Origin of the sequence: Sphingobacterium deserti, from assembly GCF_000757725.1 — a bacterium.
Lineage (GTDB): Bacteria > Bacteroidota > Bacteroidia > Sphingobacteriales > Sphingobacteriaceae > Sphingobacterium > Sphingobacterium deserti.
The window spans coordinates 57,672-105,368 of the sequence record NZ_JJMU01000012.1 but is presented as its reverse complement, the minus strand read 5'-3'; the positions used below and the strand labels follow the sequence as shown (position 1 = coordinate 105,368).

Genomic DNA, 47,697 nt, shown 5'->3' with positions numbered 1-47,697 from the left:
AATGCTGCTGGGTTAGGCACAGAAGCGGTGACATATGTAGGCTCCTGATTTGTCTTTATCGTAATTTTAAAGTCTTTTTCTTCAATAGCGACTTCATTCACGCCTGATTTTGAAACGAATTTGATCAGATCTTGAATTTGTTTAATATCCATACTCATATCTCTAGTAGGTTTTATGTATAAATTTCTCTTCTATTAATTTTTAAAGTTAAATAAATATTATGATTTCGTGTAGGCCCACTTCAGGTATATCGACCCCCAGGTGAAACCACCCCCGAAAGCAGCAAGGATTAAATTGTCTCCTTTTTTCAATTTATCTTCCCACTCCCATAGGCATAGGGGTATAGTGCCACTTGTTGTGTTGCCATACTTGTGAATATTTACCATAACTTTTTCTTCTGGCAGTCCTGCCCGTTCCGCGGTAGCATCAATGATGCGCTTGTTTGCTTGGTGCGGAACAAGGTAACTGATGTCATCCGAGGAAAGGTTGTTTCTCTCCATAACTTCAACGGCTACATCGGCCATATTCGTGACAGCAAATTTGAACACAGTACGACCTTCCTGATAGGCATAGTGCAGCCCCGCTTCCACAGTCTCATGTGTAGCTGGATTTAAAGAGCCTCCACCTTTTATATTGAGGAAAGGGCCACCAGCCCCATCGGTTTTCAACACCGCATCGATAAGTCCGTTACCTTCTTCATTGGGCTCTAGCAAAACGCATCCACAGCCATCTCCAAAAAGGATGCAGGTATTACGGTCTTCATAGTTTACTACAGAAGACATTTTATCAGCGCCTACTACAAGCACCTTTTTGTGTTTCCCTGATTCAATGAATTGCGCCCCGGTAGTCAATCCGAATAGAAAGCCCGAGCAAGCAGCTTGCAAATCATATCCCCATGCTTTTTTCGCCCCTATCTTTTCGGCAAGAATATTTGCTGTTGCCGGAAATAACATATCGGGAGTGCTGGTACAGAAAATGATTAGTTCGATATCATCTGCGGTAATCCCTCTTTTTTTTAGCAATCCCTCTACAGCAGGTACTGCAAGATCAGAAGTGGCCTTTCCATCTCCTTTTAGGATTCTTCTTTCTTTGATTCCTGTTCGGGAAACAATCCACTCGTCGTTTGTGTCAACCATCTTTTCGAGCTCTTTATTACTCAAAATATAGTCTGGCACATAACCGTTTACTGCAGTAATAGCAGCATATATTTTAGACATATAAAATTAGTTGAAAGCAGACTTGATTATGTCTATAAAATTAGACTCAATCATGTCTCTTGAAAGTAAAACCATGTTTTTGATAGCTTCAGGAGTAGAGATTCCGTGACCGATTATAACGGGGGCATTTACACCTAATATGGGACTTCCCCCATACCTTTCATAGTTGAACCTATCAAAAAAATCATCCTTCATCCCCTTTTTCAGGGTTACTACGTAAAAAGATTCCGCAAGTTTCAAGACTACGTTCCCGGTGAAGCCATCACACACGTATACGTCTGCCAGATCCGTAAATAGATCGCGGCCTTCCGTATTTCCAATAAAATTAATGCTGGAATTTTCCTTCAATAAAGGATAGGTTGATATTGTTAAGTTATTTCCTTTTTCCTCTTCTTCTCCAATGTTTAGTAAGCCTACTTTTGGGTTGTTTAAGCCATATACATGTTGGGCGTATAAACTTCCCAACAAAGCGAACTGGTTAAGCATTTCGGGTTTACAGTCGGCGTTAGCACCAACATCCAGTAGGATACCATAACCACTTTTTATCTTGGGGACGTTTGTCGCAATGGCAGGCCTTAAAACACCAGGAATTGTTTTTACGCTAAACATAGATCCCACTAGCATCGCACCGGTATTCCCGGCAGAAGAAAATGAATCGATCTTTCCGTCTTTTAAGAATTCAAAACCTTTGGCAATACTGGAGTTTGGTTTTTGGCTAATCGCCTTGGTAGGATGCTCATGCATGCCTATCACATCAGGAGCGTGGATAAAATCAAAATTATCTGGATCTGCTCCAGCTTGCTTTAATCGCTCGACGGTATCATCGTGATCACCGAAGAGCACAAGACGTTGATCATCTTGCAATATTTTCTGGGCCTCGATTGCACCAGTTATCGTAGAGTCGGGGGCATAATCGCCTCCTAAAACGTCTAAACCAATCTTCATCCGTTATTATTTTAAATCAATAATACGCAAAAACATCCCAAATTAAAGTATAAAAATTGAATTTTACACCTATTTGGGATGTTTAATTTCTTGAATGACGTCGTTAGACAGCAGCGGTGTTTTCAATAATTAACTTACCGTTGTAGTACAAATTGCCATCAACTGTATATGCACGGTGTGGAGTGTGTACAGCTCCTGTTTCTTTGCATACTGTTAAAGTAGGTCTTTCAGCCTTATAATGTGTTCTTCTCTTGTCTCTTCTGGATTTGGAAGTTTTACGCTTTGGATGTGCCATCTCGTATTTCTGTTTTAGTTATTTTTAATATTCTTTAATATATCCCAACGTGGGTCTATCTTTTCTTCTTCGTTACTGTCTTCGTCTTGTTCTGTTGTGTCAGTACCTATCTTTGCTAACATCTCTGGGTCGCAGCTCAGGTTCACACCTTGCTCAGTGCACTTGCTGTAATACGGCACCCGAACATTGATATATTCGTAGAGCAGCTCGGCAATATCTAGCTCGTAGTCGGTTTTCGCCAGAACGATTACTTCCTCCGTGCTGTTTTCCCAACTCTCTTCCGTGAATTTTACCAAGGCCCGTTCTTGGAAATCCTGAGGTGCCTCAAATTCGGATAAGCAAACATCACAGTTCAATTGAATTGTGCCGTAGATATGAAAGTTCACAACAAGCATATTTTCCTGCTTGGTCAATTCCACATCGGCTTTCAACTGCCCTTTTTTTACGATACTGTGTTCGTAACAGTCAAAGAACTTATTGTCTATCTCAAAGTCAAACTTGTGCTTTCCGGCAACTAAGCCTGAAAATGGAATTCTGTATTGTTTTAGATACTTCACAATCTGCATTTGAGCCTGCAAAATTAATTAATATTTCGTTACAAAGGAAACTTTTTTGGAAAATTATTGCGGATCTTCGCCATAATAATATTTCCCTAGTTCGATTTTATCTCTACCGTTAGCCATTCGCCATTTATTCGTATCACGAAGGGAGTAGGCACATCCACAATATTCTTGCATGTAAAACTGCTCCTTTTTGCTAATTTCAAGCATACGTGCCGACCCACCTTTCTTACGCCAGTTGAACGTCCAGTAGTCCATTCCTGGGTGTCTTGAGGCAGCACGGAGTCCACAATCGTTAATTTGCTCCATGTTTTTCCACCGTGAGATGCCCAGCGAGCTGGAGATAACATCAAATCCATGTTCGGCCGCATAGTCTGCCGTCTTTTCAAACCGCATATCAAAGCACATGGTGCAGCGAATGCCTCGTTCAGGCTCTTGCTCCATACCCTTAGCTAAGTCAAACCAATGATCTACATCATAATCCGCATCAATAAAAGGGATGCCATGCTTCTCTGCAAAACGAATATTCTCTTCTTTCCGTAAATCATACTCCTTACGCGGATGTATGTTGGGATTATAGAAGTAGATGGTGAAGTTAATATCCGAAGCAATTAGCGCCTCCATCACTTCGCCGGCACAGGGAGCGCAGCAAGAGTGCAATAAGAGCTTTTTACCTTCATTAGGCAAACTCAATTTTTCACGTACCAGTTCCTTGTTGCTCATATGTCCATATATTAATGTTGCAATTTTACGCAAAACCAAAAGATTTTACAAAACTTAACGTGCCTTATCATCATGAAACCACGTAGCTAGCGTTTATTTTTATATTTTTGTAACATTCAAAGTCATTGCGGTATGATAAAAAAGCGTCTTTTCCAATATATATTTATTATCCTAACAGCTGTTGTAGGCTTTTTTTCCTGCGAGCGCAATGATGCTGAGCCAGACTTACAAATGCGTAGGTTTTCCAGGCTCTACGTATCTTTTGAAGGCTTTGGTTCTTCCAATACCGTTCCAGACAGCAATGTCCGGACGATTTATCCTGCCGACTCAACATCGATATTTCGCTTTTCGCAAGCGCATGTGTCCAATGCCCAAGGTGGGGGGCCTATTTTTTATCAGTTTACTTTGGAAACGCTTTTTCAGGCTAGTGCAAATCTGAACGGTGTGAATGATACGTCTGCTTACATCTTGAATGTTGGCCGAAGTACCGGGGTGTTGAAAAATGTTGGTCGAATGGGTAACCGGCTTTTCAACAGCGTTCGTGGTATGGCATATCACGAATTAAGTAACCGTCTTTTTATCGTAAATGGGAGTGGTGCGAATGCAGGCGTATATGTGATGGATAGCCCCAGAAGTAGAACGGGGTTTGCTCCCCCAGTAAAAAAATTGCAAACGCAAGGTTACCAAATGTGGGGTGCAGCTTATGCAAATAATAAATTACTTGTATCTAGATTGGGAGCGGGGGGCGGACTTTGCGTTTTTGATAATATTACCACAGTCGATGTTAGGCCTACAGACTCTATTGCAGATTTAAGGTCGAATGCACGCACGCTGCCTATTGAAGGTGCGCAGAACTTACGTGGATTGTGTTACGACACCGTGAAAAATGTGTTGGCAATTGCGGATTTTTCTAATGACGGTGCCGCGAGTTCTGGGCGCATACTTGTGTTTGAAAACTTCTCAGAAATCATAAATAGTGTTACAGGAACTATGATTAGGCCTACTCGTATTATTACAGGTGAGGCAACGGGACTGACGCAGCCAGTGGAGGTGGTGATTGATCCTCGAGAAACGGGAACCTATATGTATGTAGCAGACCGAGGATCTAGAGTCATATCGCGATTTTCCATTAGTGACGATGGTAACGTAGCACCCAATCAGACACTTTCTACAGGCAACCAAATACCTGTAGGCTTGGCGATCGATGTGCGTGCACAGCAATAATCAGTTACTTACGTTCGATGAGGTCCAGCAATAGCTGTATTTCTTCTCGCTTCTCTATGTTGGCAACGTGGTCATACGCTGCTATTAGGTTACGAAGCACCCGTTTGATGATCGCTACGTTGTCGCAGGGCTTTATATAATCTTCGCTGGCCGGCAAGTTCAGTTGTTTTAAAAATGAGCGAATATCATCTTCTCGCATCACCTGGCCACGATTGAAGACGTTTATATAAAATAAAACCTCTTCCGGATTATCTTCATTCATGTAGGCTAATACAAAGTGTTTCGGTAAATTCACCCCATAAATAGGGATATCTAGCCGCTGCGCAACAATGCTATAGATGCATGCTAGAGAGATGGGGTTCCCTTTTTTGGTTTCGAGCACCTTATTTATGAAGGAATTTTGCGGTGCATGGTAATCCGAGGTGTTGCCCGATAGCCCAAATTCTCGAAACATAATATTATTCAGTAGTTTTATTTTTTCGAGTGGGCTCATATCATATATTAAATGATACCAGACACTTCGTTTTAACTCGGCTAGCTTCGTGTAAACTTCCTCTTCGCCGAGGTTTGGATATTGATAGCGGTTAACAATCAAAAGGCCTTCCAGCAAATCCTCCTGATTACTCATTGTCCAAAGTTGCAGATCATTTTGCACCTCATTGAACTGGATTTTATGTATTATTTGTTCAACCCGACTTTGCAATAGCACATCGAAGGATTCTTCCCAAGATTGTTCCAAAATAGGGATGACCTCTGGGCCACAAGTGATGAGTTTATCCTCCAGTTCTCTATAGATGTCCACATCCGGATCATCCAATAAAGATATCAGTGCCTTTAATTCATGTTCCTTCATCTTAACGAATTTACTAAATTTTCATAGTAATGGAAAGAAAAGCGGCAGATTTGAGAGGTGAAGATACATGAGCGCATTCAGTTTTTATATCTGTAGGCACAAAGCAGCCCCTACCACGATGGGACGGTGTAGCAGGGGCTGATGAGAAAAAAGCTATTTATTTCGGCCTTTAGTCAAGCTTTAACTGCCCATCAAGTAAGTTGATGATCCTTTTCCCATATTCCGCATTTTTCTCGGAATGGGTAACTTGGATTATCGTCACGCCATCATCGTTAAGCTGTTTAAAGAGCTGCACAATCTCCTCGCCCTGTTTGGAATTTAGGTTGCCCGTAGGTTCATCCGCAAGTAACAGTTTTGGCGAAGCCGCAAGTGCTCTTGCTATGCCAACAATTTGCTGCTGACCGCCAGAGAGCTGAGCGGGGAAAAGGTCTTTTTTACCAACGATGCCGAAGCGATCGAGCATATCACCGACAATTGCTTTGCGTTCTTTGCTCGAAAGATCTTTATAGATCAGTGGCGTTTCAATATTTTCATAGACCGTCAATTCATCAATCAAATGATACGATTGAAAAACGTAGCCCATATGTGATTGAAAAAGTGCTGTTCGCTTTTTGGGTTTCATGGTCAGTACATCTTCATCTAAAAAGTAGTATTTTCCTTCGTTCGGTTCATCGAGTAAACCGATAACATTCAGCAAGGTAGATTTTCCAGAACCGGAAGGCCCCATGATCGATACGAAATCGCCCTGTTGGATTTCTAGGTTAATATCTTTTAAAATGAAGGAACGTGCGCCCCCTACATTATACCATTTAAAAATGCTTTCTAGTTTTATCATGCTCTAATCTACGTATTAACTTTATTATAGTGAGTTTAGTTATTTAGTTACGCCATTCCTTTTTTATAGCCCGTTTTATTGCTAATGTGGACTTATTAAAACTTGGTCATCATCCTTTTGGATTACATTAAGAAACCGCAATTTTACGCATTACTTTTCCATAATAATATTCAGATTTTATGGCTTTAGCAGCTTCCAAAAGTCCCCTTTTTAATCCATCGTTTTTTGGCATTTTGTCAGCAATGTTTAATATCAGCTCACATTGGTAGTAATCGGAATCGACTTTGTCTGCGTAGCTTATTAATTTTGTCCAATCTGCCTCTGTCAATTGCCGTTTTAAAAGGTTTTTGATGATTTCTGTTTTGTAATAATCGCTCTTCATGGAGAAAACTAAATCTAAGGTCTCATTAAAAGCCGTTTCCCCAAACGCTGCCCGTTTAAGTAGATTCTTGTATACTTCCGATTGGTAATAATCTGATTTCATCGTTTTCACAATGTCAACAACTTCTACCATCTGTTCGCTATTCAATTTGTTATTCATCATCTTTTGTAAGATGCTATATTGGTAATAATCCGATTTCATATCACGAACGATGTTGAGATAGGCCTTTGATGTGGCCTTATCTAATAAATATATTGTCATAACATTAGTGAGGAGTTCTGCGTTGTAATAGTCACTTGTAAGATATTGCCCAATGTTGGTAAGTACATCGGTCATCTCGGGTGTGCTCATTCCCAATGAAAGTAGTGCAGAGAGATATTTCTGACGAGCATAGTCGCCCTGTAACTTCGGTAGTTCCTGAAGCACACCATCGCGTCCACTTTTCGCGTACAGCCGTTTGGTACGTGCTTCGGCATTAATACCCCGGCTGATCATCATGTGAATCGCGCTTTGCAACAGCTTCTTGTCGTCTGCATCGAGTACCGCCTTTTCTCTTTTGTTAATACGATAGATCAATTTGCCATTATTACCCGCTGTAACTTGTAGTTTATTCGACTTTTGTTCGTAGTTTATAGCACCGTTTTTAGCTATCGAGACGATACGTTCATCGTCATCACTTATGCTTACTTCACCCTTTACGATTAATTTCGTTTTACCGTTGTCGTCACTGGCTTCCCACGTGATTGTTTTGTTATTAACGGTTTGGGCGCTTGTGTAGCTGACAAGGGCTAAAAGAATAAATCCTGCAAATATTATATTTTTCATATTTAGTTGGTTACTTAACAAAATAAAGAATTACAACATCTACGCCATATTTGTAATTGTCTGTGTATTAAAACTTTGTGATTTATGTGTGTACTTATTTTGTTCGATATCGGACAGCTGTCGTTCGCCAGTGAACACATGAGATGGGAAGAAAAACTTGTGAAACATAACCGTAATAGGTGGGGTTAGCAAATCACCTGTTTTATAAAGAGGCTTCGGTGCGCGACGTAGTTATGAATTACGATTTTTTGCCGTCAAGCTGTTTGTTTAGATTTTTTGATCTGCGCATGCGCATTGACAAAGAGCTTTTTTACAACTGCAGCATTCATCTTTAATGCGATAGATATCTCTTCAAATGAAAGCTGTAGTTCATAACGCATTCGGAAGATTTCCGCTTGCGTTTCGTCGAACAGCCCTTGCGTAGCGATATGCTGCATTTTGTTTACAGTGGCTATTTTTGAATCATTATTGAGAATTGTTTTTAGCAATTCAATAGTTTTCTCAATCTTTAAGCAGACCTCGTAGTCAGATATTCCGCCCAAATAGTAGGCTATTCGCTCGTAATTAAAACTATATTTCAAACAAAAACCTATGATGAGTTGCTGTTCTTTTGGTAGGTGGGGCAGGAGCGCCATTACTTTCTCCATATTTTGTTTCGCCAGCTGTTCGCTGTATTCGATGTTGGTAACATTGTCCTCCTCTAAATCGTAGCATTGAAGGAGTTCCTTGTAATGGCCAGAATCATCGAGACGTAGGAGGCTGCGATGGAATCTGTTTTGTGTTATGCAATAGAAAGATTTGATGGCTGCGCTTACCTGTGCTTGAAGGAACGGTAAAATGTCATCGGCATGGGCGATTTTTTGTCGAAAAATCCATAGCCGTAAAAAAGCTTCCTGTACGATACTCTCTGCAGCGCATTTATCAGGTAGACTATTGGTAGTACGCTTCAAAAGCGCAGAGAAAAATCTTTTGTAAAAGAAGCTCAATCCCCTTTCCTCACCATGTTGAAGCATATTAAAATGGGAAATTATGTTTTGTCTTTGACGAACCTTATTTATCATGATAATTCCGAAAAAACGTATATAATAGATACTCATTGACGTATAGTTTCCTATAGACTATGGTGGTTTATACTAAGAAAAATGCGGTTTTCGATGCTATAAGATGATAGGCGACAAATTATAAGCTTGCGCTTTAGCCTGGAGCGCTACAAATTCGTGTTAATTTGATTAGCAATTTCATGTCGTTGTTATTGTGTCCTCCTTCAAATATAAGATGCTTTGTTTTTGTTTGCAAATTATCTTTAATTTAAATTATGTCTGTTTATTGCGCAAATAGTTGCTGCTTATGTTGTTCTGATTTGCGCGGGGGAGATGCCATTCACCAAATCATCCTATCGCATTATCGGTTTACAATCCTTCGCTCAGTACGGGGTTGGGGTAAGTCGCTCTGGGCAAATACCCTATCTATTGCTCCATTAAAAAAGGAGTTCGAACCATAAACACGGATACGGAATCATTCGCTACGGAGACTTTTTATTAGGTTATCTTTGTTTGCCCGAAAAACTAGCCCGGCAATGAACGCAAGCAAAACAGCCGATAATCCGATAACCGGAATAATAAAAAGGAAGGGCTGCAATTCAACTTTAACGGCAAAGTTCATCACCCACTGCTGCATGAGGAAATACGTCAAAGGAATACTAACACATAAAGCTACTGCAAAAACAATAAAAAATTCCTTACTGAACAGCAACACCATGTTTCGGGCGCTTGACCCCAAAACCTTACGAATGCCGATTTCTTTCAAGCGCAAATTTATAGAAAGCGAGGTAAGTCCAACAACGCCTAGAACAACGATGAATATTGAAATAATTGTTGCTGTTTGCGCCGCACGTTTAAGCTGCACTTCGGTAGTGTACATCTTTCGCAGCGTGTCATCCATAAATGTATAATCAAACGGTGCGTCGGGCATAAGCTTATGCCAGCTACGTTCCACTGCAGTAACGCCCGCTGACAAGGAACCCGCCTTTAAACGAATGGACAGGAAGCGATATTGATTGCTCGCTTTTATGGGATACCAAATAACGGCAGGAGATGATGTATGCATAGAATTGGCGTAAAAGTTCTCGGTAACCCCTGCTACCGTTCCAGAAAAACTATTATCAAAAAGCCCGATTTGCTGGCCGATAGCATCTTCCGGTCTAGCATATCCAAGATCCAAAGCTGCTTTACGATTGATGACTACTTTTGAGGATATGTTGGGATCGTTTTCCGCCCCGAAAAAATGACCAGCAAGCATTGGTATTTGATAGGCTGAGGCGAAAAAGGAATCCGATGTGATAAGCAACGCATCGGTTTCTTTACTATTTATGAGATTCTGGATCGTTCGTACACCATCGCCAAAAGAACTAGGTACGCCATAGGAGAGGCTGATCTCCTCAACTTGAGGTAGGAGCTTGAGCTCCTGTCGCACGAGTTCTATGCGGTTTAGACCCTTTTCCGTCCAGTCGCGAGGCACCTGTGCTGTAAGCAGATAATCTTTATTGTAGCCCAAGTTGCCCGCAATAAATACATCAACCTGCTTGGTGATAATGACTGATGAAATAAGAACAATCAGCGCAACGGCAAACTGTAGGAACAGCAAAGTGCGTCGGATGATATTTTTATGGCCAAGATCGATGAATTGATTTTTAACAGCGTTGGTGACGACGGCATTAGAAAGCTTTATAGCGGGATAAAGCCCAGCGAACAGCCCCAAGGCTAGTGTGACGGCAGCAAAGCCAATAAAAAACGAAAGCGGTAATTCGGTTAAGGAGGGCAGATCTTTCATTATAACGGCAGAAAAGACAGGCAATAGCAACGGGTAGGCTGCCAAGGCAAGCACTGCTGCGATGACGACAACCATGTTATATTCTATGATGAGTTGAAAAATAAGGCTACTTCTGCTGCTCCCCATAATTTTGCGTACGCCAATTTCTTTTAGCCGGGTGAGACTTTTACTCAAGCTGAGGTTGATGAAGTTGATCGTGGCCATAACGGTCAGGAAAAGTGCCGTATAACTTAGGATCGTAATGAGTTTTCGGATAGCCCCTTTATTATCATCAAGGTAATATGTTGTCAATTGTTGTAGATTAGGATTTAGATTTTCTGCAATTTGTTCACTGGCATGCTGCTTAAGCAAGTTTTGTATTGGTGTGCTAAGTTGTTCCGGAGAGACACCTTCTTGTAGTTCGAGGAAAGCTACGACCCATAAATTATCCCAAGTATCAATACTTCTTCCGAAATACTGCTCACTACTTATCGGCAAGAATATACCAGTTCGCATATTGGGCATCAGCTCCATCACGGAATTTTGACTTACAGATTGTATCACCGCCGTCACTTCGAAATCTCGTTTCTCACCCGCAAAATTGCGTATGCTCAGCTGTCGGCCAATAACATCAGTTTTTCCAAAATATTTTAACGCTACTTTTTCGTTTATCACGACAGCCATAGGCGATGAGAGTGCAGTTTGTACATCTCCAGCCAAAAGTCGAAAACCGAACATCTTTAGAAGTGACGGGTCGCCCAGCGAGACATTTTCTTCATGAATCTCCGTACCATTCCCAACGATACAAGTCAATCCATCCAGCCGGTAGTAGTCTGCTACCAAATTTGGATACTGCTCTTTCAATTTTTTTGGAAGCGCACCCACCGTCGTAAGCTCCATGCCAATCCCAGGCTGTTTGTAATTGCTCTGCAAAACGTACTGCCGGTATTTATGACGTAGATCGTTGTTGACTTGATAAGCTTGCCAAATGTAGGCTGCAATCAATAAAACAAACACCATGCTGCCTACCAAGCCAGCGACAGTTAGTATGGTATGCATCTTATTTCGGCTAATATTGCGCCAAGCTGTTTTTAAAAAAATCAAAATCGATAAAAATTAAAAAGTTAAAAGTCAGAATTGAGAATTAAATTGATAAGTCTTAATCTGAAATTCAATATTATACAAATTTATATTTTAGGCACTTCAGCATGTTTTATTTAAGTTTCATCCACCGGCTAAGAGATTATTCCGTAAACGACAATCTATTAATCTTGAATCCAACACCTGTCTCGCCAAATTGTGCGTCGAAATAGAATAGCTTGCAATCATATACCTCTTCTTTTTAATTTTTACTTTTTAATTTTGACTTTTAAATTCGAATCACTCATCCCTTAAACTATCAACCGGATTGCTGGTTGCGGCACGTAGTGTTTGCCAAGCGATCGTGGCCAGTGCGATGCCTATAGTCAGTAAACCTGCAGCAACGAACATCCACCATTCTATATCGACTCGGTAGGCGAAGCCTTGCAACCAGGCATTCATCATCCACCAAGCTAGGGGACATGCAAGAACAAATGCCAGTAGCATAAGTCGGATAAAGTCTTTGGAAAGCAAAACAACAATTTGTGTGACGGAAGAACCCAGCACTTTTCTTATGCCGATTTCCTTTATCCGCTTATTGATCATTAATAAAGCCAAGGCAAAGAGTCCGAGGCAAGAAATGGCTATCGCAACGATGGCCCCACTCACGACAATCTGCACAAAACGTTGTTCGTCACGGTACATATTCTGTGTGTTTTCATCTAGGTATGATGCTGATATATTTGCTTTTGGGTTTACCGTTTTCCAAATTTTTTCCAGTTTCTCCATACTCTCGCTTAGATTATCTGTTTTCACGCGGACAAAAAGGTAAGAAACAGAGAATATGTTTGGATTAATCGATAAGGTAAGTGGCTCGACTTTTCGGCGTAAATCTTGAAAATTAAAGTCATCAATAATCCCGATTACCTGCGGATTTCCATCTATCTCTATTGTTTTTCCCAGAACCTTTTCTGCTCCGCCAAGTTGTGCGGCCATTTGTTTGTTGATGATAACACTTGCGGTATCGGCAGAGTGGCTGCGGTCGAAATCCCGACCTTCAAACAATTGGATTCCGAGCGTTTCTAAGTAATCATAGTCTACCCGCATAAAATTGGTATAGATCTGTTTCCCTTCATAATCAAAGCCCATGCGGCTGGTAGACATGCTTCCATCGTGACCGCGACCAAGATTCATATCAGATGCGCTGACACTTTTCACCCAGGGTTGTGCGGCTAAAGCAACGCGCATCTGCTGTAATGCGTTTTCATGATCTATGCCTTCGCCAATAGGAATGCTAATGACTTCCGTTTTATCAAAACCGAGGGGTCGGTCGGCTATATAACGTAACTGAAAACTGATAATAATGGTGGCTAGAATCAAGACGATAGCAATGGAAAATTGCAGTACCGTCAAGCTGTTGCGTAATTTGCTGCTTTTGATCGATGCTTTGCCCTTTAGCGTTTGTATAATATTTCCTTTGGCGATGCGCCATGCCGGATATCCGCCAGACACAAGAGTTATCAGCAGGAATGTTAGTAAAAAGAATATCAGGTTAACTGCTGAGCCAAGTTGCGCAATTGACAAACTGTAATTCATGATGGCGTTGTATTGTGCTAGTAATACCCAGGCAAGCCCGATACCAATGCATGTAGCCAGTAGACACAATAAAAAAGATTCAGTCCACAATTGCAGAATCAGTTGTAATATCGTTCCACCAAGTGTTTTTCTAGTTCCTATTTCACGATTTCGTGCGAAAGAATTAGCTAATGAAAGGTTGACAAAGTTCGAACAGGCTATAAATAGTATCAGGCCCGCGATCATGAGCAGAATCCACGGAAAGAGTGGAGCAGCGCTATGACCAATGTCGAGATCATTGCGATGATATTTTGCTAAAGGTAATAGGTGGAGGGATACATATGCGCCATTCTTGTCTACGCCCCATCCATCACGTTTACGCATATCACGCTCATCTTTGTAATAGAGGTCAACAAAAGATTTAGCCTTTTGGGTAAATGCTGCATCGTTTATCGTTCCGGATTTTAATTTTATAAAAATGTTATGATCTTCATGGCTCCAATTGTCGAGGTTGGCAAGATAATTTGGTTTATGCTCGAAGCGCAGTAAGGTATTGAAAGACAAACTTGAATTTTTGGGCACCTTTGAAAGTACTGCTGTGATGGTTTTTGGTTCCCATTTTCCATTTTGATAAACTTCGACTTGCTTTCCGACGACATCGCTCGAACCGAAAAGGTTGGTCGCCATATTTTCATCGATCACCAGATTATTTAAGTCTTTCAGTGCAGCTACATTTCCGTGTAATATAGGAAAACTAAAAATCGACAGAAAATCGGGGTCAACGTATTTGTTGTTTGCTTCCAATTGCTTGTCGCCATTGCGCAGGATAATGCCTACGTTCATGTACCGGCTAACATATTGTATTTCCGGAAATGATGATTTCAAAAGCGGTCCTAATGGAGTAGCCACCGTGGCACTTCTTCTGACTCCCTCTTGCGGATAGCTTTCGGAGTAGAGTAATCCTATCCGCTCCTGATCTTTATGGAAATTATCAAACGACAGCTCAAACATAGCAGTCAGATAAAGCAGGGTTGATGCCGCAATCGCAACAGCCAATCCGAGGATGTGGATGGCGCTCAATGCTTTGGCCTTAATTAAAGACCGCCAAGCGATTTTTATGTAGTTTTTGATCATGCTTCTAGTATTAAGATAATAGTATGTAGATTATAGATGTTAGATCGTAAACTTCGATACTTATGCTAAATTTCTAATTATTTACTTTTTAATTTTGACTTTTAACTTTGAATCACTCATCCCGCAAGCTATTGACTGGTTTAGCTAGCGATGCCCGGATTGCTTGGCCACTTACGGTAAACAAGGCGATTAATAAGGATGTGGCACCAGCAATGGCAAAAATCCACCATTTTATAGCGATGTGATAGGCAAAATTATTCAGCCATTGATCCATGGCCCACCAAGCGAGGGGGACAGCGAAAAATAGGGCGATGACGACAAGGCGTAAGAAATCGACGGAAAGCAATTTCACAATGCTAAAAGTGGATGCGCCCAATACCTTACGCACGCCTATTTCTTTCGTACGTTGCTGTGCAGTATAAGTTGCTAGTCCGAGAAGACCAAGACAGGCAATAAATAGCGCCAACCCTGAAAAAGCTGAAAATAGTCTTCTAAATCGATAGTCGGATTCATATTGGCGATTGAAGCTATCATCAAGAAAGTTATAAAGAAAAGGGCGATGAGGCGCAATGCTTTTCCAGATATGTCGTAGCTCCGCAACGGTTTCTAGTGTTCCTGTATTTTGAATTTTCAGTGTGATAAACTTGCTACTTAGCGGTTCCAAGCGCAAGGTAAGAGGTTCTACCTTTTGGTGAAGTGATAGATAGTTAAAATCCTTCACAACACCGATAACTTGCCCCTCGCGACCCCATTGCGCAAAGCGCTTACCTATAATTTTTTCTGGATCAGAATAACCCCAAAGTTTGGCTGCCGCTTCGTTAACCACTAATGAATGGAGAGTATCTGCCGGAAATTCCCGTGAAAAGGGACGGCCAGCGGCCATTTGAATGCCGAAATTGGAAATAAAATCTGCATCAACCTCAAATAAAGCTTGAATAAGGATTTTCATTTCTCCATCAGGCAATTCAATTTGCGTTCCGGCGTCGGGAAAATAAGATCCGGGAATGCTTCGTGAGGCAGAAACGGACAGGACGTCCTTTTGCTGCGCCAAGGTATGCTTAATAGCATCCAGATTTTGTAAAACCTGATCATCATAGTTGAAATCAATTACCAACATCTGCGTTTTCTCAAATCCAAGATCGGTTTGCTGTAGATGGCTTAATTGAGAGAAGACAATGAGCGTACCAGCAATTAAAGATATAGAAAGACCGAACTGGAATACAACCAATCCTTTACGTAGCCACGCGCCACCTGCATCAGATTGGGAAGCTCCTTTAAACATTTTAACGGGCTTAAAGTTAGCCAGAACAAATGCTGGGTAGCTTGCTGCGACTAACGCAGTAATCAGTACGATTCCTAAAAAAAGACTGACGGTTACGCTATCAAACAAACTGGTAAGCCCAATGCGTTTACCCGCGAATATCTCCATAAACGGTAACGCACAAAGCACGATGGTAATCGCCAATATGCTAGAAAAGATAACCAACAACAAAGATTCGCTCATAAATTGAACGATCAGATTTTTTCGACTGGCTCCAACTACTTTTCTAACGCCCACCTCCTTGGCACGTTCCATCGATCGTGATGTGGCAAGGTTCATAAAGTTTACACAGGCAATGCATAATATGAAAAAGCCGATAACAGAGAAAATATAAATATTTTGCATGCTTCCCACTGCTCCGGGTTGTCTGCTTGCTTTCGAGTTTAGATAAGCATCCAGCAGTGGTTCAAAGTGAATGCTGTATTTACCTTCTTGGGACGCTTGGTGTCGCTCGATGAAATCGGGAACCTGTTTGTTCAGTTTTGTGATATCGTAATCTTCAGGCAGTAGGAGGTAGGTATAGAAGTCTACATAGCCCCACTGGTTGAACACCTCCGACCATGACTGCCGAAAAGAATTCATTGAAAGTAATGCATCGAAGGAGAAATGTGAATTTGTAGGCACATCCTTGATGATTCCTGTAACCGTGTATATTCCGGGAGCAGCTCTTCCGCCAGTAACGCCACCTTCCAAAGTTTGTCCAATCGGATTGCTATCTCCGAAGTATTTCTTTGCAGTTGTTTCAGTCAACACGGCGGTGTATGGGGCCTTTAATGCGGTCTGCGGGTCACCTGCAATAAATTCCCAGCTAAATACGTCGAAGGCTGTAGAATCCATATAGAAAACACGTTCTTCTTGAAAGGCGTTTTCGCCATGCTTTAACAAAATAGAAACCTGACCCGAGAATTGTACGATTTTCTCTACATCCGGAAAATCTGCTTTCAACGCAGCACCCACGGCGGCATTTCCCCATACCTGCTGTGTTTCTACCCCGTTTTTTTCCTTCCAATCGTGGATAACACGGTAAATACGATCCTTCTTCTCGTGATAATGATCAAAGGAAAGCTCATCCTGAATGTACAAAACGATCAGTAAACAACATGCGAGCCCGATTGCCAGACCAAGGATATTGATAGACGAATAGCCCCGATTTTTTAGGAGATTTCGCCAAGCGATTTTTATGTAGTTTTTGATCATGCTTCTAGTATTAAGATAATAGTATGTAGATTACAGATCGTTGATTTTTACTACCCACACCTAACTTCTTTTTTTACTTTTTAATTTTAACTTTTTACTTTCCATCACTCATCCCTCAAACTATCGATCGGATTCGCTCTAGCCGCTCTTAACGCTTGATAGCCGATAGTCAGTAAGGCGATACCTATTGAAAATAATCCGGCCGCCAGAAATGACCACCAAGGAATAGTAATTTTATCATTGAAGTTTTGCAGCCATTCAGAAAATATCCACCATGCTATCGGGCTAGCGATCACCAATGAAAGGATCGTCAATACGAGAAAGTGTGACGAGAGCAATTTTACAATCTTGTAAATACTTGACCCAAGCACCTTGCGCACGCCGATTTCTTTTTTTCGTTGCTCAGCAGTGAATGCGGCAAGCCCAAAAAGGCCAATACAAGCAACCACTATCGTCAGTATGGAGGCGGTCGCAATAATATTGTTTGTTCTGTTTTCGGTAATATAAAAGCTTTTGATATGGTCATCCAAAAATTGATAATCAAATGCGGCTTGCGGTATTTGTGTTTCAAATATTTTTTGAACTTGCGCCACGTAGTCTTCTTTTTTGTTGGTGTTGTACCGTAACAGTAAGTATCTATAGCCCTCTGAAGGATCATTCATGCGCGAGTATACGTAGCCACCGATATTATCTTTGAGGCTGCTGAAATTAAAGTTGCGCACAACGCCGGTAATAATAGATTGACTGCTCATTTCGGTACTGATATTTTTTCCAATGGCATCGTTTGGATTGGCGTAGCCAAGAAAGGATGAAACGACTTCGTTAATGAGCACATAGCAGCTGGTATCGTTTGGATGCAATTGCTGCGGCAAGTCGGTTCCTGCCAATAAATGTAAGCCTAAAGTTGGAATGACCGGACCATAGCTACTGGAATTGGAGGTTGGTAAGCCAGCGTTAGGTGAGCTAGGATTGTATACATTTTTCCCGCTCTCGCCATAGCCCGGGAAAGTCTGCACAGTTGCACTGCTTACCGTGCTTGCCAAATTTTCCACAGCCTGCTTGATGCTGTTAAACTTTTCCGTGGACGAAATGGAACGTATTGGTACGATCATGGTGTTGCTAGGTTGGTAGCCTAAATCTTTGTTGGCAACATGCTTCATTTGTAGCGAAATAATGATAACGCCGATGATCAGGATGGTGGAACAGGTAAACTGGAAGAGTACAAGCCCCTGCCGAAAAATAGGCATTGCGCGTTTTGGTGAAGTCATCTTTTTCATCAGTGATAACGAAGGAATTCTAGCCATCAACGTCGCCGGGTAGCTGCCTCCCAATACTGTTGTCATGAGCCATAGCGCAAGACAAAGGCCAATGTTTTCTAGACTAAAAAGCTGCGTTGCAGAAATGCTGGATCCCACTAAATTATTAAAAACGGGAGCAATTCCTAAGGCCATAATCAACCCTAGACAGATGGAAAAGAATGTTATCAAACTCGTTTCTAGATAGAAGCGAACTTTAATTTGACGAGGATGTGCGCCAAGCACTTTATTTATCCCGACCTCCTTCGCATGGCGCTGTGAGCGAGCTGTGGCCAAGTTCATATAATTTATGCACGCAATTAATAGAACAAGTGCTGCCAAAAGGATGACCATTTTCACGCTGGAGATGTTCCCCGGAGATTTCAAGACATTGTCTTTTAAATCTGCAGAATAGAGGTGTACTTTGGAAAGTGGCTGTAGAAAGAATTGCGTATAGTATTGATCGTCTTTCTCGACATATTTATCGATCAAGGCGGTGGTTTTCTGTTCGATATCTGCAGACACGGCCTTTTCGTCCAGCAGGCAGAAGGTTTGATAACTAGCATTTGACCAATACACGTTTTTTCCCATCCAAGAGTCCATCATGTTTAGGAATATCGTCGCATCAAAAGAACTGTTTGTTGGGAAATCTTGAAACACACCTGATATGTTAACCGTGTCTCGTTGATTGATAACAATCATTTGGTTGAGAGCCGGGCTATCGCCAAAAAGCTTTTGCTTTTCAGTGGCCGAGATCACAACACTTCCCGGACGTGAAAAACTGCTGTGGCGACTGCCTTCCAAGAAAGTAACGTCGAACATATCAAAGAAGGCAGCGTCAGTAAGCAATATTTGTTTCTCTATATAGGTTTCGTCCTTCGCCTGTATAGAGCCGAAGCCAGTAAAGTCCAGTTTCACTAAGCGGGCAAAAGATTTTACTTCAGGTATATCTTTCAGCATAGTTGGACCTACCGCATTGGGTAAGTTAGTCCACTTTTCAAAGTTGTACTCTGCATTCGCTTGTAAGTAAACGCGGTATATAGTCGATTCTTTAGCAAACTGCTTGTTATAGCTCCATTCCTGTCGTGCAAAAGACAATAGCAGTACGGCCGCCGCCAAGCTTACGGCTAAGCCTAAAACATTCAGCAAACTAAAGAAGCGGTTTTTCGCAATACTTCGCCAGGCTATTTTCAGATAGTTTTTTAGCATTTTAATGCAATTAAAAATTCAAAATTTATAAGTCAAATAAGTTATAAGTTCAAATACTAGCATTTCAAGAAGGGCCATTACATAATCTGTAATCTAGCGCCGTGAATATCTTACATATAAATGTTCGATGAACAGGCTAGTTAAATATTTTCCGCTATTTGCCTTAACACCTATCAAAAGAAATCTACAAATAAATCAAATGCCGCCAATGCCGCAGTCCAACTTAAAAATGATCAGCAACTAATTTGCCGAAACCAAAAACCGCCTCAGATCCTTTAAAAACGGGGTTTCGAAATCAACTGCCGTTCGCAATCGAACAGTAATTGTCCGATTACGAACAGTTTACCTGTTATCAAAAACGTTTTTGCAGCGATGACTTTAGTAACTTAACGGTAATGATGTTAGTACTTGGATCATAGATGTTGGTACTTAGATTATAGATCTTAGTATGTAGATTTTAGACTTAGATGCTAATACCCAACTCCAATCTTTGTTACTCTTAATTTTTTACCTTTTAATTTTGACTTTTTAATTTTCAACTACTCATCCCGCAGACTATCTACAGGATTTGCTCTTGCTGCTTTAATAGATTGATAGCTTACCGTAACTGCGGAAATTAAAAGGGCACCTCCGCCGGCAAGAAGAAAAATATTCCAACCAATAGTCGTTCTGTAAGCGTACGTCGCAAGGTAATTACTCATTGCCCAAAATGCGATAGGAAATGCGATCAAACAGGACAGTGCCACAAGGGCAAGAAATTCAGCAGATAGCATGTTTGTTATAGAAAGCACGGATGCCCCTAATACTTTGCGAATGCCTATTTCCTTTATACGGTTTTCCGCCATAAAGGTAGCGAGGCCGAAAAGCCCTAAACAGGATATAAAGATGGTTAGTATGGTAAACAGAGTGGCGAGTTTGCCGGTTTTTTGTGATTCTGCGAACTTTGTTGCATATTCATCGTCTATAAAATTGTATTCAAATGGGTAATCAGGATTAAAGGTTTTAAAAATTTTCTCTGTTTTATCCAGCGCTTCCTTGGTACTAAGGCCTGGATTAAATTTGATGTGTAGCGTTTGCATACCAAATCCTTTAACACCTTCAAAAATTAAGGGCATGACAGGATCGAAAGGAGACTCTTGAATGAAGTCTTTGATTACTCCAATAATATGAAATTTGTTACCCGCATCAATGATCTCGTTTCCTATAGGATCTTTCAAACCCATTACTTTTATCGCAGACTCATTTAGTATGGCAGCGTTTGAGTCTGTTGGGAATGCGTTAAGATCGAAGTCGCGACCCTCTATCAGCGTGAACCCGGCGGTTTCTACCAGTTTGTCATCAGCTGTCTGCCTGTTGAACTGTACAACGCTATTCGGATCTTTACCTTCCCAGTCAAAGCCGTTCCATCCGCTCCAACGCTCGGTCAGCGGAGACATGGTTCGGGTAACAGAAAGCGCTATGCGTTGATCGATTAGTGCCTGTTTGATCAGTACAATATTTTTTTGTATATCGCCTTTTTCGGAAATGTATATAAGATTATCCTTTTGATATCCGCTTTCACGATCCTGACCGTATTGAATTTGTTGTCGGATAACTAGCGTGCCGACGATAAGTGTGATTGCGATAACAAATTGGAAAATAACTAAAATTTTCCGGGCGCTCAACTTACCATGTATGTGATGGAATTTCCCTTTCAACACTTTTATCGGACGAAATGACGAGAGAAAAAATGCGGGGTAGCTCCCTGCTAAAAAGCTAGTCAAAACAATGAAAGCAGCAAACGCGAACCAGAGTTCCAAAGAGTTGAAATTGATTTGAAGTTCTCTCCCCACGAGTCCACTGAAGGAGGGCAAGGCAAAAAGAAGCAACAGGACGGCAAATACGCCGGAAAAGAGCGTCAATAGAAAAGACTCGGTAAGAAATTGTGCGATTAGCGTGATCTTTTGTGCACCAACAACTTTGCGTACACCAACTTCTTTCGCGCGCTTCTCCGACTGTGCGGTGCTTAGGTTCATAAAGTTTATACAGGCAATCAGCAAGATAAAACAGGCAATCACGATAAAGATACGTACCATCTCAATGCGACCGCCGACCGCTTTTCCATTCTCAAACGTGCTGTATAAATATTTCTCGGACAGCGGTTGAAGGAAGCTTTCGGAACGTAGGTCTGAAGAATGCCGCTGCAGAATTTTTTGAATACTTTGCTGTAAATCTGCAACATCCGCATGTTCGGTCAATTCGACAAAAGCGAGTACCGAACTATTTCCCCAACTTTCATCCGAATATCCAAGTTTTTCCATACATGTCCAAGGAAGGAGATATTCGCAAGCTGCAAATCGGCTATTGCTTGGGATTGGTTTGAGTACCCCTTCCACAGTCAGATTCTCGTTGCGATCTAGGGTAAGACTCTTGCCCACAACATCAGTCGTTCCATAGAGTTTTGTTGCAAGCTCTTCTGATAAAACAATACTGGACGGATCTTTCAGTATATCTTTTGGATTGCCAGATAGGAGAGGCAATCCAAACATTGTTAAAAATGAAGAGTCGACAAACGCACCTTCCCTAGTGGTTAGTTTCTTGTCATCGACAGTAAATAGAAAACCACTAGTACGGGAAATGCGCGTTGTATTCCTAACCTCAGGAAACTCATTTTTTATAACTGGTGCCAAGGGCTTGGGTGTAGAGAAAAATACCGATATTTCTTTATCTAAAGGTTCGCGGGTACCGACTGCATACAGTCTATCTGTCTTAGCGTAAAACCGGTCAAAATTTACTTCACTGCTAACCCAAAGGAAGACAAGCATGGCTGCTGCCATGCCTATGGATAGGCCCAATATATTGATGGCTGTAAAGCCTTTGTTTTTCCGAAGGCTTCTCCATGCTATTTTGATATAGTTTTTGATCATGGTTGCTAGTATTTAGATGATAGTACTTAGATCATAGATTTTAGTATGTAGATTATAGATAATAGTATTTAAACATTAGAATTCGATAATTATTTCCAACTCCGGTCTTTTTTACTTTTAACTTTTTAATTTTGACTTTTTAACTTTCAACTACTCATCCCGCAGACTATTTACCGGATTAGCCGTCGCTGCGCGAATGGCCTGATAGCTGACTGTAGTTAGGGCGATGATTACAGCTAAAAGGCCTGCAACTGCGAACATCCACCACTCAATATCAATTCGGTAGGCAAAGTCTTCCAACCACTTGTTCATCGCCCACCATGTTAGCGGTGTCCCAATCACAATGGCAATGAGCACCAACCGTACGAAATCTTTGGAGATCATCACGAGAATACCAGAAATGGAAGCCCCCAACACTTTGCGAATACCGATCTCTTTTATGCGTTGCTCGACTATAAACGTTGTAAGACCAAATAACCCGAGGCAAGCAATAAAAACTGCCAAGAAAGAGAAGGATATCGCTAATTTCCCAACTTGTTGTTCCACTCTGTACATAGCGTCAAAAGATTCGTCCAGAAAATGATAACTAAATGGTAAGGCGGGCGATCGTGCTTTCCACTCTTCCTCAACCTGTCCTATAAACTGCTGTAGATTATTTGATGAGACACGGAAAGCTGCAGCAGATCGGTTATTTCCCAATCGCATCAATAAAGGTCCTACTTGTTGCCGTAGAGATTCAAAATGAAAATTTTTCACAACACCCACCACCGTATATGCTATGCTTTGCCCATCATCATACGGCATATAAACCTTCTGTCCTATCGGGTTGGCATATCCCAATACTTTCGCTGCGGATTCGTTGATAAGGATACCCGTCGAGTCGCTTCCATACGCACGGGAAAAATTCCTTCCCTGCAAAATTTCCATCGCTAATGTGGGAATGTAGTCGTAATCAATATCCCATCGTTGCGCATTGAACGAATTGGATTCATTCATCACCGGGTCTTTTGAAAAAGCGTTATCGTTTCTGTCTGAATTTGCTACGGGTAAAAATCTGGCAAAACTGGAAGACTGTACATCCTGCAACTGCGAAACGCTATGCCGGAAAGACTCTGCATTTGCGCCCAATGCCTGCGTCCCTTTAACCACGAGCACGTGCTCTTTATCAAACCCTACTTTCTTATTCTGAATAAAGTTGATTTGTTGGTAGACGACCATTGTTCCAGCTACCAATACCACTGATGTGAGGAATTGAAAAACGACTAAGCTGCTGCGAAATTTGCTGCGTCGAAAACCGCCATCGATTTTACCTTTCAATACCGATACCGGCTTGAATCGCGATAAAACCAATGCCGGGTAGATCCCGGCCAACCCACCGACTAAAAGGGTAAACAGCAATAGCAACGAGAGAAAGCTTGGGCTAAATAGATCCGTAAATGCTAATTCTTTACCGGCAATCGAATTGAAGTAGTTCAAAAATAGAGCTGCTAAAGCAATCGCTAGGAAGAATGCGAGACAGACCATCAGCATGGATTCGGTGAGAAACTGGGTAACTAACCATTTTTTCTTTGATCCCAACACTTTGCGTACGCCTACTTCTTTGGCACGCGTCGCAGACCGCGCAGTTGAAAGATTCATGAAGTTGACATAAGCCAAGAGCAACACGAAAATGGCAATAAAAGAAAAGATGCGTACATACTGCACATCTCCGTTAACGCCTAATTCGGGATATCGATCGGAATGTAAATGGATATCTTGTAAGGGCATTAATGAATAATGAATTCTATTTCCCGAGCGTTCGAAATCCTCCATAGAGTTTATATCCATCAACTGCCGAGCTTGTGGCAAAATATGCTTCTGAATCACTTGCGCAAAATTACGATCGAAGCTGGCTACGTTGGTACCATCCGCTAAAAGCACGTAGGTGTGAAAATTATGGCTGAGAAAGCTGTTCCACGGGTAATTAACATTGTGCATCGAGAAGATAAAATCAAACTGAAAATGCGATGTCCGGGGCATATCCTCAAATACAGCCGTAATTTTATAAGGTGATTCTTTGGCGTTATTGGTTTCAATAGATTTGCCAACAACATCTACAGTTCCAAAGTAACGTTTCGCGACGGACTCACTAATCACCACAGTGTTTGGTTTGTTAAGCGCATTCGAAGTTTCACCAGCAACCAATGGGATCGTAAAAACACGAAACAAGGTCGAATCTGCGTATGCTATTTTTGACTCGTGAATAAATTGTTCTTTCTTTTTGATGAGCCGCCCGCCGCTGGAATTGTAAAACCGCACGAATTCTTCCACTTCCGGATATTCAGCCTTCAATGTTGGTCCCATAGGATCACTCGACGTCGCAAGATGAAGGTCTGTCCCACCAATAACCAAATCGCTATTGATCCGATATATTCTATCCGCATATTTATGATGTTGATCGTAGCGCAATTCATCGGTTACATATAATGCAATCAGAATGAAAGACGCCAAACTTATCGCTAAACCGACAATATTAATGACCGAAAAGGTCTTATTCATTAGCAGGTTGCGTCGAGCTATTTTGATGTAGTTTTGTATCACGGTTGCTAGTATTTAGATCATAGTACTTAGTATTTAGATCTTAGTATGTAGATTTTAGACTTAGATGCTAATACCCGTTTTCGGTCGTCTTTACTTAAGATTTTTAGCTTCTTACTTCTAACTTTCAATTTTTTAACTTTTTAATTTTGACTTTTTACTTTGCATCACTCATCCCGCAAACTATCTACCGGATTGGCCAGTGCAGATTTAATCGCTTGATAGCTAATTGTTGCCATGCTGATCAGCACAGCCATTAATCCTGCAATAACAAAATAATACCATTTTATTTCGATGCGGTAACTGTAGTCCTGTAGCCAGTTTTCCATTGCCCACCAAGCGATCGGAGAGGCTATCAGAATCGCAATTATAACAAGCTTTATAAAATCAATGGAGAGTAAGGAGGTGACCTGCATGACAGTCGCTCCCAACACCTTCCTAACGGCAATTTCTTTCATACGTGTCTCCGCCATATAGGCGATTAGTGCCAACAGCCCAAGGCAAGAAATAAAGATTGTTAATCCTGCAAACACCATAGAGAGTGTGCCTATCGCCTTCGTTTCTTTAAATTTCTGTTCGTAAGTCTTATCTACAAACTGATATTCAAAAGGATAATCAGGATTAAATTTGTTGAAAATTGATTCAATAATCTTGAGATTGTCAGCGGTACTTCTGTTAGTATTTAATCGATAGTGGATAGTGGTAAACCAAGCCCGTGGGCCTAAAATTACCATAGGAAAATTATCTCCAAACGGTGAGCCTATAATAAAATCCTTCACAACACCAACGACAGTCCATCTTGTACCATCGCCATCAACTATGCTATTTATTGGATTCTCAAGGTGAAGACTTTTAACAGCTGATTCATTTAAAATTAATGCCGTGCTGTCTGTTGCAAATTTATAAATATCTATATCTCGCCCCGCTACAAGTGTTAACCCTAGATTCTTTACCGCATCGGCATCCGTACTAAAACGATTATAGGAAATTCGTTTATCTTCTTCCGTAGGTGTGCCCGTGGTAAAGCCCCAACCGTTACTGTATCTATCGGTCACAGGAGACATGTTTTTCGAAACAGAGATTACGGCATTACTGGCCAATAGCTCATCGCGGATAAGTTTGTAGTTTTTCTCCAGATCACCCTTAAGGTTGGTATATACTAAGCCGTTTTCATTATACCCTCGTTCACGTTGTTTGGTATGTTGGATTTGTTTTGTCACAACTAGCGTAGCAATAATTAAGACAATGGCCAAACTGAATTGCGTTACAACCAAGATCGATCGAACACTAAACCCTTTTGTTTTGGCAACTAGTTTTCCCTTTAAAGTCTTAATTGGCTGAAAAGAGGAAAGGAAGAATGCTGGATAGGTACCGGCTAATATGCCCGTCATTATGGCAAAGCCGATTAAGAGCAGCCAAGTTTGGATGTTTAGTAAAGATAAGCTGAGTTGTTTTCCAACAAGTTGATTAAAAAATGGTAGGGCTATAAAAATGAGTAATGTAGCGACTAGCATTCCAAATAAGCTAATCAAAATGCTTTCCGTCAGAAACTGAGCCATAAGGGTCGTTTTATTCGCACCAATTACCTTTCGGACACCTACCTCTTTTGCCCTGCGCTCGGAGCGGGCGGTGCTCAGGTTCATGAAGTTGATGCTAGCCACTAACATTATAAAAAGACCAATCCATATAAAGAGCTTAACGACATCAATACGCCCCGAAGTGTAATTTCCACCCTTCCCACTGTTGTAGAGGAAGGAGTCGACATAGGGGAATGCAAAAATTTCTCCTGTATTTTTCGCCGACTGATACCCTTTTTCCGCCGCAACTTTATTGAAATGATCTCGGGCATATGTTTTTATCTTTTCATTGAAAGCTGGAAGTGATGTTCCTTCTTTTAGTAGGATATACGTGCTTACTGAATTGTTTCCCCAATTGTCATCGACATAGCCAATTGTTTTAGCATACGCAAATGGAAGTAGAACGTCAAATTTAAAACTTGAATTGCTGGGTAAATCTTTGAGTATAGCCTGTACGGTAACTTGATCAACAGAGTCGATCTTTATTGATTTTCCGATAGGATCCTCATGTCCAAATAAAGATTTGGCATAACTCTCTGTCAAGACGATGCCTTTCGGATTGTCAAATTCGATGTTGTTTTCTCCTTTGATAAATGGAAGTGAGAACATTTCAAAGAATCCCGGATCAACGAAGACGGTATAGGCAATCAATTTTTTCTCTTTAAATGTTGTTAAGAGTTCATTGCCTTCGTCGTATCGGGTGAATTCCTCAATGTCTGGGAAATCTGTTGCTAGTGAAGGCCCTAATATCTTCGGCGTACTTACCCAAGCCGATTTTTCTCCTTGATTTTCATCACGATTGCTCATCATGTAGAGCTGATCACTCTTCTCATGAAACCGGTCCATGGAAATCATATTCTCCACCCACAACGCAATCAGGAGCGCACCTGCCATGCCAATCGCTAATCCTAAAATATTTATTATAGAGAATGACTTACTCTTCAAGAGATTGCGCCAAGCTATTTTGATGTAGTTTTTGATCATGATCAAAAAGTAAAAAATTAAAAAGTAAAAACTTCTGTAGTGACGCTAACTGAGAAAGTAATTTTTCACTACTCACTGTGCGCTACGCGCTATTCGTCTCGCAAGCTATTCACGGGATTCATGCGTGCCGTTCGTATAGCGTGGTAGCAAATCGTTCCCATAGCGATTGATAGACTGATCCCGCCTGTCAGCACAAAAACCCACCATTTTACTTCCGTGCGATAGTTAAAATCTTGCAGCCAGGTGTGCATCGCCCACCAAGCTATAGGTGTGGCGATAAATAGCGCTAACACGATCAGTTTTAAGAAGCCGAACGACAGCAACCTTATTATGCCGGTTATACTTGCGCCTAAGACTTTGCGCACACCGATTTCTTTCGTGCGTTGGGCAGTGGTGTAGGCTGCCAAGCCGAAAAGGCCTAAACATGCAATAAAAATGGTGATAATGGCAAAGGCCGTGAAAATTTCTTGTGTGCGCTGTACATCCCGGTATAACGAGGCAAAACCTTCGTCTAGAAAACTGTATTGAATCTTCTGCTGCGGTGAAAATTTATCCCATATCGCTGTGATATCACGTAGCGTCTGTGCGGCATTCGTAGGCTTGATCTTAACGGATATGAGCGAATTGCTTCCTCCGATAACCATACACAGTGGATCTATACCTTCTTCGCGGAGGGAGCCGAAGATGAAATCTTCCACTACACCGATAATCGTGTAGGTGTTGCCATTCGTTATGCGTGCGCCAATTGGATCCTTTATACCCAGTTCTTGCACCATCCGTTGGTTCACGATAACCGCCGCCGAGTCGGAAGCCATATTCATATTGAAGTTTCTACCGGCGACGAGGTGGAGTCCAAAAGTGTTGATATAGTCTTTATCGACCACCCAAAACTGACCGCCTTTACCGGCTTCCTCCTGCTGCCTTCCTTCAAGGTTAAAACTGTTGCCATTCCGTTTTGAGCCGTCGATATTTACGGGAATGTAATCACTAATAGCCACCGTTTGTACAGCAGGAATAGTGTTTAATTCTTCTTTGAAAACCTTCGCCTGGTTGCCCAGAGTAGACGTTCCATGTAAAACCAATACCTGATCTCGGCTGAACCCAACATCTTTATTTAGAATGAAATTCAGCTGCTGGTTTATAATAAGTGTGCCGATGATAAGCATGATGGAGGTCGCAAATTGAAACACCACTAATCCGTTTCGAAAATTTGAGCTTCCACTTGTTGGCGAAACTTTGCCCTTCAATACTGCAATGGGCTTGAAACTCGATAGAAAGAAAGCCGGATACACCCCTGAAAGCAGCCCTAATCCAGTTGCTGTAAGCAATGTTGCCGGTATAAAGTACCATGTATTCCAAGGGATGTACAGTGTTTTATCGGCCAAATTGTTAAATAGAGGTAGGAGCAAAAAGCTAATCGCAATGCCTAGAAGAACGGAAATAATACTGTACAGTAGGGACTCGGTAATGAACTGATTGATCAATGCCTTTCTACTAGAGCCTATCGTCTTTCTTACGCCGACTTCTTTGGCTCTCGTGCTTGCATTGGCTGTTGAGAGGTTGATAAAGTTGATAGCTGCAATCAGCAATATAAAACTGGCTATACCGGCAAAGATCCATACCACTTTGATATCGCCCCTTTTTTGGGTTTCTATTTTATAGTCCTTGATGTCGGTCGAATGGAGATGGATTTTTGTTAAGGGTTGCAATACAAGCTTGGCCGAATTCAGGACAGGGTTTATTTGCATGCCCGCTAGGATAGCAGCAGGCTTGTAGTGATCGTTAATGTATGATTTGGTTAATTGTTGTGCTAGCAGTTCCGTGTTTGTGTCCTTCTTCACTTTAATATAAGTGCTATAATTACTCGCTACCCAATTTTGCTGTTCACCCGGATAGAAATCAATGCCTGAAAGGGTCATAAAAAAATCGAAGCCTTGGAGATGTGAATTACTGGGCACATCTTCGATGACGGCATTCACTTTATAGGGCTTGTCTTTATCGTTATTTAAGTAGATGATTTTCCCGATCGGATCGCCTTTGAAATATTTCTCGGCTTTGCTTTTTGTGATAACAATGCTGTTAGGTTCGTCAAGCGCGTGTGCTAATGAACCAAATACTGTTCGTAACGGCAGCATATCTAACAGCGACTGGTCAACATAGGTAAAGCCATTGTCCGAAAAATTCTCGGGGTTGTCGTTGGTGGATAGTTGATTGCTTCCTGCTCCGAAAAGTGGGTTAGAGAGCATTCTGCCCGTCGCTTCTATCGCGGCAAACTCTTCTTTAAACGTTGGCCCGGTGGGGGCGGGGAGGGAGATACCCTTCCGGATAACGTTGTCTTGCTTAGCAACACCAACTAACCTATATATCTGATCAGCATCGGGATAAAACTTATCGTAGCTTAGCTCATGCTGCACAAAGAGCGCAATAAGCAAGGATACTGCAATACCAAACGCGAACCCTCCGATTTTGATAACAGAGAAAAGCTTCTGGCTGCGCAGGTTTCTCCAAGCTATTTTAATGTAGTTTTTGATCATGATCAAAAAAAGTAAAAATTCAGAATTAAAAAGTAAAAAACTCCTGTAGTGACGCTAACTGAGAAAGTGACTTTTCACTACTCACTACTCACTACTCACTACTCACTACTCACTACTCACTACTCACTACTCACAATCACTCATCTCGCAGGCTATCTACTGGTTTCACTACTGCAGCCTTAATTGCTTGATAGCTTACCGTCAACAATGCAATTCCTACCGCTAAAAAGCCGGCCAAAACGAAAACCCACCATTCAATTTCTATGCGGTAGGCAAAATCATTCAACCAATTATTCATAGCCCACCACCCGATGGGCGTGGAAATTATGATCGCGATAGTCACCAAAACCACAAAGTCTTTGGAAAGCATAGCTACAATTCTACTGATTGAGGCGCCTAATACTTTTCGTATACCTATTTCTTTCGTTCGTTGAAAAGCAGTGAGAGTGGCCAATCCAAAAAGGCCAAAGCAGCTGATTAAAATCGTTACACCGGTTGCCAAATCAATTAGTTTGGCTGTGCGATACTCTTTCTCATAGACGTTTTTTATTCTTTCCTCATTAAATTTAAATTCGAAAGGGGCATTTGGATAGAACGATTTCCATTCTTTTTCCATGATGGCCAATGTCTGTTGCCATTTTTTTCGATCTGTAGGCAATTTGATATTGAAATGCTGTAACTGGTGGGGGTTGTTTGATGATCCCAAAATAAGTGGCCCTGTTTTGTCGCGTAAAGAACGCTGATGGAAATCTTTGTAAACACCAACGATAGGGTGAACGGCGTTGTCCATCCGAACCAGTTGTTGACCAATAGCATCTTCAGGATTCTTCAAGCCTAATGCTATTAACGCTGATTCGTTAATTAATACCTCGCGCATGGTGTCTGTAAACTGAATGTTTCTGCCAGCCATTAATTGTATCTGATACAGATCGATATAGTTTTCATCGATGTACTTACGAGGTGTATGTAATTGAATCTTACCAGTATCTGCAGCAAAATGATACACATTTCCCCAATAACTATCATTCAGCGGTTCGTGTCCAACGGATACGGCAACGATCTCAGAATGCTGCTGTAATGCATTTTTATAGAGGAGCGGATTTACATCGCTATTTTGGTATGATTTATAGGGTATTCGGACATTGACAATTGCTTCATTCTCAAATCCCAAATCGGTATGTAATGTAAAATCGAGCTGTTGGCTGACAATAATCGCGCTAACAATAAAAAATTGAGCGATGATAAATTGGAAAACAATAAGCGATTTACGAAGTGTGAAACGCGTGCCCTTTATTTTTGAGTCAATTTTGCCTTTAAGCATCTCGATAGAGCGTAAATTATTTATCAAATAGGCTGGGTAAATACTGGACAGCAATGAGATAAGAAGAATAAGTCCAGTCAAAAAAAGTGCTACCACGCCGCCATTGTCGAACGCATTAATTCCGTCAGGGATAAATTCCGGATAGCTGATTTCGAAAAGTTTGATAATTGGCCAAGAAAAGAATAAACCCAAAATTGTAACACATAATGTTTCTACTAAGAAGCTGACCGTAATATGCAGCGGACGAACTCCCAAAGTCTTTCGAATACCAATTTCTTTGGCACGTTGCGGGATTTGCGCTGTGCTTAGATTGATATAGTTGATACTAGCAAGTAACAGCACAAAAAAACCGATTGCAACCAAGCCATACATCACCTTAGGGTCTGCAGATATGCCTTCGCTATCATAAGCTTCTTCAAAGTGTTTATTAGCGAGCGAGAACGTCTCAAACTTGCTAGCAGCACCGAATTTCAAGTGTTCAGGAGCACCAATCTTATCATACTCTTTTTGAGCCACAGCTAATAGCCTTTGTAGCGATGCAGCATTTTTAGTTTTTATATAAAGCAAATAGCTCGAATTCAACATCAACCAATTGTGGCTGGACCATTCTTTGTCAGGTATGGCGACAAATATTTTAGCCTGAAAGCTGCTTGGGTAGGGTAGGGTTTTTACGATACCGGATACGGTGTACTCTGTAGAATCTGCGATGATGGTTTTTCCTACAATCTCGGAGGTTTGCAAACCTGGAAAGTATTCTGCTGCTACATCCTCTCGAAGAACCATGTTGTATGGATCGAGTAACGCTGTTTTTGCGTGTCCCGCCAGCCATTCATATGGAAGCATATCGAAATAGTTGTTATTAATGCCAATGATTTTTTTTGGCTCTTCTACGAGAAGTGGATCGTTGTTATCAGATTGTGAAATCCGGAAACGTTCGAAATGTTGCGAGTAAACCGGTACCACAGCAGCATCGGGAAGTGTTTGGTCCGTGAGTAACGGCGCCATTCCTAAAGGTACACCGACAAAACCATTGCTGGCATTCGGCTCATCATCTACGCAAACTACTTGTTGGATATATTCTACTTCTGGGATATGCCTATCAAAACTAAATTCATAATGGACCACCCGGAAAACAATCCAACACGCACTGATGCCAATGGCAAGCCCCATAATGTTCAGCGCCGTGAGCAGGCGGTTTCGCCATAGCTGTCGGAATACAATTTTAAAGTTTAGCATAATTTAGCTCTTAGGTTGTTGTTTACGTGGTCGTCTACGTTAGACGTGTACCCTTCTGCTTAGGCAAAAAGTGCTATCGAGCTTCGATGTTCTCTGTTTCCATAATCACCTGCCCATCCAGCATGCGGATAACGCGATCTGAAAACTTTGCATCATGCTCACTGTGTGTTACCATCACGATGGTCGTGCCAGCCTCATTCAGCTCCGTCAGCAATTGCATTACCTCGTTACCGTTGCTGGAGTCAAGATTACCTGTAGGCTCATCGGCCAAGATCAGTTTCGGATTGTTAACTACGGCACGGGCTACCGCTACGCGCTGCTGCTGACCTCCCGAGAGCTGCTGCGGAAAGTGGTTGCGACGGTGCATGATCTGCACTTTTTCCAGCACTTCCTCTACGCGGCGTTTGCGTTCAGCTGCCGGAACATTGGTATAAACCAAAGGAAGTTCCACGTTTTCAAAAACAGTAAGTTCATCAATCAAGTTAAAGCTCTGGAAAACGAAGCCAATGTTGTGTTTGCGCAGGTCGGAACGTTTGCCCTCTTTAAATTTCGCCACCTCGATACTATTAAAGAGATAGCTTCCTTCATCCAGGTCGTCCAATAAACCAACGATATTCAACAACGTAGATTTCCCACATCCCGAAGGACCCATTACCGCAACAAATTCACCTTCCTTCACATGGATGTTGACATTGTTCAAGGCCACGGTTTCCACTTCTTCGGTGCGATAGTATTTTTGGAGGTTTGTTATTTTGATCATGTTATGTAGTTAATTATCGTATATTCAATTCCTGTATTTTATCATATGTCTCATAGCTCGACACAATCACCTTATCACCCGGTTGCAAGCCGCTTACCACCTCGTAATATTCTGGATTTTGTCTGCCCAATTGCATATCAACGCGGTAGGCTGTATTACCATTTTTATCTAATTTAAAGATCCAATTTCCGCCAGTTTGCTGGTAGAAGCCACCCTTCGCTAAGAGAATTGCTTTTGTTTCATCGCTTAGCGCAAGGCGAATCTGTAGCGTCTGTCCACGGCGTATACCTTTTGGCACATCACCCGTAAATTCCATGTCAACCTGAAAACGACCGTTGGTAACTTGCGTATAAACCTTTTTGATTTTCAGTTGGTAGTTTTTGCCGCTGATGGTAAATTCGCCCACCTGTTCAGTGAAAATTCTGCTTATGTAATGCTCATCAATTTCGGCGCGAACCTTAAACCCTGTCAATACGTCTATTTGTCCCAAGCGCTCGCCGGGATTTTTATTTTGTCCAATCTCCGCATCGAAAGATGTCAGCTGTCCGTCAACAGGTGCGCGTACAATCAGGTCACCAACTTTTTGCTGCATCAATTCCAAAGCACCCTGCGTGCGTTTGTAAGTCTCCCGATCTTGATAAGCCTTTTGGCTAGAGGAAATAGAATCTTGTCTTAAGATTTGCTTCGTTAAGTTTACCCGTTCTTTTTGGTAATTATATTCATTCAATGACTTTTGGTATTCCTGGCTGCCAATTGCCTTTTCATCATACAATTTTTGATTTAATTTGTAAACCCGCTCCGCTTCGCGGTGCGCTAGTTCCACATCAGCCATTTGGTTCCTATTGTTTATAGACACCTGTTCCGCATTTGTTCGGGCAATTTGTGTCTGCGTCAATAAGTTCAATACCTGCGTTTCTTGCTGCACAAGACTCAGTTCTTGATCGGTGTTAGAGAGACGCATGATGGCGTCGCCTTTTTTCAGGACGGCTCCATCCTCAACAAATTTTTCTTCCACGCGCCCCCCTATAGAGGCATCTAAGTAAATGCTGCTTATGGGAAGTACAGTTCCATTAATCGGGATAAACTCTTGAAATGTTCCTTCTTTTATTTCAACAATGCTGATACGATCTGCCTCAACATTGAGCTTACTGTTTCCGCTTGTGAAGTAATAGCTAGCGCCTATCAAGCCCACAATACTCAAAACACCTACAAGCGTTAAGATACGTTTCGTATTCCATCTCTTCTGTTCTATCGGTCTATCCATTAATATTTAAGGTCAAAAATGTATATAATAGTGTTTCTTAATTATTCTCGTAACTATCCTTTAAAGATGTGCCAAATTCGTAATATGTTGTTTATTAGCTGTTTAACATAGGGTTTCTTATGTATATGTCCGTAATCGGACAGATCGCTGTTCGGTCTTGAACAACTGGATAATTTTCGTTTTTGCTGGCTTTCAAAGGGATTGGAATTTGCGCTTAACATTGTTTGCCTTGTTAGAAAGGTTGTCACTCCCTTTGATTCGAAAGTACCGAAAGCGAAATTAAAGCTGTGTCCAAAATGTCTCGATGTGACTAATATGCTCAATTTCGAATCATTGAAGCTGTTTGAAAAATATTGTATATCAACAGCCTACGATCAAATAGATCTTTCTACATAAGAATGTAGCTACGGAAAAATCGCCGCTGATGATTGAAAAACTGTACCAATGTGCACGGGAAAGGTCCGTGCTCTTCCATCTATCTGCCGAAGTATGCCCTCACTTCTCCATCGATAACGCGAAAGTTTATTTAAGCTGCGCTGTAAAAGCATCTGTCCAGACCCATGTTCAACGGCGTACACCCAATGTTCATAATCGAACAGTAGTAGGTGTTGCGTGTTTGCATACTGTTAGGGATGAGTTGTTTATGTTTTTGGCACGCGCTGTGTTGATCGCTGGAAAAGGTTTTTGATGAAAAATAATCTACGATATATCGTTTTCTTATGGATCTGTGTTTTTAGTAGCGATGCTGCGCTGGGTCAATCTGAAAGCAAAATGTCTTTAGCTACTTGCGTTTCTATTGCGATCAAGAATAATCCCGGTTTGAGGCGATCGGAGCTGGAGCTGGCTCGGAATGAAGTGAATTACAGGCAGGCTAGGTACAATCGCCTTCCGACACTAAATGGCAATATTAGCCACAACTATAGCGAAGGTCGGAGTATCAACAGCACTACTAACCAATTTGTGGATAACAATTTATTCATTGGCGCTCAATCATTGTCGCTTAGCATGCCCGTGTTCAACGGTTTTCGAGTGTTACATGATATACGGAGCAAAGCTAGTGCACGCCAAGCGGGGAAGTTTGAGTTTGAAAGCGCCATTAATGAGCTGCGGTTGGATGTCATTGAGGCCTATATTTTCGTTCTGACATCTCGTGATATGCTGGAGCAAGCTCAAAATCAGCTCGCTGTAACAGAAGAAAGCCTACATAGGGCCAGTGTGATGCAGCGAGAAGGCGCTATAAATCCAGGTGATTTTTACGATATTGAGGGGCAGGCATCTACGGAGCGAAATATCTTGGAAACCACCAAGCAAGATTTGTATACCTCCGAAGCACGGTTGGCGGGGCTGATGTACATCTCACCGGATGAACTCCCGGAGCTTGAGCCCTTACCGTTGCCTTCAGAGGCAACCTCGCTGTCAAATGCTGCGCTCTACGAACAAGCGCTTTTGGTACTTCCCGATTTTAAAGGTTTTAAGAATAGGATCGATGAAGCAGAGCATAATGTCAAAGTGGCTAAATCTGCTTTTTATCCGTCGCTTTCTCTAAACGCCAATATTCAAGCCCCTTATTCAAGTGTCGATGCGATGGGCTACAATTATTGGCAACAGATTCGTAATTATCCATCGAAAGGGATTGGACTGACGCTTCAAATTCCAATTTTTAATCAGATGGTTGTACGCAGCCAGGTGAAGCTAGCAAGAATAGATTTGGAACAAGCGCGATGGAATAAGAAAGTGCAGGAAAACCTTGTGCGTGAAGAAACAGCGAAAACCGTTTTCAATCTCTCCACGCTAAAGCAAAACGTCGGGAACCTAAAAAAACAGGAACGGAGTTATGAAGAGGCCTTTCGTATAGCCCAAGTGCATTTCGATGCCGGGAATAGCAATTCAGTTTTGTTTCTCACAGCAAAGACTAAGCTGGATAATGCACGAAACCAATTGTTGATCAAGCAGTACGAGTGGCTGTTTCAAAAATATATAAATGATTATTATTCGGGATTATTGGAATTGTAAGTATCTTAGTGACTCATGAAAAAAGCGACCATATTAATCGTTGATGATGACCAAGATCTGTTGACGGCCGTCCGTATACTGCTGAAACCAAAGGTCAAACAGGTACTTGTGGAAAAGAATCCAGAGAATCTTATGCACATCCTTGGGCGGGAAGCTGTGGACGTGGTGTTGCTGGATATGAACTTTAAAAGTGCTATCAATACGGGTAATGAGGGCTTGTATTGGCTCGGTAAAATAAAGAGTAATTACCCACATATACAGGTGGTGATGATAACGGCCTATGGTGCTGTGGATTTGGCTGTACGTTCACTAAAGCAAGGCGCTTCTGATTTCATCGTTAAACCCTGGCAGAATGATTTGCTATTAGAAACGCTGAACACGGTTTTTGAAGAAGGAAAAGGAACTACCGTAGGCAAAACCATTGTTCAGAAACAAAAGGAAGAGAGCGATCTTGTTGGAAAATCTGCCATTATGGAAGATCTTCAATATAAAATAGATAAAGTTGCGCCTACGGAAGCCAATATCTTAATATTGGGGGAAAATGGAACAGGTAAAGATTTAATCGCGCAGGCGCTTCATAAACGATCGCTACGTACCAAAGGGCCGTATATAAAAGTCGATGTAGGAGCTTTAACAGATACCTTGTTTGAAAGTGAACTATTTGGTTACAAAAAGGGTGCTTTTACAGACGCTCGTGAAGATCGGCAGGGACGATTTGAAGCGGCAAACGGCGGGACACTATTTTTAGACGAGATCGGAAATATTGCACTGCAGCAACAAGCCAAATTACTAAGTGTGCTGCAAAACCGACAGGTGACGCCATTAGGTTCATATCAAGGTATTCCGGTTGATATTCGTTTGCTGAGTGCCACCAATGTGCCGCTGAAGACGCTTGCCGACGAGAGCAAGTTTCGAAAGGACTTGATTTACCGCATCAATACCGTTGAAATTCAGGTGCCGCCCTTGCGCGAACGCGGTGAGGATATCGTACTGCTCGCTAATCATTTCCTGGATTTCTACAGTGGGAAATACCACAAAAATATAGAAGGCTTAGAAAAGGAAGCCCTTCAAAAGTTAAGAGCCTACCATTTTCCCGGCAATGTCAGGGAATTACAATACAGCTTGGAAAGAGCGGTAATTATGGCGGAGCAAAAAAGCATTCGCGATATTGATATTCTGTTCTCTCCCATTGAGCAAGAACAGGCAGCTGATAACGGATTTGCCCAACAAATTGTCTCGAATCAAAGCTTGGAAGAAATGGAGCGAAAAGCGATAAAATCTGCTATTGAACGTTATAGTGGGAACATTAGCAAGGCTGCTCGCGAGTTGGGACTGACAAGGGCGGCACTATATAGGCGCATGGAGAAATACGATATTTAAGCATGACTAAGCTGGGCGTTTACTTTTTCTTGAAAACCACAGTTATTGCTATAGCGGCTGTAGTCATTGCTTATGTATTATTACTCAAGTTTTATCTGTATGCATCGCTTCTTTTCATCCTGTTTTTGCTGGTTGTCTATCGCTGGTTAGCATCGGAACGGAAGTTGGTAAGCCATGTAGTCGACTTTTCAGAAGCGGTGCGTTATCGAGATTTTACGCGCAGGTTTGCTGTCAAAAGGCCAGATACTATGGAAGGCAAATTGTTCCTCGCTTTTAACAACATCAATCAGGTATATAAGCAAATCAGTATCGATAAGGAAATCCAGCATCAATATTTGAATAAAGTTATCAATATGCTGGATTCTGCGATAATATTCTATCAAGGAGATACCGGGAAAGTGATATGGATTAATGATGCATTTAAACAGCTATTTCAAACACCGCATCTCGGCAACCTTCGTGGATTGATCAAACGTCACGAAGATCTGTATGAGAAGACCATACAGATGACACTGGGCACACAGCAAATGGAAACCGTTAGTTCTGCCGTAGGTAAAATCAAGCTTCTAATGCACGGGTCGGAGTTTGAGACGCAGGACGGTACATTTCGGATCGTCGTTTACCAAAATATCAACGAGGCTATTGATGCAACAGAAACAAAGGCTTGGCAGAAGCTATTGCGCGTATTGACCCACGAGATTATGAATTCGATAGCGCCCATCAGTTCTTTGGCAGAAACCTTGCACGATCGTTTGGGACAAGGTTACAATGAGGATGATGTTGATGATTTGAAAGTAGGAATTTATACAATCAAGCGCCGTAGCGAAGGGTTGCTGCAGTTTGCTAAAAGTTACCGCCTAATCAACCGCGTCGATGAACCAAATTTAGAAGAAATTCAATTGAAGGTACTTTTCGAAAATATCTACCAGTTGCTTGAGCCTACATTACTCCAAAAAAATATTGATTTGGATATTATATTGAAAGATCGCCGGCTCGCACTAAAGGCTGATATTAATCTACTAGAACAAGCCTTGATAAATCTGCTGCTGAATGCCATTGAAGCGGTAAAAGATGCTGAAAACCCATACATTAGCATCGCTGGATTACAGCGAGATGGGTTTACGGTCATCAAAGTTCAAGATAACGGCTGTGGCATGCCTGCGGATATTCAGGAACAGATCTTTACACCTTTCTTCACAACGAAGAAATCCGGTAGTGGAGTAGGCTTAACATTGAGTAAACAGATCATGCTTCTTCACAAGGGCAACCTGTTTGTTGAAAGCAAAGAGGGCGAGGGTAGTGCTTTTATCTTACAGTTCCAATCGTAGCTAGCAAAAATTCCATTATTTTTGCTTCATGCGGTACTACTTCGATCTGGTTAAACATTTTATTGTGGCTAATAGCCGGCATGGCACCCATTCCCCGTTTGTCTATGCGCTGGCGGATCAAGTAATATATAACAAGACCCATTTTTGGTCGACTGAAGTGTCCTTTCCTCCTTCTTTTTTTTGGCGTTATCGTCAGCTGCTTAGCGCAGTTCTTTCGTATTTGGATGTCAACGAACTAACGCTTCCGGAAAGCTCACAAAAGAGTGCAGCTGTTTGGGTAGATCTAGCGACTGTTTCGTCTGCTGAGCTGTTTCAACTGCTACAGAACGGCAAGATTCTGATCGTTCATGAACCCTATAAATGTCGGTCGCGTTGGAAGGAGCTAATAGCTGATTCACGCGTAATAGTCAGCGTTGACTTGTTTCATTTTGGGATCGTCATGCGAAGAGAGGGGCAGCGCAAAGAAAACTTCCGACTGCGTTATCCTTACCGAAACGACAAGTAATGCGTTTCAAAAAAATAGCGTGTAACTCTGCTGGACGTATTTCAACGGTCTCTATGTCTAGTATTCATGAGAAACGTGTAACAAATGACCCCGCGGGGTCAACTATTTATAGCAATAACATTTCTGATGACTTTCAACCACATCGCAGTGGCATAAAGCAAACACTCATGTATTAAAACGCTTCACTAATACTCAGGTAGAAGCCAGACTGTCTTTTTTCGCCTGGCCTTTTTTCGCCAAGGGCGTAGTCTATGCGAACCGTGCTGTTGTGTTCGAGGCTGAAGAAATATCGAATGCCGCCACCGAAACTGGGTACCAGACGTATCGCATGTTGCGGTGAGAAAGTGCCACCAGTGCCGGCAAATCCTACGATGCCAAATCGCGGCATAAAACGATAGCGAAGCTCTGCCTGCGCTGTCGCATAATTTCTATCTTTATAGCGCCCCAAATAATACCCGCGCATCGTCATATCACCGCCCAAATCGCGATAAGCATAAAAGGGTACATTCTTACCGTATGTTCCTCGGTACAGCACCTGCGCAGCGAGGGTAAGCGGCTGCGCAATCTTTCTAAATCCCCGTAGATCCACTTCAACCTCACTTCCTATAAAATTATCCTTTCCAAAGAAATTGGGTGAATAGTCGTATTTGAGACGAGCATATAAGCCGTCCGTCGTATACGTTGTGTTATTACGGGTGTCATATAGCGACGATACACCTAATGCGAGATACTGTCCACCAGCCTTTCCAATGACATTATCTTGATCGAAGATTCCACCAAGTTCCGGATCTTCAAACCTAAAATGTTCGTAGGTTAAATTTACACCGGCGTAAAGGTTCCGTAGAATACTTTTTTCTACGTCCACTTTTGCACGAATAAGCTTTTGTCCTAGAAAGTCTTCGTCGGCCAGCCAGGTATCAGAGCCCAATCCGTAGAAATTGAAAGGCCAATCGCGGTAGCGAAGCTCAGAAAGGATGTGGTACTCATTGTCTTTGGTCCAGATATCCGAAGTCAGCTTAATGTTTTTCTGTTTCTCCGTTGTCAATGTGCCGATCAGCGTGATATTAGAGGTGCGACTGCTAAGATCGTCTTTGTCTAAAAAAAAGTTGTAGGTGCTGGCAATTCCGTATTCAAATCCCGATTCTTGCGCATAGCCAACGGCCGGCAGAACGATTAGGCTACCGCCCCGGGTGGAGTCCGTTTCCGAGGAGAGGAATTTTTTTATTATCTTTTTTACAAGATTATTCTCTTGAGCGAAGGTAAGCGTGGGCAAAAATTGTAAGCAAAACAGCGTGAAAAAAAGTACGTTTTTAAAAGTGAATGTAAGTTTCATGAATGTTGTAGTAAAAGCTGCCTTAAAAAATGCGGTGCAAGATGTAAATTATTTCATTGCATATCAAGTATATGGTCGGAAACGCTGTTTTTTTTTGATAAATATTTTTGAAGTCTGCGTGGAGTCACTATCTTTGCATCATCAAATTCAAACACGGTAAACGGGTTGAGTGGATTGAAAAGAGTTCTTTAACACGATAAAAAAAAGTTTTTTAAAAAACTTGCAAATATCAAAAGTAAATTGGATTTTTGCACTCGCTATCTGAAAGGATAGAAGTTCTTAAAAGAGAGTTTTTTAAATAATATGCCTCTTTAGCTCAGCTGGTAGAGCAACTGACTTGTAATCAGTAGGTCATTGGTTCGATCCCGATAAGAGGCTCCAAAATGCAATTTCGATTGCAGGTCTGGAGGGGTTCCAGAGCGGTCAAATGGGACGGACTGTAAATCCGTTGCTTCGGCTTCGAAGGTTCGAATCCTTCTCCCTCCACACTTTTTAAAACGTCCGGAAGCAGAAATGCTTCTGGACAAAAAGCGGAAGTAGCTCAATTGGTAGAGCGATAGCCTTCCAAGCTATAGGTTGCGGGTTCGAGACCCGTCTTCCGCTCAATTTTTTTTAATATTTGATTAAGTCTCTGTCTTTTTGATGAAAGTATCTAAAATAAGGTGGAGGCATTTATCTGTAAATAAGCTTTTAGAAAAAGCCGAAGTAGCTCAGGGGTAGAGCACTTCCTTGGTAAGGAAGAGGTCGTGGGTTCAAATCCCATCTTTGGCTCGCATAACAAAAAGTTTTTACTTTTGTAAAGGATTAATTAAGAAATATTTTATAATTACTAATTCGCATAAACATGGCAAAAGAGAAATTTGACCGTAGTAAACCCCACTTAAACATTGGTACTATCGGTCACGTTGACCACGGTAAAACAACTACTACAGCGGCTATCACTAAAGTATTAGCTGATAAAGGTTTGTCAGAAGCTCGTTCATTTGATTCAATTGACTCTGCTCCTGAAGAAAAAGAGCGTGGTATCACAATTAATACTGCACACGTTGAGTATTCAACAGCTAACCGTCACTATGCACACGTAGACTGTCCAGGTCACGCCGATTATGTGAAAAACATGGTTACTGGTGCGGCTCAAATGGATGGTGCTATCATCGTTGTAGCTGCTACTGACGGTCCTATGCCTCAAACTCGCGAGCACATTCTTTTGGCTCGTCAGGTAGGTGTACCGGCTCTAGTTGTTTTTATGAACAAAACTGACTTAGTTGACGACGAGGAGTTGTTAGACTTAGTTGAGATGGAAGTTCGTGAACTATTATCTTTCTACGAATTCCCAGGTGATGATATTCCTGTAATCAAAGGATCTGCATTAGGAGCGTTGAATGGCGAGACTGAGTGGGTTGACAAAATCATGGAATTGATGGATGCTGTAGATAACTACATTCCAATTCCTCCACGTTTGACTGAATTGCCTTTCTTGATGCCTATCGAGGACGTATTCTCAATCACAGGTCGTGGTACAGTTGCTACAGGTCGTATCGAAAGAGGTGTAATCAACTCTGGTGATCCAGTTGAGATCCTAGGTATGGGTGCTGAAAACTTGAAATCTACTGTAACAGGTGTTGAGATGTTCCGTAAAATCTTAGATTACGGTGAAGCTGGTGATAACGTAGGTCTATTGTTACGTGGTATTGAGAAAACTGATATCCGTCGTGGTATGGTTATCTGTAAACCAGGTACAGTAACTCCTCACACAGATTTCAAAGCTGAGGTTTACGTATTGTCAAAAGCAGAAGGTGGTCGTCACACGCCATTCTTCAACAAATACCGTCCTCAGTTCTATTTCCGTACGACTGACGTAACAGGTGAAATTTCTCTACCAGAAGGTACTGAAATGGTTATGCCTGGTGATAACATCACAATCACTGTGAAGTTGATCAACGCAATCGCAATGGAAAAGGGTCTACGTTTCGCTATCCGTGAAGGTGGTAGAACAGTAGGTGCTGGTCAGGTAACTGAAATCGTAGCGTAATCTTTTAGATTCGCTTTCTATACTAAAACAAGCTAATTGGCTGAGGCTGATTAGCTTGTTTTTTCTCTCAGCGTGGAGGTAAAAAAGCGCAAAAAAAACGTAAATAATATTTGCTCTCCTACGGCTTAAACGCTATATTTGCAGCAGTAAAACAAATTTACACGGGCATAGTTTAAAGGTAGAACGAAGGTCTCCAAAACCTTTGGTCTGGGTTCGAGTCCTGGTGCCCGTGCTAAAATAATTTAGGTAAACTAAAAAATGGCTAAAGTACTTGATTTTTTCAAAGAGTCCTATATCGAAGTTACCGAGAAGGTAACTTGGCCTACTTGGGCGCAATTGCAAAGCTCTGCAGTGGTAGTACTTGTAGCATCTATCCTGATCGCGTTAGTCATATTTGTGATGGATAAAGCGTCAAGCAATCTATTAGAGTTGTTGTACGGAATTACGTCCTAATTTATCAGTAGAATTTTATGGCAGATCAATCGTTAAAATGGTATGTAGTTCGTGCCGTTAGTGGAAAAGAAAAGAAGGTGAAGCAATATGTAGAGGCCGAAGTAAGTCGCTTAGGTATTCAGCATTTGGTTCCTCAGGTTTTGATACCAATGGAGAAGTATTATCAAATGCGCGATGGTAAAAAAGTTGCAAAAGAGCGTAACTACTATCCTGGATACGTATTGATCGAGGCTGCACTTGATGGAGAGATTGAACACGCTATAAAGAACTTAAATAGTGTCATCGGGTTTTTAGGTGATAAAGCAGGTAACGCCATTCCATTGCGTCCGTCGGAAGTTAACCGTATATTAGGTAAGGTTGATGAAATGGCGGAGCAGGGCGAAAGCATGAATGTTCCTTATTACGTAGGGGAGACTGTAAAAGTTAACGACGGTCCTTTCAATGGCTTCACTGGAGAGATTGAAGAGGTACACGAGGATAAGAAGAAATTAACGGTAATGGTTAAGGTATTTGGACGTAAAACGCCATTGGAGCTTAACTATATGCAAGTCGAAAAAGAATAAGCTAAAGCCCTTTTCAAAAGGGCTTTTTCATGTATAACATACCCGAAGGTGATCTGGGGAAAAAGAAATAATTTTTTATTTCTTTTTTTGTTATGAATGGAATTATGTATATCTTTGCACCTCGTTTGGTTGCATTGTTGTTACGAGATAACCAACGAATAATAAATGTTACGTTTGAGCTTCCAACTTACTAACAAACATTTAACAATTAAATTCAAAACAAAATGGCAAAAGAAGTCAGTGCGTTAGTAAAATTACAAGTAAAGGGCGGTGCTGCTAATCCATCACCTCCAGTAGGACCTGCATTAGGTGCTAAAGGGGTGAATATCATGGATTTTTGTAAGCAATTCAACGCTCGTACGCAAGACAAACCAGGTCAAGTATTACCTGTTGTCATTACAGTTTACAGTGACAAATCATTTGATTTTATCATCAAGACTCCGCCGGTTGCAGTTCAGTTGAAAGACGCTGCTAAATTAAAAAGCGGATCTGGCGAGCCTAACCGTAAGAAAGTTGCTTCTATTACTTGGGAGCAAGTGGAAACGATCGCGAAAGATAAGATGCCTGATTTGAACGCATTTACTGTAGAGTCGGCTATGAAAATGGTCGCTGGGACAGCACGTAGTATGGGTATTACCGTTTCTGGTAATGCACCTTGGAACAATTAATTAACGAAATCAGTTTAAGAAAGTGGCTAGATTAACAAAAAATCAAAAAGCGGCACTGTCCAAAATTGAAGCTGGTAAAGCGTACTCTTTGCAAGAAGCTGCGGCTTTGGTAAAAGAGATCACGACGACTAAGTTTGATGCTTCTGTGGATATCGACGTTCGTTTAGGCGTGGATCCTCGTAAAGCAAACCAAATGGTTCGTGGTATCGCAACATTACCTCACGGAACTGGTAAAACTGTTCGCGTTTTAGTATTGTGTACTCCTGATAAGGAAGAAGAAGCTAAAGCGGCAGGTGCCGATTTCGTAGGTCTTGATGACTATATCAGCAAAATCGAAGGTGGTTGGACTGACGTTGATATCATTATTACTATGCCTAGCGTTATGGCTAAAGTGGGTAAATTAGGACGTATTTTAGGTCCTAGAAACTTGATGCCTAACCCTAAAACCGGAACAGTAACTACCGAAGTTGGTAAAGCTGTTACCGAAGTAAAGGCTGGTAAAATTGATTTCAAAGTTGATAAGACAGGAATCATCCATACTTCAGTTGGTAAAGTGTCCTTCGACGCAGATAAAATTTATGATAACGCATTGGAAGTGTTACAAACACTTTCTCGTTTGAAACCATCTGCAGCTAAGGGAACCTACTTCAAGAGTATTCACATCTCTTCAACAATGAGTCCTGGTATTCATGTTGAAACTAAATCAGTAGCAGGAATTTAATCATGAGAAAAGAAGAAAAACAAGAAATTGTTCAAGCTTTGGCCGAACAGATTAAATCTTACGGTAATTTCTACATTACAGATACTGCTGATTTAACTGTTGACAAAGTCAATAACATTCGTCGTAAATGTTTCGATCAAGGGATCACCATCCAAGTTGCAAAAAACTCGTTGATCGAGAAAGCACTTATCGAAGCAGGTATCGATTCAGAAGAGCTTCGTAGCGTACTTAAAGGTGCGTCTACATTGATGTTCTCTGAAACAGGAAATGCTCCTGCGAAGTTGATCAAGGAATTGCGTAAAGCCGGCGATAAGCCAGTTTTAAAAGCTGCATATATCCAGGAGACAGCATTCGTAGGTGACGATCAATTGAATGCATTAGTTACCCTTAAATCTAAGGAAGAACTTGTTGCAGACATTATCGCAGCACTTCAATCACCAGCGAAAAATGTTATTTCAGCTCTTCAGTCGGGTGGAAATACAATTTCAGGATTAGTAAAAGCTTTAGAAGAAAGAGGATAACGAACACCTCTATAATACGTTCGCACATTAATTAGACATTATTTAAGTACATTCAAAAATTCAAAATAAAATGGCAGATTTAAAACAACTTGCTGAACAGTTGGTAAACTTAACAGTGAAAGAAGTTAAGGAATTAGCTGATATCTTAAAAGACGAGTACGGTATCGAGCCTGCTGCTGCTGCTGTTGCAGTTGCTGCTGCTCCTGCTGAAGGTGGCGCTGCTGCTGCTGAAGAGAAAACTTCATTTGACGTTATCTTGAAAGAAGCTGGTGGTCAGAAATTAGCAGTAGTTAAATTAGTAAAAGACCTAGCTGGTTTAGGATTGAAAGAAGCTAAAGATTTAGTTGATGGCGCTCCTAAAGAATTGAAAGCTGGTGTTTCTAAAGACGAAGCTGAAGCGTTGAAAAAACAATTAGAAGAAGCTGGAGCTGTTGTTGAGATCAAGTAATCTCACATATTAAAGCACCTTAAAGGTTTAGACTCTGCCAATATTTTGTCAGAGTCTATTCCTATTTATATTATAGTACATGTGCCAAATGGGTGCTGACATTGGCAAAAACATGATTACAGCATAATTGGCTCAGTTTTTTTAAACTAAAATTCTTATTCCCTTGGCAAACAATAATATTCAAAAAGAAAGCGTGAATTTTGCTACAAGTAAGAAGGTAATTGATTACCCAGACTTCTTGGACGTACAATTACAATCTTTCAAGGAGTTTTTTCAATTAGAAACTACTTCTGACAATCGCCATCAGGAAGGGCTGTTCAAGGTTTTCGCAGAAAACTTCCCTATTTCTGATTCAAGAAACATCTTTGTTTTGGAGTTTTTGGATTATTTCATCGATCCCCCACGCTATGACATTCAAGAGTGTATCGAGCGTGGCTTGACGTATAGCGTTCCTCTCAAAGCAAAATTGAAGTTATCTTGTAACGACGAAGAGCACGAAGACTTCGAAACTATTGTTCAGGATGTATATTTAGGAACAATTCCGTACATGACTCCAAAAGGTACCTTCGTGATCAATGGAGCAGAGCGCGTAATCGTTTCTCAATTGCACCGTTCTCCTGGTGTATTCTTCGGTCAGAGTAGACACACAAATGGTACTAAACTTTATTCTGCAAGGGTAATTCCTTTTAAAGGATCTTGGATCGAATTTGCAACAGACGTAAACAACGTCATGTATGCTTATATCGACCGTAAAAAGAAATTTCCAGTTACTACTTTGCTCCGTGCGATCGGCTACGATTCAGATAAAGATATCTTGGAATTGTTTGACCTCGCTGATGAAGTTAAAGTTAGTAAATCTGGTTTAAAGAAATATGTTGGTCGTCGTTTGGCTGCCAGGGTATTGAAAAAATGGATCGAAGATTTTGTGGATGAGGATACAGGTGAAGTAGTATCTATCGATCGTAATGAGATCATTTTAGAACGAGAAACAGTTTTAGAGGAAGACCATATTGATTTGATCATCGATGCAGGTGTTAAGGCTATTATCCTTGCAAAAGAAGATGCATCAAACAATGCGGATTACTCTATTATATA

34 protein-coding genes, 5 tRNA genes and 1 pseudogene (1 of these 40 cut by a window edge) are annotated in these 47,697 nt (G+C 41.4%); 18 read left to right on the top strand and 22 right to left on the bottom strand.

Going from position 1 to position 47,697, the window contains the following annotated elements:
• The 6 genes and pseudogenes from DI53_RS20600 to DI53_RS04085 form a co-directional block, all read right to left on the bottom strand.
• Positions 1–158: pseudogene (locus DI53_RS20600) on the bottom strand (acetyl-CoA carboxylase biotin carboxyl carrier protein); the annotation flags it as partial.
• 60 nt (positions 159–218) lie between these two features.
• Complete coding sequence (locus DI53_RS04100; protein WP_037495692.1) at positions 219–1,217, bottom strand: beta-ketoacyl-ACP synthase III; 999 nt, start codon at positions 1,215–1,217, stop codon at positions 219–221.
• Between the two features lie 6 nt (positions 1,218–1,223).
• The gene (plsX, locus tag DI53_RS04095) at positions 1,224–2,162 is read right to left on the bottom strand and encodes a phosphate acyltransferase PlsX (protein ID WP_037495690.1); all 939 of its coding nucleotides are present in this window, start codon (positions 2,160–2,162) and stop codon (positions 1,224–1,226) included.
• 103 nt (positions 2,163–2,265) lie between these two features.
• Positions 2,266–2,457 (bottom strand): 50S ribosomal protein L32, encoded by a 192-nt coding sequence (gene rpmF / locus DI53_RS19820; protein ID WP_071790457.1) that lies wholly within the window; start codon positions 2,455–2,457, stop codon positions 2,266–2,268.
• A gap of 14 nt (positions 2,458–2,471) precedes the next feature.
• Positions 2,472–3,023 carry a YceD family protein gene (locus DI53_RS04090; protein WP_241462368.1) on the bottom strand — a complete coding sequence of 184 codons (552 nt, stop codon included), beginning with the start codon at positions 3,021–3,023 and terminating at the stop codon, positions 2,472–2,474.
• A gap of 54 nt (positions 3,024–3,077) precedes the next feature.
• The gene (locus DI53_RS04085) at positions 3,078–3,740 is read right to left on the bottom strand and encodes an epoxyqueuosine reductase QueH (RefSeq protein ID WP_037495688.1); all 663 of its coding nucleotides are present in this window, start codon (positions 3,738–3,740) and stop codon (positions 3,078–3,080) included.
• 132 nt (positions 3,741–3,872) lie between these two features.
• Between DI53_RS04085 and DI53_RS04080 the strand changes: the two genes are divergently transcribed.
• Positions 3,873–4,964, top strand: a complete 1,092-nt coding sequence (locus tag DI53_RS04080; RefSeq protein ID WP_037495686.1) for a lactonase family protein — start codon at positions 3,873–3,875, stop codon at positions 4,962–4,964.
• A 4-nt stretch (positions 4,965–4,968) separates the two neighbouring features.
• On the opposite strand, the gene DI53_RS04075 is transcribed toward DI53_RS04080, so the two are convergent.
• The 15 genes from DI53_RS04075 to DI53_RS04005 form a co-directional block, all read right to left on the bottom strand.
• On the bottom strand, positions 4,969–5,817 hold the full coding sequence (locus DI53_RS04075) for a transglutaminase-like domain-containing protein (RefSeq protein WP_037495684.1): 849 nt from the start codon (positions 5,815–5,817) through the stop codon (positions 4,969–4,971).
• A gap of 169 nt (positions 5,818–5,986) precedes the next feature.
• Entirely contained in the window at positions 5,987–6,652 is a 666-nt protein-coding gene (locus DI53_RS04070) for an ABC transporter ATP-binding protein (protein ID WP_037495682.1), read from the bottom strand.
• A 127-nt stretch (positions 6,653–6,779) separates the two neighbouring features.
• Entirely contained in the window at positions 6,780–7,859 is a 1,080-nt protein-coding gene (locus DI53_RS04065) for a hypothetical protein (RefSeq protein ID WP_037495680.1), read from the bottom strand.
• A 254-nt stretch (positions 7,860–8,113) separates the two neighbouring features.
• The gene (locus DI53_RS04060) at positions 8,114–8,956 is read right to left on the bottom strand and encodes an RNA polymerase sigma factor (RefSeq protein WP_037495678.1); all 843 of its coding nucleotides are present in this window, start codon (positions 8,954–8,956) and stop codon (positions 8,114–8,116) included.
• 418 nt (positions 8,957–9,374) lie between these two features.
• Positions 9,375–11,726, bottom strand: coding sequence for an ABC transporter permease (locus DI53_RS04055; RefSeq protein WP_052072049.1), 2,352 nt, complete (start codon positions 11,724–11,726; stop codon positions 9,375–9,377).
• Positions 11,727–12,047: 321 nt separating this feature from the next.
• Positions 12,048–14,456, bottom strand: coding sequence for an ABC transporter permease (locus tag DI53_RS04050; protein WP_037495674.1), 2,409 nt, complete (start codon positions 14,454–14,456; stop codon positions 12,048–12,050).
• 112 nt (positions 14,457–14,568) lie between these two features.
• Positions 14,569–16,974, bottom strand: coding sequence for an ABC transporter permease (locus tag DI53_RS04045; protein ID WP_037495672.1), 2,406 nt, complete (start codon positions 16,972–16,974; stop codon positions 14,569–14,571).
• Positions 16,975–17,078: 104 nt separating this feature from the next.
• Entirely contained in the window at positions 17,079–19,478 is a 2,400-nt protein-coding gene (locus DI53_RS04040; RefSeq protein ID WP_037495669.1) for an ABC transporter permease, read from the bottom strand.
• Positions 19,479–20,017: 539 nt separating this feature from the next.
• Entirely contained in the window at positions 20,018–22,384 is a 2,367-nt protein-coding gene (locus DI53_RS04035; RefSeq protein ID WP_037495667.1) for an ABC transporter permease, read from the bottom strand.
• 150 nt (positions 22,385–22,534) lie between these two features.
• Complete coding sequence (locus tag DI53_RS04030) at positions 22,535–24,922, bottom strand: ABC transporter permease (RefSeq protein WP_206537984.1); 2,388 nt, start codon at positions 24,920–24,922, stop codon at positions 22,535–22,537.
• A gap of 206 nt (positions 24,923–25,128) precedes the next feature.
• On the bottom strand, positions 25,129–27,522 hold the full coding sequence (locus tag DI53_RS04025; RefSeq protein ID WP_037495662.1) for an ABC transporter permease: 2,394 nt from the start codon (positions 27,520–27,522) through the stop codon (positions 25,129–25,131).
• A gap of 89 nt (positions 27,523–27,611) precedes the next feature.
• Positions 27,612–30,056 carry an ABC transporter permease gene (locus DI53_RS04020; RefSeq protein ID WP_037495660.1) on the bottom strand — a complete coding sequence of 815 codons (2,445 nt, stop codon included), beginning with the start codon at positions 30,054–30,056 and terminating at the stop codon, positions 27,612–27,614.
• Between the two features lie 136 nt (positions 30,057–30,192).
• Positions 30,193–32,613, bottom strand: coding sequence for an ABC transporter permease (locus tag DI53_RS04015; protein ID WP_037495657.1), 2,421 nt, complete (start codon positions 32,611–32,613; stop codon positions 30,193–30,195).
• 73 nt (positions 32,614–32,686) lie between these two features.
• Positions 32,687–33,373 carry an ABC transporter ATP-binding protein gene (locus DI53_RS04010; RefSeq protein ID WP_037495654.1) on the bottom strand — a complete coding sequence of 229 codons (687 nt, stop codon included), beginning with the start codon at positions 33,371–33,373 and terminating at the stop codon, positions 32,687–32,689.
• Positions 33,374–33,386: 13 nt separating this feature from the next.
• A complete protein-coding gene (locus DI53_RS04005) occupies positions 33,387–34,637 on the bottom strand; it encodes an efflux RND transporter periplasmic adaptor subunit (protein ID WP_037495651.1) in 1,251 nt (416 codons plus the stop codon).
• Between the two features lie 687 nt (positions 34,638–35,324).
• Between DI53_RS04005 and DI53_RS04000 the strand changes: the two genes are divergently transcribed.
• The 4 genes from DI53_RS04000 to DI53_RS03985 are packed head-to-tail and all read left to right on the top strand — an operon-like array spanning position 35,325 to position 39,863.
• On the top strand, positions 35,325–36,650 hold the full coding sequence (locus tag DI53_RS04000; protein WP_037495648.1) for a TolC family protein: 1,326 nt from the start codon (positions 35,325–35,327) through the stop codon (positions 36,648–36,650).
• A 15-nt stretch (positions 36,651–36,665) separates the two neighbouring features.
• Positions 36,666–38,030 (top strand): sigma-54-dependent transcriptional regulator, encoded by a 1,365-nt coding sequence (locus tag DI53_RS03995; protein WP_037495645.1) that lies wholly within the window; start codon positions 36,666–36,668, stop codon positions 38,028–38,030.
• Positions 38,031–38,032: 2 nt separating this feature from the next.
• The gene (locus tag DI53_RS03990) at positions 38,033–39,358 is read left to right on the top strand and encodes a sensor histidine kinase (RefSeq protein ID WP_052072047.1); all 1,326 of its coding nucleotides are present in this window, start codon (positions 38,033–38,035) and stop codon (positions 39,356–39,358) included.
• Positions 39,359–39,386: 28 nt separating this feature from the next.
• Positions 39,387–39,863, top strand: coding sequence for a hypothetical protein (locus tag DI53_RS03985; RefSeq protein ID WP_037495642.1), 477 nt, complete (start codon positions 39,387–39,389; stop codon positions 39,861–39,863).
• Between the two features lie 172 nt (positions 39,864–40,035).
• Here the strand turns inward: DI53_RS03985 and DI53_RS03980 are convergent, their stop codons facing one another.
• Positions 40,036–41,196, bottom strand: a complete 1,161-nt coding sequence (locus DI53_RS03980) for a BamA/TamA family outer membrane protein (RefSeq protein WP_037495639.1) — start codon at positions 41,194–41,196, stop codon at positions 40,036–40,038.
• A 305-nt stretch (positions 41,197–41,501) separates the two neighbouring features.
• Between DI53_RS03980 and DI53_RS03975 the strand changes: the two genes are divergently transcribed.
• The 13 genes from DI53_RS03975 to rpoB all read left to right on the top strand — a co-directional run.
• Positions 41,502–41,577, top strand: a tRNA-Thr gene (locus DI53_RS03975).
• A gap of 24 nt (positions 41,578–41,601) precedes the next feature.
• Positions 41,602–41,682, top strand: a tRNA-Tyr gene (locus tag DI53_RS03970).
• Between the two features lie 44 nt (positions 41,683–41,726).
• A tRNA-Gly gene (locus DI53_RS03965) sits at positions 41,727–41,799 on the top strand.
• 96 nt (positions 41,800–41,895) lie between these two features.
• A tRNA-Thr gene (locus DI53_RS03960) sits at positions 41,896–41,967 on the top strand.
• 73 nt (positions 41,968–42,040) lie between these two features.
• The gene (tuf, locus tag DI53_RS03955) at positions 42,041–43,228 is read left to right on the top strand and encodes an elongation factor Tu (protein WP_037495636.1); all 1,188 of its coding nucleotides are present in this window, start codon (positions 42,041–42,043) and stop codon (positions 43,226–43,228) included.
• A 161-nt stretch (positions 43,229–43,389) separates the two neighbouring features.
• A tRNA-Trp gene (locus DI53_RS03950) sits at positions 43,390–43,460 on the top strand.
• 26 nt (positions 43,461–43,486) lie between these two features.
• The gene (secE, locus tag DI53_RS03945; RefSeq protein WP_037495633.1) at positions 43,487–43,681 is read left to right on the top strand and encodes a preprotein translocase subunit SecE; all 195 of its coding nucleotides are present in this window, start codon (positions 43,487–43,489) and stop codon (positions 43,679–43,681) included.
• A gap of 17 nt (positions 43,682–43,698) precedes the next feature.
• Positions 43,699–44,244 carry a transcription termination/antitermination protein NusG gene (nusG, locus tag DI53_RS03940; protein WP_037495630.1) on the top strand — a complete coding sequence of 182 codons (546 nt, stop codon included), beginning with the start codon at positions 43,699–43,701 and terminating at the stop codon, positions 44,242–44,244.
• 224 nt (positions 44,245–44,468) lie between these two features.
• Positions 44,469–44,912, top strand: a complete 444-nt coding sequence (gene rplK / locus DI53_RS03935) for a 50S ribosomal protein L11 (RefSeq protein ID WP_037495627.1) — start codon at positions 44,469–44,471, stop codon at positions 44,910–44,912.
• 22 nt (positions 44,913–44,934) lie between these two features.
• Positions 44,935–45,633, top strand: coding sequence for a 50S ribosomal protein L1 (gene rplA, locus DI53_RS03930; protein ID WP_037495624.1), 699 nt, complete (start codon positions 44,935–44,937; stop codon positions 45,631–45,633).
• Positions 45,634–45,635: 2 nt separating this feature from the next.
• Positions 45,636–46,154, top strand: a complete 519-nt coding sequence (gene rplJ, locus DI53_RS03925) for a 50S ribosomal protein L10 (RefSeq protein WP_037495621.1) — start codon at positions 45,636–45,638, stop codon at positions 46,152–46,154.
• A gap of 70 nt (positions 46,155–46,224) precedes the next feature.
• Positions 46,225–46,602: a 50S ribosomal protein L7/L12 gene (gene rplL / locus DI53_RS03920; protein WP_002992785.1), complete on the top strand. Its 378-nt coding sequence runs from the start codon at positions 46,225–46,227 to the stop codon at positions 46,600–46,602.
• 163 nt (positions 46,603–46,765) lie between these two features.
• On the top strand, positions 46,766–47,697 hold the start of the coding sequence (rpoB, locus tag DI53_RS03915; RefSeq protein ID WP_037495618.1) for a DNA-directed RNA polymerase subunit beta. It continues 2,878 nt past the right edge of the window; the window shows 932 of its 3,810 coding nt (coding positions 1–932); it begins with the start codon at positions 46,766–46,768; the stop codon falls past the right edge of the window.

Excerpts from the sequence above, each read along its gene's own strand:
- DI53_RS04100 (WP_037495692.1), bottom strand. The coding sequence starts at position 1,217 with ATGTCTAAAATATATGCTGCTATTACTGCAGTAAACGGTTATGTGCCA.
- plsX (WP_037495690.1), bottom strand. The coding sequence starts at position 2,162 with ATGAAGATTGGTTTAGACGTTTTAGGAGGCGATTATGCCCCCGACTCT.
- rpmF (WP_071790457.1), bottom strand. The coding sequence starts at position 2,457 with ATGGCACATCCAAAGCGTAAAACTTCCAAATCCAGAAGAGACAAGAGA.
- DI53_RS04090 (WP_241462368.1), bottom strand. The coding sequence starts at position 3,023 with ATGCAGATTGTGAAGTATCTAAAACAATACAGAATTCCATTTTCAGGC.
- DI53_RS04085 (WP_037495688.1), bottom strand. The coding sequence starts at position 3,740 with ATGAGCAACAAGGAACTGGTACGTGAAAAATTGAGTTTGCCTAATGAA.
- DI53_RS04080 (WP_037495686.1), top strand. The coding sequence starts at position 3,873 with ATGATAAAAAAGCGTCTTTTCCAATATATATTTATTATCCTAACAGCT.
- DI53_RS04075 (WP_037495684.1), bottom strand. The coding sequence starts at position 5,817 with ATGAAGGAACATGAATTAAAGGCACTGATATCTTTATTGGATGATCCG.
- DI53_RS04070 (WP_037495682.1), bottom strand. The coding sequence starts at position 6,652 with ATGATAAAACTAGAAAGCATTTTTAAATGGTATAATGTAGGGGGCGCA.
- DI53_RS04065 (WP_037495680.1), bottom strand. The coding sequence starts at position 7,859 with ATGAAAAATATAATATTTGCAGGATTTATTCTTTTAGCCCTTGTCAGC.
- DI53_RS04060 (WP_037495678.1), bottom strand. The coding sequence starts at position 8,956 with ATGAGTATCTATTATATACGTTTTTTCGGAATTATCATGATAAATAAG.
- DI53_RS04055 (WP_052072049.1), bottom strand. The coding sequence starts at position 11,726 with ATGCATACCATACTAACTGTCGCTGGCTTGGTAGGCAGCATGGTGTTT.
- DI53_RS04050 (WP_037495674.1), bottom strand. The coding sequence starts at position 14,456 with ATGATCAAAAACTACATAAAAATCGCTTGGCGGTCTTTAATTAAGGCC.
- DI53_RS04045 (WP_037495672.1), bottom strand. The coding sequence starts at position 16,974 with ATGATCAAAAACTACATAAAAATCGCTTGGCGAAATCTCCTAAAAAAT.
- DI53_RS04040 (WP_037495669.1), bottom strand. The coding sequence starts at position 19,478 with ATGCTAAAAAACTATCTGAAAATAGCCTGGCGAAGTATTGCGAAAAAC.
- DI53_RS04035 (WP_037495667.1), bottom strand. The coding sequence starts at position 22,384 with ATGATCAAAAACTATATCAAAATAGCATGGAGAAGCCTTCGGAAAAAC.
- DI53_RS04030 (WP_206537984.1), bottom strand. The coding sequence starts at position 24,922 with ATGAATAAGACCTTTTCGGTCATTAATATTGTCGGTTTAGCGATAAGT.
- DI53_RS04025 (WP_037495662.1), bottom strand. The coding sequence starts at position 27,522 with ATGATCAAAAACTACATCAAAATAGCTTGGCGCAATCTCTTGAAGAGT.
- DI53_RS04020 (WP_037495660.1), bottom strand. The coding sequence starts at position 30,056 with ATGATCAAAAACTACATTAAAATAGCTTGGAGAAACCTGCGCAGCCAG.
- DI53_RS04015 (WP_037495657.1), bottom strand. The coding sequence starts at position 32,613 with ATGCTAAACTTTAAAATTGTATTCCGACAGCTATGGCGAAACCGCCTG.
- DI53_RS04010 (WP_037495654.1), bottom strand. The coding sequence starts at position 33,373 with ATGATCAAAATAACAAACCTCCAAAAATACTATCGCACCGAAGAAGTG.
- DI53_RS04005 (WP_037495651.1), bottom strand. The coding sequence starts at position 34,637 with ATGGATAGACCGATAGAACAGAAGAGATGGAATACGAAACGTATCTTA.
- DI53_RS04000 (WP_037495648.1), top strand. The coding sequence starts at position 35,325 with ATGAAAAATAATCTACGATATATCGTTTTCTTATGGATCTGTGTTTTT.
- DI53_RS03995 (WP_037495645.1), top strand. The coding sequence starts at position 36,666 with ATGAAAAAAGCGACCATATTAATCGTTGATGATGACCAAGATCTGTTG.
- DI53_RS03990 (WP_052072047.1), top strand. The coding sequence starts at position 38,033 with ATGACTAAGCTGGGCGTTTACTTTTTCTTGAAAACCACAGTTATTGCT.
- DI53_RS03985 (WP_037495642.1), top strand. The coding sequence starts at position 39,387 with ATGCGGTACTACTTCGATCTGGTTAAACATTTTATTGTGGCTAATAGC.
- DI53_RS03980 (WP_037495639.1), bottom strand. The coding sequence starts at position 41,196 with ATGAAACTTACATTCACTTTTAAAAACGTACTTTTTTTCACGCTGTTT.
- tuf (WP_037495636.1), top strand. The coding sequence starts at position 42,041 with ATGGCAAAAGAGAAATTTGACCGTAGTAAACCCCACTTAAACATTGGT.
- secE (WP_037495633.1), top strand. The coding sequence starts at position 43,487 with ATGGCTAAAGTACTTGATTTTTTCAAAGAGTCCTATATCGAAGTTACC.
- nusG (WP_037495630.1), top strand. The coding sequence starts at position 43,699 with ATGGCAGATCAATCGTTAAAATGGTATGTAGTTCGTGCCGTTAGTGGA.
- rplK (WP_037495627.1), top strand. The coding sequence starts at position 44,469 with ATGGCAAAAGAAGTCAGTGCGTTAGTAAAATTACAAGTAAAGGGCGGT.
- rplJ (WP_037495621.1), top strand. The coding sequence starts at position 45,636 with ATGAGAAAAGAAGAAAAACAAGAAATTGTTCAAGCTTTGGCCGAACAG.
- rplL (WP_002992785.1), top strand. The coding sequence starts at position 46,225 with ATGGCAGATTTAAAACAACTTGCTGAACAGTTGGTAAACTTAACAGTG.